The 55388-nt window shown below is 48.0% G+C and carries 54 protein-coding genes; 33 read left to right on the top strand and 21 right to left on the bottom strand.

All coding sequences use genetic code 11. From position 1 onward, the window contains the following. Nucleotides 1–118 precede the first annotated feature (118 nt). Both CHI14_RS22845 and CHI14_RS22850 read left to right on the top strand, forming a co-directional pair. Nucleotides 119–1504, top strand: coding sequence for a transcriptional regulator (locus CHI14_RS22845; protein WP_095291591.1), 1386 nt, complete (start codon nucleotides 119–121; stop codon nucleotides 1502–1504). A gap of 254 nt (nucleotides 1505–1758) precedes the next feature. Beyond that, on the top strand, nucleotides 1759–3123 hold the full coding sequence (locus tag CHI14_RS22850; RefSeq protein ID WP_095291592.1) for a helix-turn-helix domain-containing protein: 1365 nt from the start codon (nucleotides 1759–1761) through the stop codon (nucleotides 3121–3123). Between the two features lie 519 nt (nucleotides 3124–3642). Here CHI14_RS22850 and CHI14_RS22855 read toward each other — a convergent pair. The 3 genes from CHI14_RS22855 to CHI14_RS22865 form a co-directional block, all read right to left on the bottom strand. Further along, nucleotides 3643–4524, bottom strand: coding sequence for a permease prefix domain 1-containing protein (locus CHI14_RS22855; RefSeq protein ID WP_095291593.1), 882 nt, complete (start codon nucleotides 4522–4524; stop codon nucleotides 3643–3645). Continuing rightward, complete coding sequence (locus CHI14_RS22860) at nucleotides 4490–4849, bottom strand: PadR family transcriptional regulator (protein WP_095291599.1); 360 nt, start codon at nucleotides 4847–4849, stop codon at nucleotides 4490–4492. Before CHI14_RS22860 ends, CHI14_RS22855 begins: the two co-directional genes overlap by 35 nt. A 222-nt stretch (nucleotides 4850–5071) precedes the next feature. Then, nucleotides 5072–5857, bottom strand: coding sequence for a nuclear transport factor 2 family protein (locus CHI14_RS22865; protein ID WP_095291600.1), 786 nt, complete (start codon nucleotides 5855–5857; stop codon nucleotides 5072–5074). 363 nt (nucleotides 5858–6220) lie between these two features. Here CHI14_RS22865 and CHI14_RS22870 point away from each other — a divergent pair, with 363 nt between their 5' ends. The 8 genes from CHI14_RS22870 (at nucleotide 6221) to CHI14_RS22905 (ending at nucleotide 14628) form a co-directional block, all read left to right on the top strand. Beyond that, entirely contained in the window at nucleotides 6221–6412 is a 192-nt protein-coding gene (locus CHI14_RS22870; protein ID WP_095291601.1) for an aspartyl-phosphate phosphatase Spo0E family protein, read from the top strand. A gap of 297 nt (nucleotides 6413–6709) precedes the next feature. Beyond that, a complete protein-coding gene (locus CHI14_RS22875; protein WP_095291602.1) occupies nucleotides 6710–8542 on the top strand; it encodes a sensor histidine kinase in 1833 nt (610 codons plus the stop codon). After that, nucleotides 8535–9311, top strand: coding sequence for a response regulator transcription factor (locus tag CHI14_RS22880; protein WP_095291604.1), 777 nt, complete (start codon nucleotides 8535–8537; stop codon nucleotides 9309–9311). The genes CHI14_RS22875 and CHI14_RS22880 overlap by 8 nt, the downstream gene beginning before the upstream one ends. Nucleotides 9312–9440: 129 nt before the next feature. After that, nucleotides 9441–10733 (top strand): ABC transporter substrate-binding protein, encoded by a 1293-nt coding sequence (locus tag CHI14_RS22885; RefSeq protein ID WP_095291606.1) that lies wholly within the window; start codon nucleotides 9441–9443, stop codon nucleotides 10731–10733. A gap of 33 nt (nucleotides 10734–10766) precedes the next feature. After that, the gene (locus tag CHI14_RS22890) at nucleotides 10767–11459 is read left to right on the top strand and encodes a hypothetical protein (protein WP_095291608.1); all 693 of its coding nucleotides are present in this window, start codon (nucleotides 10767–10769) and stop codon (nucleotides 11457–11459) included. A 113-nt stretch (nucleotides 11460–11572) separates the two neighbouring features. Then, nucleotides 11573–12406: a carbohydrate ABC transporter permease gene (locus tag CHI14_RS22895; RefSeq protein ID WP_481856449.1), complete on the top strand. Its 834-nt coding sequence runs from the start codon at nucleotides 11573–11575 to the stop codon at nucleotides 12404–12406. After that, nucleotides 12399–13244, top strand: coding sequence for a carbohydrate ABC transporter permease (locus tag CHI14_RS22900; protein WP_481856450.1), 846 nt, complete (start codon nucleotides 12399–12401; stop codon nucleotides 13242–13244). The genes CHI14_RS22895 and CHI14_RS22900 overlap by 8 nt, the downstream gene beginning before the upstream one ends. Before the next feature lie 46 nt (nucleotides 13245–13290). Continuing rightward, a complete protein-coding gene (locus CHI14_RS22905; protein ID WP_170948242.1) occupies nucleotides 13291–14628 on the top strand; it encodes an FAD-dependent oxidoreductase in 1338 nt (445 codons plus the stop codon). 104 nt (nucleotides 14629–14732) lie between these two features. Here CHI14_RS22905 and CHI14_RS22910 read toward each other — a convergent pair whose 3' ends face one another. The 4 genes from CHI14_RS22910 to CHI14_RS22925 all read right to left on the bottom strand — a co-directional run bounded on the left by CHI14_RS22910 (nucleotide 14733) and on the right by CHI14_RS22925 (nucleotide 17871). Then, nucleotides 14733–15383 (bottom strand): amino acid ABC transporter permease, encoded by a 651-nt coding sequence (locus CHI14_RS22910; protein ID WP_095291616.1) that lies wholly within the window; start codon nucleotides 15381–15383, stop codon nucleotides 14733–14735. A 56-nt stretch (nucleotides 15384–15439) separates the two neighbouring features. Continuing rightward, nucleotides 15440–16162: an amino acid ABC transporter permease gene (locus CHI14_RS22915; protein ID WP_095291618.1), complete on the bottom strand. Its 723-nt coding sequence runs from the start codon at nucleotides 16160–16162 to the stop codon at nucleotides 15440–15442. 104 nt (nucleotides 16163–16266) lie between these two features. After that, nucleotides 16267–17103 carry a transporter substrate-binding domain-containing protein gene (locus CHI14_RS22920; RefSeq protein ID WP_095291619.1) on the bottom strand — a complete coding sequence of 279 codons (837 nt, stop codon included), beginning with the start codon at nucleotides 17101–17103 and terminating at the stop codon, nucleotides 16267–16269. 39 nt (nucleotides 17104–17142) lie between these two features. Further along, complete coding sequence (locus tag CHI14_RS22925) at nucleotides 17143–17871, bottom strand: amino acid ABC transporter ATP-binding protein (RefSeq protein WP_095291620.1); 729 nt, start codon at nucleotides 17869–17871, stop codon at nucleotides 17143–17145. A gap of 460 nt (nucleotides 17872–18331) precedes the next feature. Here CHI14_RS22925 and CHI14_RS22930 point away from each other — a divergent pair, with 460 nt between their 5' ends. Then, nucleotides 18332–19948, top strand: coding sequence for a glycoside hydrolase family 28 protein (locus CHI14_RS22930; protein WP_095291621.1), 1617 nt, complete (start codon nucleotides 18332–18334; stop codon nucleotides 19946–19948). A gap of 168 nt (nucleotides 19949–20116) precedes the next feature. On the opposite strand, the gene CHI14_RS22935 is transcribed toward CHI14_RS22930, so the two are convergent. Then, nucleotides 20117–20968: a helix-turn-helix transcriptional regulator gene (locus CHI14_RS22935; RefSeq protein WP_095291623.1), complete on the bottom strand. Its 852-nt coding sequence runs from the start codon at nucleotides 20966–20968 to the stop codon at nucleotides 20117–20119. Between the two features lie 212 nt (nucleotides 20969–21180). Between CHI14_RS22935 and CHI14_RS22940 the strand changes: the two genes are divergently transcribed. Beyond that, nucleotides 21181–21639, top strand: coding sequence for a cupin domain-containing protein (locus CHI14_RS22940; protein ID WP_095291624.1), 459 nt, complete (start codon nucleotides 21181–21183; stop codon nucleotides 21637–21639). 106 nt (nucleotides 21640–21745) lie between these two features. On the opposite strand, the gene CHI14_RS22945 is transcribed toward CHI14_RS22940, so the two are convergent. Then, nucleotides 21746–22573 carry an aldo/keto reductase gene (locus CHI14_RS22945; RefSeq protein WP_095291625.1) on the bottom strand — a complete coding sequence of 276 codons (828 nt, stop codon included), beginning with the start codon at nucleotides 22571–22573 and terminating at the stop codon, nucleotides 21746–21748. Nucleotides 22574–22938: 365 nt separating this feature from the next. Here CHI14_RS22945 and CHI14_RS22950 point away from each other — a divergent pair, with 365 nt between their 5' ends. The 4 genes from CHI14_RS22950 (at nucleotide 22939) to CHI14_RS22965 (ending at nucleotide 26504) form a co-directional block, all read left to right on the top strand. Further along, the gene (locus tag CHI14_RS22950) at nucleotides 22939–24195 is read left to right on the top strand and encodes a DUF445 domain-containing protein (protein WP_095291680.1); all 1257 of its coding nucleotides are present in this window, start codon (nucleotides 22939–22941) and stop codon (nucleotides 24193–24195) included. Between the two features lie 347 nt (nucleotides 24196–24542). Beyond that, nucleotides 24543–24824: a hypothetical protein gene (locus tag CHI14_RS22955; RefSeq protein ID WP_095291627.1), complete on the top strand. Its 282-nt coding sequence runs from the start codon at nucleotides 24543–24545 to the stop codon at nucleotides 24822–24824. Between the two features lie 16 nt (nucleotides 24825–24840). Further along, nucleotides 24841–26175: a Tle-like phospholipase domain-containing protein gene (locus tag CHI14_RS22960; RefSeq protein ID WP_095291628.1), complete on the top strand. Its 1335-nt coding sequence runs from the start codon at nucleotides 24841–24843 to the stop codon at nucleotides 26173–26175. A gap of 56 nt (nucleotides 26176–26231) precedes the next feature. Next, entirely contained in the window at nucleotides 26232–26504 is a 273-nt protein-coding gene (locus CHI14_RS22965) for a hypothetical protein (RefSeq protein ID WP_095291629.1), read from the top strand. Between the two features lie 105 nt (nucleotides 26505–26609). Here the strand turns inward: CHI14_RS22965 and CHI14_RS22970 are convergent, their stop codons facing one another. The 4 genes from CHI14_RS22970 to CHI14_RS22985 all read right to left on the bottom strand — a co-directional run bounded on the left by CHI14_RS22970 (nucleotide 26610) and on the right by CHI14_RS22985 (nucleotide 30786). Next, nucleotides 26610–27392 carry a YcnI family copper-binding membrane protein gene (locus tag CHI14_RS22970; RefSeq protein ID WP_249281213.1) on the bottom strand — a complete coding sequence of 261 codons (783 nt, stop codon included), beginning with the start codon at nucleotides 27390–27392 and terminating at the stop codon, nucleotides 26610–26612. Between the two features lie 31 nt (nucleotides 27393–27423). Next, a complete protein-coding gene (locus CHI14_RS22975; protein WP_095291632.1) occupies nucleotides 27424–29118 on the bottom strand; it encodes a copper resistance CopC/CopD family protein in 1695 nt (564 codons plus the stop codon). 179 nt (nucleotides 29119–29297) lie between these two features. Next, entirely contained in the window at nucleotides 29298–29954 is a 657-nt protein-coding gene (locus CHI14_RS22980) for a response regulator (protein ID WP_095291633.1), read from the bottom strand. Between the two features lies 1 nt (nucleotide 29955). Next, nucleotides 29956–30786, bottom strand: coding sequence for a sensor histidine kinase (locus CHI14_RS22985; protein ID WP_095291634.1), 831 nt, complete (start codon nucleotides 30784–30786; stop codon nucleotides 29956–29958). A gap of 288 nt (nucleotides 30787–31074) precedes the next feature. Between CHI14_RS22985 and CHI14_RS30205 the strand changes: the two genes are divergently transcribed. Next, nucleotides 31075–31242: a hypothetical protein gene (locus tag CHI14_RS30205; RefSeq protein WP_167301679.1), complete on the top strand. Its 168-nt coding sequence runs from the start codon at nucleotides 31075–31077 to the stop codon at nucleotides 31240–31242. 132 nt (nucleotides 31243–31374) lie between these two features. Here the strand turns inward: CHI14_RS30205 and CHI14_RS22990 are convergent, their stop codons facing one another. The 3 genes from CHI14_RS22990 to CHI14_RS23000 all read right to left on the bottom strand — a co-directional run bounded on the left by CHI14_RS22990 (nucleotide 31375) and on the right by CHI14_RS23000 (nucleotide 35784). After that, nucleotides 31375–33207: a bifunctional diguanylate cyclase/phosphohydrolase gene (locus tag CHI14_RS22990; RefSeq protein ID WP_095291635.1), complete on the bottom strand. Its 1833-nt coding sequence runs from the start codon at nucleotides 33205–33207 to the stop codon at nucleotides 31375–31377. Nucleotides 33208–33458: 251 nt separating this feature from the next. Next, on the bottom strand, nucleotides 33459–34091 hold the full coding sequence (locus CHI14_RS22995) for a DUF5317 domain-containing protein (protein WP_170948243.1): 633 nt from the start codon (nucleotides 34089–34091) through the stop codon (nucleotides 33459–33461). Between the two features lie 250 nt (nucleotides 34092–34341). Then, nucleotides 34342–35784, bottom strand: a complete 1443-nt coding sequence (locus CHI14_RS23000) for a hypothetical protein (protein ID WP_095291637.1) — start codon at nucleotides 35782–35784, stop codon at nucleotides 34342–34344. 278 nt (nucleotides 35785–36062) lie between these two features. Between CHI14_RS23000 and CHI14_RS23005 the strand changes: the two genes are divergently transcribed. The 6 genes from CHI14_RS23005 to CHI14_RS23030 all read left to right on the top strand — a co-directional run bounded on the left by CHI14_RS23005 (nucleotide 36063) and on the right by CHI14_RS23030 (nucleotide 42127). Continuing rightward, entirely contained in the window at nucleotides 36063–37094 is a 1032-nt protein-coding gene (locus tag CHI14_RS23005; RefSeq protein WP_095291638.1) for a BMP family lipoprotein, read from the top strand. 103 nt (nucleotides 37095–37197) lie between these two features. Then, nucleotides 37198–38697, top strand: a complete 1500-nt coding sequence (locus CHI14_RS23010) for an ABC transporter ATP-binding protein (protein ID WP_095291639.1) — start codon at nucleotides 37198–37200, stop codon at nucleotides 38695–38697. Next, nucleotides 38694–39761, top strand: a complete 1068-nt coding sequence (locus tag CHI14_RS23015; protein WP_095291640.1) for an ABC transporter permease — start codon at nucleotides 38694–38696, stop codon at nucleotides 39759–39761. The genes CHI14_RS23010 and CHI14_RS23015 overlap by 4 nt, the downstream gene beginning before the upstream one ends. Further along, nucleotides 39745–40668 (top strand): ABC transporter permease, encoded by a 924-nt coding sequence (locus CHI14_RS23020; protein WP_095291641.1) that lies wholly within the window; start codon nucleotides 39745–39747, stop codon nucleotides 40666–40668. Before CHI14_RS23015 ends, CHI14_RS23020 begins: the two co-directional genes overlap by 17 nt. A 23-nt stretch (nucleotides 40669–40691) precedes the next feature. Beyond that, the gene (locus tag CHI14_RS23025) at nucleotides 40692–41363 is read left to right on the top strand and encodes a sulfite oxidase-like oxidoreductase (protein ID WP_095291643.1); all 672 of its coding nucleotides are present in this window, start codon (nucleotides 40692–40694) and stop codon (nucleotides 41361–41363) included. Between the two features lie 2 nt (nucleotides 41364–41365). Continuing rightward, nucleotides 41366–42127, top strand: coding sequence for a nucleoside phosphorylase (locus tag CHI14_RS23030; protein WP_095291645.1), 762 nt, complete (start codon nucleotides 41366–41368; stop codon nucleotides 42125–42127). A gap of 106 nt (nucleotides 42128–42233) precedes the next feature. Here the strand turns inward: CHI14_RS23030 and CHI14_RS23035 are convergent, their stop codons facing one another. Further along, nucleotides 42234–43124, bottom strand: coding sequence for a LysR family transcriptional regulator (locus CHI14_RS23035; protein WP_095291646.1), 891 nt, complete (start codon nucleotides 43122–43124; stop codon nucleotides 42234–42236). Between the two features lie 199 nt (nucleotides 43125–43323). Between CHI14_RS23035 and CHI14_RS23040 the strand changes: the two genes are divergently transcribed. The 10 genes from CHI14_RS23040 to nfsA all read left to right on the top strand — a co-directional run bounded on the left by CHI14_RS23040 (nucleotide 43324) and on the right by nfsA (nucleotide 52324). Continuing rightward, nucleotides 43324–44214, top strand: a complete 891-nt coding sequence (locus CHI14_RS23040) for a DMT family transporter (protein WP_095291647.1) — start codon at nucleotides 43324–43326, stop codon at nucleotides 44212–44214. 196 nt (nucleotides 44215–44410) lie between these two features. After that, nucleotides 44411–45028, top strand: a complete 618-nt coding sequence (locus tag CHI14_RS23045) for a hypothetical protein (RefSeq protein WP_095291649.1) — start codon at nucleotides 44411–44413, stop codon at nucleotides 45026–45028. A gap of 86 nt (nucleotides 45029–45114) precedes the next feature. Next, nucleotides 45115–45297, top strand: coding sequence for a hypothetical protein (locus CHI14_RS23050; RefSeq protein WP_095291650.1), 183 nt, complete (start codon nucleotides 45115–45117; stop codon nucleotides 45295–45297). A 111-nt stretch (nucleotides 45298–45408) separates the two neighbouring features. Then, nucleotides 45409–45891 (top strand): GNAT family N-acetyltransferase, encoded by a 483-nt coding sequence (locus tag CHI14_RS23055; RefSeq protein WP_095291651.1) that lies wholly within the window; start codon nucleotides 45409–45411, stop codon nucleotides 45889–45891. A gap of 136 nt (nucleotides 45892–46027) precedes the next feature. After that, nucleotides 46028–46423, top strand: coding sequence for a metal-sensitive transcriptional regulator (locus CHI14_RS30720; RefSeq protein ID WP_095291653.1), 396 nt, complete (start codon nucleotides 46028–46030; stop codon nucleotides 46421–46423). Between the two features lie 54 nt (nucleotides 46424–46477). Continuing rightward, nucleotides 46478–46678, top strand: a complete 201-nt coding sequence (locus CHI14_RS23065; protein ID WP_095291654.1) for a copper ion binding protein — start codon at nucleotides 46478–46480, stop codon at nucleotides 46676–46678. Nucleotides 46679–46864: 186 nt separating this feature from the next. Further along, nucleotides 46865–49363 (top strand): heavy metal translocating P-type ATPase, encoded by a 2499-nt coding sequence (locus tag CHI14_RS23070; protein ID WP_095291682.1) that lies wholly within the window; start codon nucleotides 46865–46867, stop codon nucleotides 49361–49363. A 251-nt stretch (nucleotides 49364–49614) separates the two neighbouring features. Then, nucleotides 49615–50775: a YhgE/Pip domain-containing protein gene (locus CHI14_RS23075; protein WP_095291655.1), complete on the top strand. Its 1161-nt coding sequence runs from the start codon at nucleotides 49615–49617 to the stop codon at nucleotides 50773–50775. Nucleotides 50776–50991: 216 nt separating this feature from the next. After that, nucleotides 50992–51588 carry a TetR family transcriptional regulator gene (locus CHI14_RS23080; RefSeq protein WP_095291657.1) on the top strand — a complete coding sequence of 199 codons (597 nt, stop codon included), beginning with the start codon at nucleotides 50992–50994 and terminating at the stop codon, nucleotides 51586–51588. Further along, nucleotides 51581–52324 carry an oxygen-insensitive NADPH nitroreductase gene (nfsA, locus tag CHI14_RS23085; protein WP_095291659.1) on the top strand — a complete coding sequence of 248 codons (744 nt, stop codon included), beginning with the start codon at nucleotides 51581–51583 and terminating at the stop codon, nucleotides 52322–52324. The genes CHI14_RS23080 and nfsA overlap by 8 nt, the downstream gene beginning before the upstream one ends. A 68-nt stretch (nucleotides 52325–52392) precedes the next feature. On the opposite strand, the gene CHI14_RS23090 is transcribed toward nfsA, so the two are convergent. The 4 genes from CHI14_RS23090 to CHI14_RS23105 form a co-directional block, all read right to left on the bottom strand. Next, nucleotides 52393–53199, bottom strand: coding sequence for a TatD family hydrolase (locus CHI14_RS23090; RefSeq protein WP_095291661.1), 807 nt, complete (start codon nucleotides 53197–53199; stop codon nucleotides 52393–52395). Between the two features lie 100 nt (nucleotides 53200–53299). Continuing rightward, entirely contained in the window at nucleotides 53300–54205 is a 906-nt protein-coding gene (locus CHI14_RS23095) for an ABC transporter ATP-binding protein (RefSeq protein ID WP_095291663.1), read from the bottom strand. Between the two features lie 43 nt (nucleotides 54206–54248). Next, the gene (locus CHI14_RS23100) at nucleotides 54249–55007 is read right to left on the bottom strand and encodes an ABC transporter permease (protein WP_095291665.1); all 759 of its coding nucleotides are present in this window, start codon (nucleotides 55005–55007) and stop codon (nucleotides 54249–54251) included. Continuing rightward, nucleotides 55007–55297 carry an MTH1187 family thiamine-binding protein gene (locus CHI14_RS23105; protein WP_095291668.1) on the bottom strand — a complete coding sequence of 97 codons (291 nt, stop codon included), beginning with the start codon at nucleotides 55295–55297 and terminating at the stop codon, nucleotides 55007–55009. Before CHI14_RS23105 ends, CHI14_RS23100 begins: the two co-directional genes overlap by 1 nt. Between the last annotated feature and the right edge of the window lie 91 nt (nucleotides 55298–55388).

Here is a 55388-nt window from a genome sequence, read left to right on the forward strand (position 1 = left end):
ATGTCTAAATGTGCAGGAAATTGCCACGATTTTTATTGACCGCTGTAAAATTTAGGATTAAAATTGTACTTATCATAGAAATTCAAATTTCTGGATTTTCATTGTGGAGGTGGGAGACATGGAACCTACAACTACGATACGCTCAAATATTGAGGATTACATCAGGAAACAGGGGTATACCCTTCAATACTTTGCTGATATATCGGGTGTTAACGCCGGGACGTTAAGTGCAATTATCAAAGGTACACGGCCGATCGCCATGGCTCAATTGGACCTCATCACCCAGGGCATGAAGCTGGAAGAGGGCCACTTCTACGAAATATATGGTGCTGAATGTTTTGTGGAGTCCGCACCGCACTGGAGAAGGCTGGAGCCGTTCCTGCAACGCTGCGCTGAGTTGGACAAGCTGGACTGCATACAGAGGGTAATTCAGCAAGTGACGGATGACCGCTCCTATGTGTCCGAATTGTTCGAGCTGGCCGAGTATATGCTTGAACGTGATCAGAAGAAGGCTGCGCGAATGCTGTACGAATGTGTCGCCGAGTGCGAGAAGTACCAGCACTCCGAACGCCTGGCACTATGCCATTATCGCATTTTCACCTTGTCTCTTGGCCAGGACCAGCATGAGAATCTCAGGGCCGCAGTTCACTTCGAGCCGTATATTAACCGGCTGGATGAAGAGCGACAGCTGGACGCGATTAAGGATCTGGCGAATACATATCTGGCCCTGAGGTATTGGGATAAGGTGTTCGAGCTGGCCGAGGAATTGGATCAAAAAACAAAAATTTTGCAATCGTACACAAAGAGAAAAAACGATAAAAGCAATCGACTTACAATATACCCCTTGTTCGTTTACAGAGCGTATTCAAACTTGCTAAAGTCATCAACATGTGAGAGGCAGGGGCGATATAAAGACGCTCTCAAATACACTGAGCTATATTCTAAGCTTGCCAAAGTTTCTGAACCCGATGAGGAAGATCAGATATATATTGAAAAATTCGCAATTTGGACGGAAGCAAATACTTATCTGTATAAATTAATGATGGGCGACCCAAGCATTTTGCCCTCTTACGTGAAATTTATTGAGAAAAATGAGAGAGAAGTGCTGCCTGCCATGATTAATATTTTGGAGATGGCTAATAAATTTGGCCAAAATATTGATGAGATTCTTGATAAATTTAGTGATCAAATTAATTCGGAAATAGCTCGACTTAGAGGCTACACTGAACAGGTCAAACTTGATATGTATATTACGTTCTTGTTAGAACGGTCAGTGTATCTCTTAAATCGATGTGAATATCTAGAGGGCTTGAGGCAGCTGATGCATTGTCTAGGGGAATCCGTTAAAATTAATAATCAAACAGATATAATTCATTGTGTAGCAATATATGAGAGATATAGAAACACGGCAATTGCTGAAATAGAGCATCAATATAAATTAATAATGATGGAGGTTCATAAACGCTATGATAAAAAAGAAAACTCTTTATTTAATCTTGCTTAGCTTCATTTTAATTAACATTGGTCAAATGGAAATTTTGAATAACATACCGTCAATAACTACATTACTTACAGTTCATGGGGGCGGAGGATTATAACAACTAAAATAATGTTAATTTATGAAGAAGCTTACCTTCCGAAATTGAAAGGTAAGCTTCTTCATTTTTCTCAGATTGACCAATGTGAAATATAGGATTAAAATAACATTTATTATATAAATTGAATTATATTTCTTTTTATATTGAAAGAGGTGGGAGAATGGAAACTACACCTACGATATGTTCATACATTGAGGACTACATGAAAAAACGAGGTCATAAACTTCAACATTTTTCTGATATTACGGGAATTAATGTTGGGTCATTAAGTGGCATTCTTAAAGGTAGTAGATCTATGTCTATGAACCAACTGGATCAGATTACTTCTGCAATGGGGTTAGAAAAGGGATATTTCTATGAAAGGTATGGGGTTGAGAATTTTATTGAATCTGCACCCCATTGGAGAAGATTAGAACCCTTTCTATATGGCTGTGCTGAACTTAACAAGCAGGAATGTATTAGAAAGATTGTTGTGCAGGTGACGGATAATCGATCTTATATTTCGGAATTGTTTAGAATGGCTGAAAACTTATTTAGCAGAGGATTGAATGAAGCTGCTCTCGTCTTATATGAATGTGTAGCGGATAGTGAGAAGTACCAACATTCTGAACGATTGGCATTATGCCAGTACCGGATTTTCTTGCTTCTTAAAACAATGAGTAAATTAGAAAATACCAATGCTGCGGTAAAATTTGAGGCTTATATAGATAAGTTGAATGAAGAGGTACAGCTTGATGCTATTAAAGATTTGGCTAATGTCTATAGTACAATGCATCAATGGGATAAGGTTTATGAATTGGCCGAAGAACTGGAACGCAGAGTTGACTTTCTACTTAAGTTTCAATCCAAAAGGCCAAGGAATAAAAAAAGGATTTCTTTCTATCCTCTATTTACATATAAAGCTTATGCAAATCTGCTAAAGGCAAATGTTTCTGAAGTGCATAAGCAATATATGCAAGCATTGAGATACACAGATATCTATGTGGACTTAATGGAGGAGGTCAACGATCCAACGAAAGAAGAAAAAGAATTAATAGAACGATTCAAAGGATGGGCTGAAGGGAATAGATGTTTGTATAAGTTACTTTCAGGGGATTTTAAAGTTTTGGGTACTTATTTGGATTACCTCGACGATAATCCCAAAGAGATCTTAACAGCATTTGTTTATATTGTACAGGCAGCTAATAAGTACCTATTCAATATTGATTGTGCATTAGATAGATTTTCGACTTATATCAATCAAATCAGAACGGACAATCATGTAAAAGGAACATATAATAAACAGGCCTTGAATTACAGATATATGCGTCTATTTTTTGAACTTGCAAAGTACAGACTAAATCAAAAAAAATTCAGGCATGGAATTGAACTATTAATTGTCAGTTTACAGCGCTCTTCTTTAAGCAAAGATGACATTATGTGTATTCAATGCATAGACTTATATGGGAAATACAGAGCTCATGCCAGTAAGGATCAGGAGGAACAGTATAAAAATTTAGTAGAGAGTTTAAGTAGTAAAATTTAGAATATAACCCTGCTAGTATGAGAGGATTGAAACTTCTTATTTTAAATTGATTGAGGATACTGACATACAAATTCCAAAACTTCAGATCTTAATTGAAGTCAGTTAATGCACGCACATTAAGATCAAAGAAAAGATCCATTGTCATTAGATAAACTGTATTAGCTTGCCTCTCTATTAACTTCTATAATTTAAGATCATTCTCCAATGTTAAATTGTATATATTCCCCTTAGGTAAGAATAACTTAATCAAAGAAAATGTATATAAATTGTTCATCAAGATGTGAGTTTTAAAGTATGAGTAAAAATCAATAATGGGCGCATGTTATGATAGAACCAGGAAGTTCAAATAAAGACGGGGTGATTTGTTAATTTTTTTCAAAACCTACTAACCAAATGAAAAACCGCGCAATCATGAAGCATGCTTTTGCGGTTTTCCATTTGGTTAGATTCTGCATTGAAATTTAAGAAAGAAACTCAAGCTGGTAAATCTGAACATTTAAAATGATAATAATGATTGGTTTATACAGCCTCGACTGTTCGTTTCATAGTAATTTTTTTAATTGCACACAAAATAAAAAACAATACAATACACATGCCTAACTTAATGCCAATATCAGTGAAACGTTGAACATTGCCTGCAAAAAAGATGCTGTATCCACTGGTTACCTGTGAGTTGAATTTGTCAGAAAAAAATATATAGTACATTCCGAAGATTAACATATGGGACATGGTATACATCACAGAGAAAAAGAAGGGCATAATAGAAATATAAATATTCTTACTGATAACAAACAAAATTAAGGTTTGGACTGATAGTATACAACCACCAATAAGCATGAAACCACTACGGTCCGAGAAATCGTATGCGCCACTAAAAAAAAGATGCTCAAAAAGATTAAATGAATCTAATTTGCTTAGTAAATTTTTGAAAACACCAAAGTATGCCTGTAAATAGCCTAAAGCAAACAAAGTGGGGATTGATAGCAAAGACCATCTATCAACATTTCTTCGAGTAATTAATAAAGCACCACTTAACGCACAAATTGTAATAAGTATTATTGGGAAAATTTCTATTAATTTATTGTGAAATCCATAATGGTTTGCAACTAGTCCTAAAACTAAAGATCCTATAAATAAGAAGCCACTTGTACATAATAATGAAAGAATGACTTTGCTTGATAAGCCAAAGGTTTCTTTTGTCAACTTACTTCTTATACTGATTGGGTCACCAAAGGATTCCAAAGCTTTTTTTGTTGCTTGATCAGAAGAATATCCTTCATTAATATAATGTTCTTTTGATGAATGTATATGTGCAGCCATTTCTTCTGCCCAATCCGCTCGTTCTTTATTAGATAAAAAGGAGTTTTTAAACACTCGGTTTAAATAAAGTTGAATATCCACTAGTTCTACCTCCCAAAAAAATATTAATAATATTTGTGTTTTTTATCCATGAAATTTTAATTGATTCAAGCCGAGTTCGTCCTTCCTTTTTGATTCGATAGTACTTTCGTCTAGGGCCACCGTTTTGTTCTACCCAATATCCTTCGATACAATTATTGGCTTCTAATCTTTTTAAAGCAGGATACAAAGTTCCTTCTTTGAGAAGGAATTCCCCATGAGTTATTTCATTTATATACTGGGATATCTCATAGCCATATGCATCTCGTTGAATCAAGATGGATAGTATAATCCCATCAATGTACCCTTTAATCATTTCATTCTTCAATGTACACACCACCTACTATGTAATTCTATGTAGTTAAATTAACATATATTTGAAAATAAATCAATCCGAAAAGATTATTGTATGGAATTTAGATGGAGATCTGTTGCAGCAATGTTTTGAGTTTTTAATAATAAAATTTTTAAAATCTCTGTGAATGCAAGGGACCCACAAACCTTACACGAGCTTAAGGGCTGTGGGTCTGAAAGTATAATCTAATTTGTGCTAATTAGTATAAACATTCCCGGCTCCATCAACAGGCACTGTAGCCCAATTCACTATACGAATGTGATAATCGCTTCCGGCGGGTACACCTGTTAAGGAAATAGAGAATCTGTCGCCCGCGGCAGATGTAGAGTTGCCATAAACGGGTTCGGATTCTCCGATAGTCTTCCATCCAAGGAATGAATCTTGGGCAACTTGATAAGTTACATCTGCATGGTATTGTGTCCCAGCATATTGCCAACCTATAATATTAACTGCATTACCTACTGTAGAAAAAGAATTAATAGTGTAGTGAGCTCTACCATAATTAAATCCCGTGAAGGAGTAATAATCAACCATAGCTTGGGTAGTAAATTCTGGAGCATTTAATGCCGCAATAGTAGCAGGATCATCATCACCAAGAATCAATTTCCACTCATTATTCACTTTTTTAACATTAATTTCATTTTTGGATTCAATTCCTGAAACATTACCTTCAAAGGTAACTACAACATTTGACTCATCTTTTAAACTTGCCTCGATAATTTTCATTGATTCAAAGTCACTTACTGAATTATAATGCTCATATTTCGAGATTTGTTTTTCTGTACTCGGATATCTTAAATCAACTACTAACTCTGTGGCTTCTGCGAAATTCTCTTCAGACATAGCATCGAAAAACTCTTGTACAGCCAGTTTTGCAGCCCCATGTGGATCCTCAGATGCATGAATGGTAGATGTATTAGAGAAAAAAGCGCCTCCAATAATTGATAAAGACAACAATGGAACCAAAAATTTTGCTTTCATAAATTAACTTCTCCCTTCAATTTTAAAGAATCAACATCTTCGTTTAATTATTTCTTTTTGAAAGAATTAAGATTTAGCATAAACAAATTATAGGTTTTAAAATACGTGCTCACCTCTCTTTAAGGATTCATGGTTGAATAACACCTCCTTTTGTTTGATTTTAGTTTTTTTTGCATAACTTTATTTTTTTTATTCTAAGGAAAAAAGTGTATCTTATGGGATCATCTCTAGAAGACTCGCAGTATTAAATTAAGTGAATTGATTGATATATTTGTAAAAAAACACTCTGATTTGCAAAGGAATAAAATATGATTTTTTTGGCAATATATTCTAAAATGGTCCATAAAGAAGGGGGTGCATGCTATGAAAGGACCAAGTCAAGTTGTGGATCAGATTGAACGGAATAGGCAAGAATTAAGTCGTTTGGCGGAGCATCATGGCATGCAAGACTACAAAGTCCTTCAACAATCGATGGTACTGGACGAATTGATTAATGAATATAACCGTTTTAAATATAGAAAACAACAATATAGGAACAGACAACCGATTGCATAATGCAGTCGGTTTTTTAGTTTCAAGAAAGCGACGCAGCATTATTTCATCCACTGGTATAGACATCTCGTCTTATTGAATTAATTAGTTCATAGAAATAGTCGACTGTAGAGCGATACAGTCGGCTTTTTTTGGTTTTCATTGAAGGGAGGGTTGGTTTATCTTGAAATTCCATACCAATCCCAGTGTTGGCAGGATAGCCAACCATCAATGAAACTCGTTATGATATACGCCAACTATATATCCAGCGTAATTTTTGAAGGTGATTCTTGAATGACAGAAGTGGGAGGGATCCATTAAATGGACAAGGTGCTAGGTTGTTCAACAAGAAACATGAACCTGCGTACGAAGCTGCTGGTGTTGTTCGTTGTTCTCACTTTGCTTCCGCTAAGTTTGCAGGGAGTGGTCAACTATTACCATTTTTCACAGACGATTGATCGAAAAACCGAGCAGTTCACCATTGATATGATCCGGCAGATCAACACCAATCTGAATTGGCTGTTGAAGGATTTCGAGCGTATATCGCTCTTGCCGCTCTATGATCAGACGGTGCTAAGTATTCTGGGAAAGTACAATGCCCCAATGGGGACTGCTACTTGGGCAAGGTCCGACGATTACTTGAAGATGAAGCTCTATACTTCGGGTCAGGCCTATGATCGTCCGGAAATTCGCGGCATTCACTTGATCTCGAACAGTGGCATTCTGTTCTCCAATCTGGATTCATTGGCGGTGAAGCCGGTATGGGACAGTAGGCAGGATAATTGGTTTGCAGAGTTGGACGGATCGGAGGGAGAGTGGCGATTGCTCCCTCCGCATCATCCGAGCTATTACATAGACAAGGTTGAAGAAGCCTATATCTCTGTTGCTCGAGAGCTCCGTGATCCAGGCACGCTCAAACGGCTGGGATATATTCTGATTGATATCCGTATGGACGCCTTCCGTCAGCTGCTATCCAATCTGAATTTTGAGGAAAATGCGAGTCTCATGATTGTGGACAGCAAGCAGCGGCTTGTGTTTGAGCGAACTTCACTCGGTGGAAAATCCACATACAATCAGCTGCTGCAGCTGGAGCAGCTTCAAGACTATGCAGGAAATCAAAAGGTGGAATTGGATGGGAGCTCCTATCTGTATGTACGGCACCACTCAAACTATTCTGGATTATCAGTCATTAGTCTTACACCCATTTCTGTCATTCAAAAGGAATCAGGTAAAATGCTTTCGTTCACTTTTGGGTTCGCTATTCTGTGCATGGTGGGCGTAGCCATTCTGGCGGCTCTTATATCCTATCGTGTAACAAGGCCGTTAATCAGCCTGAAGCAAAATATGATTCGGGTGGAGCAGGGTGACTTTACCCAGCGTGTGGCAAGTTTCGGCAGTGATGAATTCGGACAGATTGGCCGGGGGTTTAATCGAATGATGGAAGAGATTCACCGCTTGTTTAACGAGGTGTTTCTACTCGGTATTCGAGAACGGGAAGCAGAGCTGTCGGCACTACAAAGTCAGATCCATCCTCACTTTATATACAATACGCTGGAGTCCATTAATATGATGGCCATCCGCAGGAAGCATGCAGAAGTGTCCAGCATGGTGACAGCGCTGGGCAAGCTGCTGCGTTACACCATTGATAAGGTGGATCGGATCGTACTCCTTCAGGAGGAATTAGCTTTTGTGCAATCATATGTACGCATTCAACAGGTGCGTTATAACGGAAGGCTGCAGGTGATTTTTGAAGTTGAAGAAGAGGTCATGGATGGTTTGATTCCCAAGCTGATTTTGCAGCCGCTCGTGGAGAACGCAGTATACCATGGAATTGAAGGGCAGGAGGATGGGGGAATGATTTGGATATCGGCTTTGAAGTTTGATCAGGAGCTGCTGCTTACCGTTCGAGATAATGGTAAAGGTCTAAGCCAAGAAGAGATTGACCAATGGAACGAGTCATTCTCCCTGCTCCCCTCGAGTGAATTCCTGCGTTGTAATGCTGGAGGTCATTTAGGGCTCACCAATATAGCACAGCGGCTCCATCTTATTTATGGACAAGGCGCCAGTCTGAGCGTTGACGGAAGTCTCGGGCAGGGTTTGGCTGCCACAATTACTATACCGCTGCAGGAGAAAGGGGATAACGTGCATGTATAGCGTTTTGCTTGTAGAAGATGAGAGGGTTATCCTCGACGGGTTACGAGAGTTGATTATTCAGACAGCTCCTGAGTTTCGCGTTATTGGTGAAGCTTCTGGAGGAACGGAGGCTCTGGATTTTATGAGAAGTAATGTGCCTGATGTACTGATTACGGATATTCGCATGCGAGAAATGGATGGACTGACCCTGGTATCCAAAGCGCGGGAAATGTACCCCGAACTGCTGATCATCGTCATCAGCGGCTATGGCGAGTTTGAGTATGCGCGCAGAGCGATGGAATATGGCGTACTGAATTACCTGCTGAAACCAGTGGAACTCCAAGAGTGGGTTACCGCCATTCATAAAATTCAATTGCTGCTGAACCGCAGGTACGGCATTTCATCCAGCCAGACGTTAGATACAACGAAGGAAGCACAGTGTAACAGTGGAGATACCCGAAAGACGATTCGTGATGTAAAGGAATATATCAGGCTTCACCCAGATGGAGATCTGCGCCTGCAGACCGTAGCAGCACTTGTTCATCTGAACCCAACCTACCTAAGCCAGCTCTTCAAAAATGAAACGGGGATAACCTTTTCTGAATATATCGCTGAGGTGCGCATGGAGCGGGCAAAGTGGCTGTTGGTCAACACCCAATTGAAAATCTATGACGTAGCAAGGTTGTCCGGTCATCAGAGTCCCAAACACTTCATGCTGGTGTTCAAACAGCAGGTGGGTTGGACGGCAGGGGAATATCGGAACCGATTCAGTACGGATGAGCAGCTATAGCAGGTGTCCTACAGCATAAGTCCTTGAAAAATCGTACCATTTCTATAGCTGGCGTGATTTATGAACAATTGATTCCTTCGCTATAATTTGGTTGCACGTGTACACCACTAAGCCACAAGGGGGATTTCCATGAAAAAAGCAGGATGGATGTTCATGCTCGTATTCATCATTGTTACATTAATTGGCTGTGCAGGCTCCAATTCCGGTAGTGACCCTGAGAATGCATCCGCAGGAGATGAAGAGGTTGAACTGAAGTTCATGATGTGGGGAAATCAGGCGCACATGGACGTCTATAACAAGTTGATTGATAGCTTCACACAGGAAAATCCGGGCATCAAGGTGACGATGGAATCCGTGCCCTTTGCGGAATACCAGCAAAAAATATCTGTGCTTGCAGCTGGCGGCTCGCTACCGGATATCGCCTGGGTCTCCGAACGGATGATTCCACAATTCAAATCCAATCACATTCTGGCAGACGTATCCGAATTCAAGGATGATGCAGAGTTCAAGCTGGATGACTATATTCCAAGTACGCTGGATCTGTTTCGGGATGGTGAACAACTGCTTGGCTTGCCGTTCTCTACGCCTCCGGTCGTCATGTTCTACAACAAATCGCTATTCGACCAGGCTGGTCTTACGGATCCCAACACGCTCGCCGCTCAAGGACAATGGACGTGGGAGCGATTTGAAGAGACAGCGAAGACGATTGCCAGCAAGGAAGCAACAAACCGAATCTATGGTGCCAACTTTTTTCGCGATTGGAAGACTTGGGCTGTTCTTTCCTCCTATTCCTGGTCCAATGGCAGCGGGCCTTTTGATGAGAGCATGACGAAGTTTACCTGGAATGATCCTTATGGTGTGCAAACCTTGGAATTGCTTGAACGGATGATGTTTACCGATGAGTCACACCCGAAGGCAGGTGAGCAGGTCAGCTTCGATGCTGGTAATGTGGGTATGTTCTTCGACAACTACAGCTATGTGTCCAAAGCAAGAGAGATTATGGACTTCGAATGGAGTATTGCCCCGATGCCTTCAGGATCTCAGGGCAGTGTGCCCATGCTGGGTCAGGCGGGATATGCCATGTTTAATGACAGCAAACATCCCGAAGAAGCAAAGAAACTGCTGAAGTTTTTTGCTAGCGAACAGGGAATTGAGGCTACGGCGACCTACTTTGTTCCTCCGCGTACCTCTGTGCTGAATTCTGATGTTTTCATTAATCAGCCGAATAATCCTAGCAAGGAACATATTGTTCAGGCAGTCATTGATGAAATGCCGAAAGCTCGCTTGATTCCGGGCCATATTCGCTGGCAAGACATCGACAATGCAGTATTGCAGGGTTTCGATCGATTATTTGCCCGTTTAGCCACACCTCAGGATAATCTGAAGCAGATGCAGGAAGAGATTCAAGGCCTGCTGCAATAATTAAATAATGGGATATCTAAAGGAGGTAACGGTATGGGGCAATTGGAAGAAGCGCTGAACGGACAACGCATGTTGCTTGTAGTCAGCCTGCCCGCTAACGATGCAGCACTGGCCCGGGCAGCCATTGAAGAAGGGGCAGACGCACTAAAAGTACATTGCAATGTCGGACACCGCGCCAGTGGATATCAGTTTGGTCCGCTTGATGAATACATTGAAAACTTCCGTGATATCCGATCCCAATTTAACGGTCCGCTTGGAGTGGTCCCGTCGGGTACCATTGATGGGATTCAACGGGAAGGTGTGATAAGGCTTTCCGGTTTGGGTTTTGATTTCTATTCCATATATGCTCACCATTTACCGTCCTTCATGCTGGGTGAGCTCGGTCTGGATAAAACATTTGCGATCAATGAACACTACGACCCTTCCCTCGTTAAGGAGGCTAAACATTATGGTTTTACCGCGTTGGAAGCATCGATTGTCCCCGGAGAAGAGTATGGGACATCGCTAAGCTTCTCAGATGTCCTCCGGTATCGCCGGTTAGTGATGCAAGCAGAGCTTCCGGTGTTGGTCCCTTCCCAGAGGAGACTGGTACAGGAGGATGTGCAGGTGCTGCACGATACCGGGGTTAAGGCGATTATGCTTGGGGCAGTCGTAACAGGTAAAACGGAGGACCAACTGCGAAAAGCCGTTAACGGGTTTCGCAATGCCATGGACAAACTGAAGTAGAAGGAAGACGGATGAGATGAGGAGGGCCAGCGTTGACCAATTCACGCAAATATTCAGGAAGAGGACCGCTTGCAAGAGAGGCCCAGATTGCAGGATGGCTATTCGTATCTCCGATGGTTCTTGGTTTTACTCTGCTTCTGCTCTTTCCAATGGGCCTCGCGTTATACATGAGCTTGACCGATTGGCCATTGCTCGGAGATCATCACTTTATTGGGCTGAATAACTACCGCGAGATCATGGTAGATAAGATGTTCTGGAGGGTACTGGGAAACACCGTATATTTCACAGGTGGACTTGTTCCGCTCAATATCGTGCTGGCGTTGCTACTGGCTTTGCTGTTATCCAAAAGTCTGCGTGGCATCGGAGTATTCCGTACTGCCATCTTCGTTCCGGTCATGACGTCACTTGTTGTGTGGGCAATTGTATGGAAGCTTATGTATGCAACAGAGTCGGGACTGATCAATCAGCTTCTGTTGATGATAGGCATCAAAGGACCGGCTTGGCTCTACAATCAGGATCTGGCGATGCCCGCGGTGATTGTGACCAGTGTGCTAAAAAATGTTGGCCTAAATATGGTACTGTTCATAGCCGCAATACAGCAGGTACCCAGATCACTGTACGAAGCGGCCAAACTGGATGGTGCAGGCAGGCAGAAGGCTTTTTTTCATGTGACGCTTCCAATGATTACACCTACGGTATTTTTGACCGTGGTAATGACGGTCATTGGATCGCTCAAAGTGTTTGGGCAGATTTATGTGATGACACAGGGAGGTCCAAGCAATAGCACCAAGGTGTTAGTCTATTACATCTGGGAAAAGGCTTTTAAACTGTTTCAATTCGGTTATGCTTCTGCATTGGCGTATGTACTATTTTTTATCGTACTGATTCTTACGCTGCTGCAATGGCAGCTACGAAAGAGGTGGGTTTTCAATGAAGGCGATGCCTAAGCCATCTGTTCATACAGCAGGAGGGGCAGTTGGTACGTATTTATTGCTGACCTTGATCTCGCTGGTCATGATTGTACCCTTTATTTGGATGATATCCACATCGTTCAAGGAGCCTCAGAGTATATTTACGTATCCGCCTCAGTGGATACCGGAACCGTTTCGATTTCAGAATTACATCGATGTCTTTCGATTAATTCCATTCCATCGTTTTTATTTTAATAGTGCGTATATTGCTGTTTTGGTTGTCCTGGGCACGGTATTCTTCGCCTCCCTTGCGGGATATGCTTTCGCCAAAATTCCATTCAAGGGCCGCAATGTGGTATTCCTTGTGTTACTAAGTGCCATGATGATTCCTCATGAGGTGACAGCAATCCCGATGTTTTTGTTTATGCGGCAGCTGGGCTGGATTGATACACATCTCCCGCTGATTTTGCTTCCAATCTTCGGGGCAGGTGGTGTATTCGGAATTTTTGTGATGCGACAGTTTTTTATTACGGTCCCAACTGAACTGGAGGAAGCAGCGATGATTGATGGCTGCAGCAGGTTCCGGATATATGCGCGGATAATGCTGCCGATTGCCAAACCTGGCATGGCGACGCTGACGATCTTTACCTTTGTAACCATTTGGAATGAGTTTTTTGACCCGTTAATTTTCATTAATTCACGCGAGTTAATGACGCTACCACTAGGCTTGTCCCTGTTCACTGATGAAGTGGGTACGGCCTGGCAATATTTGATGAGTGCTACGGTTATGGCGACTATGCCATTGCTAATTGTCTTTTTCATAGCTCAACGGCGATTCATTGAGGGTGTTGCGATGACAGGACTCAAAGAATAGTCAGCTAAACAAGGAGAGGAGGAGTAGAATGAACGACCAAAGGAGCATGAAGACAGAACAAGCCGATGTGGTCATTGTGGGTGGAGGCCCTGCCGGCATTGCGGCGGCAATCGCTGCCGGACGACACGGCGTGCGTACGGTACTGGTAGAACGGTATGGGTTCGTTGGTGGAATGTCGACCGCAGCTATGGTCTATCCTTGGATGACATTTCACACGGAGAGCGGCGAGCAGGTAATTAGAGGTATCGCTCAGGAGATCGTTGACCGACTGAAGGAGCGGGGAGGATCTCCAGGACATCTCCGCGATACAGTAGGATTTGTGCATAGCGTTACACCATACCATCCGGCCATTTATCAGGTGGTTGCTGCGGATATGCTGCAAGAGGCAGGTGTTCGACTGATGTTACACAGCTTCGTGGATGAAGTGGTTGCTCTGGAAAATCGGGTGGAAGCGGTTAGATTAACAAACAAATCGGGCCGAATGGAGCTGAGGGCAAAAGTATTTGTCGATACCAGTGGCGATGCAGATGCAGCTTATCTAGCTGGCGCTGCTATCGCAAAGGGACGGGATGGAGATCAACGGTCCCAGCCTATGACCATGAAATTTCGAATGCGCGGTGTAAACCTTGAGCGAGTAAAGCAATATATCCTGGAGCACCCGGAAGATTTCTACGCCAAAACACCTGTTGCAGAGCTGGATCGTATTCCGTTAACCGGGGTGAGTGGTTTTTATTCGCAATGGCAGAAGTCAGGTATTCCGATTAACCGTGATCAGGTGTTGTTTTTTACCGGGCCTGCTGAGGATGAAGTGTTGATTAACTGTTCCAGGGTCCAGGGACTGGATGCTACCAATGCAGAGGATCTCACCTCTGCTGAGCAGGAAGGCAGAAAGCAGGTACTCATGATTGCTGAATTCTTGCAGCGCGACGTACCCGGATTCGAGCGGGCTTCGATTTCTGCAGTTGCTCCCCAGATTGGCATACGTGAATCGAGACGGATTATTGGACATTATTCTTTGACGAGGGAAGACGTAGTTACGGGGCGAAAGTTTGACGATGTTATCGCCAGAAGTGGTTATCCCATTGATATTCATGATCCTTCAGGTCAAGGCGTAGCAGCTGCATTTATTGAAGGGGATGGAGCATACGACATTCCATATCGCTGCCTGATCTCCAGCAATATCCGAAACCTGCTGGCAGCAGGACGCTGCATCTCTACTACACATGAGGCCCATGCTACAACAAGGCTGACCCCCAGCTGCATGGCTACGGGGGAGGCAGCCGGAACATCAGCTGCATTGGCGGTGCAAATGCAGCTTGATCCACTGTCAATCCCGGTTGCGTTGCTGCAGAAAGAATTACGGCAAAATGGAGTGGCGATTTGAAATCGGAAACAATACGCAAATAATAAAGAGTCCAGTTAGACACAGATATGTGTTAGCTGGACTCTTATGTGCATACCCAATGCCTTTCGATAGATCTAACCGAATCAATTCATTCTTGCCTCAAGTCGCCGGGCCACGATGGAAAGGGCGTAGTTGATGACAAAATACAAGACCGCTGCGAGCAGGAGCGCCGGGATCACGTAATCGAAGCTCTGACCGCCCAGGATCTGCACGTTGTGCATCAGCTCCGGCAAGGAGATGATGATAGCCAGGGACGTATCCTTCAGCAGGGAGATGAACTGACTGACCATCGGCGGCGACATGCGGCGCAGTGCCTGAGGCATAATGATGCTGCCCAGGGTCTGCATATAGCTTAGACCGGAGGAACGGGCGGCTTCCACCTGTCCGCGCTCAACCGATTTGAGACCGCTACGAACGATTTCGGCGATCATGGCGCCTTCGAATAGGCTAAGCCCAACGACGGTGGACCAGAAGACGGACATCTTAATCCCCAGCTGGGGCAGGACAATATGAATGAAGAAGATGATCAGCAGCAGCGGCAGGTTCCGAATCGTATCCACAATAACCGCGATAATCTGTGACAGGACCGGAATACGTGTATACCGAATAGTACCCAGCACGGTGCCGAGAACAAAGCTGAAGACGATTGACAGTCCTGCTACCTGCAGGGTAATCAGGAATCCATGCAGCAGGAAACGAAGGTTGGGCCAGGCATAGGCCCCGCTAAAGTCCATTGTACATCGACCTCCTTCTGTGAGTGGAGCTAAGGCTGAATAGTGGTATGGCTAAATCACATGGTAACCTGCCCGGCTGGCTTGTTTTTCTTCGACTTGCCCTTGCGGCCTCGTGCTTCGGCGTCGCTCTGTCCAAATCTACGCTCCATATAATGAACCAGAAAACTGAGCGGCAGCGTTAGTACGAGGTAGAAGAGTGCAACAATGGTATACACGCTCAGCGGCTGGAACGTATCCGAATTGACCAGATCGGCAAAATACATCAGGTCCATGCCGGCAACAACGGCAAGAATGGAGGAGTTTTTGACCAGGTTGATAAATTGATTGCCGATGGATGGAAGCACAATCTTGATTGCCTGCGGCAAAATGATCAGGTTCATGGCCTGTACGTAGGACAAACCTGAAGATCTAGCAGCCTCCAGCTGTCCCCGGGGGACGGTCTGAATGCCTGCCCGGATGGCTTCGGCAATAAAAGCTGCCGTGTAGATGGTAAGACCTAGCGTACCGGAGACAAACCCGTCCAGTGAAATGCCAAGGGAGGGCAGTCCAAGGTAAAAGAAGAACACGACCAGCAGAAGCGGAATATTCCGAATGAATTCCACAAAAGCGGTACCGATCCAATTGAGCGGCTTGATGGGGGATATCCGAAAGATTGCCATGATTGCTCCAAGGATAAAACTGCCGATCAAAGCCATGATGCTTACTTGAATCGTATTGAGAAATCCCTCCAGGAAACGTTCGGAATGCTTAAACAATACATCAAAATCCAATTTGCCCATGTAGGCGAAGCCTCCGTTCTCCAGATGTGAAGCGGCGACTCATGCTGTATGGGTGGTTTAGTCCCTACAGTTGAAAACCGCCGCTCGTTCATCGTTAATCGAGGTTACTCGGGCTTGGTGCCAAGCCATTTTTCATGTAAAGTATCGTATTCACCACTGTCTTTCATGCTCTTGAGCAGGCTGTTTACTTCTTCTACAAAGGCAGTGTCGCCTTTGCGGATGGCCATTCCATATGGCTCGCTTGTGAAGTTGCCACCAACCAGCTTGTAGTTGTTGTCCGTTTGCTGCATGCCGATCAGGATGATATTGTCCGTCGTCAGTGCCTCACCTTTGCCTGCTTTGAGCGCAGTGAAGGCATCCTGATAGTTGTCGAACTCCAGTACTTCGGCATCCGGAGCTTTTTCACGAATATTCTGCGCAGAGGTTGAACCTTTAACTGCGAGCACCTTCACGCCTCCAAGGCTCTCCAGTCCAGTGATGGCACTATCATTTTTTACAAGAAGGGACTGTCCTGCCTCGAAGTAAACGTCACTGAAATCCACCTGCTCCTTCCGCTCGTCCGTGATCGTCATGGTAGCGATGATGATATCGATGTCACCGTTCTGGAGCATGGGAATCCGGGTTTTGGATGTGACCTCTTTCAGCTCAACCTTGGTCTCGTCTCCAAGGATCTGTTTGGCAAGTGCCTTGGCGATATCGATATCGAATCCTTCGACCTCACCACTTGCCGGGTCTTTCAAGCCAAAGAGCTTCGTATCGTATTTGACTCCGGCAATTAGCTTGCCGCGTTCCTTAATCTGTTCAATGGTTCCTTTGGCTGCAGCATCCTCACCACCGCCACCACTGCTGTTGGTAGCTTCCTCTCCCGTACTACAGCCGGCCAATGCCAGCGAGAGAACCAAAACAAGGACAAACGACGGCCACTTCAGCAAATTCTTCATGAGTAAAGACCCCTTTCAAAATGGAATATTCTATCATTCTCAGTGATGAATTAGACGACTTAGGAACTGCTGTGCCCGCTCTTCCCGCGGGTTATCAAAAAATTCTGTGGCAGAAGCCTCTTCCACAATCCGGCCTTCATCCATGAAGATGACACGGTCTGCCACTTCACGGGCAAAGCCCATTTCGTGAGTAACGACAACCATGGTCATGCCGTTATGCGCGAGAGAGCGCATGACATCCAGGACTTCCCCGATCATTTCGGGATCGAGCGCAGAGGTGGGCTCGTCAAACAGCATGATTTTGGGCTCCATGGCGAGTCCCCGCGCGATAGCAACCCGCTGCTGCTGTCCACCGGACAACTGGGAGGGATAGCTGTCAGCCTTGTCGGCAATGCCAACACGGGTTAAATATTTCATTGCCGTAGCAGCTGCCTCAGCTTTGGGCTGTTTGCGTACCTTTACTGGGGCAAGTGTAATGTTATCGATGACTTTTTTGTGAGGATAGAGATTGAAGTGTTGAAATACCATGCCAATGTCGCGACGGAAGAGGTTGATGTCCACCTTTTTCTGATGTAAAGGGACACCGCTGACGATGAGTTCGCCTTCCGAAATGGTCTCGAGACGGTTGATGCAGCGGAGCAGTGTACTTTTGCCGGAGCCGGAAGGGCCAATAATGACAACGACCTCTCCTTCTTCAATGTGGAGATGAATATCTTTGAGGACATGAAAATGACCAAAGTGCTTCTGCACACCCCTAAATTCAATCAAGAGTAACCCATCCTTTCTGCAACGTTGGTTTGGAAAAGGAATAATAAGGAATAAATTGAAACTAGTTATTTAATCATACATAGTCATCCTTCTTCTGGCAATTGGTTTGTAATAAAACATGACATAAGTATGAGCTTGAATAGGGCTGTAGGCCAAAAATGCGTTATGTATTTGTTAAGTTGGTAAGTTGTTTGTGACGAATCCTGACAGAAAAATGAATCGAATCTCCTAGAGTTTTTACAACCTTTGGAATAGATGTATAGAGTATACTGATATTGATACCTATCCTATGTCCAGGGTAACGGAACAAATAACCTCAAATTCTAATGCTACATGGCAAAAAAGCACAACCTTGGTCCAGATCCCGTTGATATGATGGGTGATAATACTCATTCCTGAAAGCTATGACATGTCGATCACAGTCCAATCCCAATACAGAGAAGAGAGGATGTTCTGAACGATGAATACATACTACTCCCCATTACGAACAGGAGAAGGTATCCAAGCTAATACGAAAGCCTATGAGGTTGCTCTACCAGACATTCCTGCTCGGGATTTCCGCATCACGGACTACGGAGCCAAAGGAGACGGCGTAACGGACAACACGGAGGTGTTCAGGCTTGCTATAGCGGCGTGTGCTGAAGCAGGTGGCGGACGGATCGTCATTCCGGCAGGAGTCTGGCTGACAGGTCCGATTGTGCTTCGCAGTCGCATTGAGCTCCACACAGAGACGGGAGCATTGGTTACGTTCAGTCGCCAGTTTGATCATTATCCTCTAATTGCTTCGAGCTTCGAGGGGTGGCAGGTGGTGAGATGCCAGTCTCCGATTGACGGAGAATCGTTGGAGGATATCGCGATTACAGGTGAGGGAATATGGGATGGCAGCGGAGAAGCATGGCGTCCAGTCAAACGGTCCAAGATGACCGCTTCACAATGGAGTCGATTGGTTGCTTCCGGTGGTGTTGTAGAGCGTTCGGGTGGTGAAAATGAAGAAATCTGGTGGCCTTCGGCCTCGGCCCTTGAAGGTGGCGCCATCGCCAACCGGCTTCATATGGAACAGGAGCGTGAACTGTCCGCTTATGAAGGAGCTAGAGACTTTTTACGTCCGAACATGGTCAGTTTGCGTCGGTGCAAGCGGGTGCTTCTGGATGGTCCCACATTCCAGAACTCACCTGCATGGAACCTGCATCCGTGGGCATCGGAGCATGTTACCATACGTAACGTGAGTGTACGAAATCCGTGGTTTTCTCAGAATGGCGATGGGCTGGATATTGAATCATGCCGTCATGTTGTCGTGGAGCACAGTGTGTTCGATGTGGGGGATGATGCCATCTGCCTGAAATCCGGCAAGGACGCCGAAGGACGAGAGCTCGGTCTGCCATCTGAATATATTACAATTCGGGACTGCACCGTATATCATGGTCATGGCGGATTCGTTATTGGCAGTGAGATGTCGGGTGGCGTACGGCATGTGCGGGTATCGGATTGTACATTTATTGGGACGGATATTGGACTAAGGTTCAAAAGCGCCCGCGGGCGCGGTGGAGTCGTTGAGGATATTGAAATTCAGCGTATCTATATGAAAGATATCATCATGGAAGCCATCTCGTTTTCCTTTTTCTATGCGAATATGGAGGGATCAGCCCGCGGCAGCGATCTGTATCAGGACATTAGTGAAGAGACCCCGGTGTTCCGCGATATTCGCATATCGGATGTTATCTGTGCAGGTGCAGAGATGGCTTTATTCGTAAGCGGGCTGCCCGAAATGCCTCTGGACGGTGTAGTAATTGAAGGATATGACGTCACTGCTCGGAACGGTATACAGTGTGCTCATGCGAAGCACTTGAGAATTGCCAATCTGAGAGCCCGGATTTCCGAAGGATCATTAATCCATTTGCATCAGTGCAAGGGAGCTGAAATAGAGGGTGTACAGGGAAAGGGGCCTGACGGCCGGCTTCTGATTGTAACAGGACACGAGTCTGCCGGCATTGTGTGCCGGGAGGATGATGCAGATGAGGAAGGACGCCAGATTTCCATGGGTCCTGAGGTAAGAAGCGGTGTGCTCATCCGCAGATAAGAGTCCTTGATAAGATTGAATGGCAAGTCGTTCGTTAATTCACATTCAGCCGCAGTGGTGTAGCGTGTGTCTCCAGATATCATCCTGATTTTTGTGATATAGAGACACATTCATCCGGGTAGGGCTACCCACTCGGCTTCTATCTTCAACTTCCCAAGATTCCCCGTACTAGCGATGCTCTTTTCGATAGCGCAAAGGGGTGGTTCCGGTCACCTGTTTGAATGTTTTGTTGAAATGAGCCGTGTGCTCAAACCCGACCTTCTCCGCAATCAACTGCACCCGCTCCTGGGTGGACAATAGGCGCCGCTGCGCTTCCCGAACCCGCACGACCCGTAAATATTCACTGAAGCGAAAACCGGTAAACCGACTGAACATCCGGCTCAGATAGGATGGACTGATATAGAAACGGGCTGCTGCATCCTCCAGGGTAAGCGGTTCGTTGTAATGTCTGTTCACGTAAGCGGCAATCTCGCCGATTTTATCCTGCATCGGGTGAATCGGGCCGGGTGACATCAGGCGACTATTTTCTTCTACCCGGTAGATATGGACCAGAAGCTGAGCGAGCAGGCTTCTGACAACCATCTCATAGTGAGGGCGACGCTCCTTGCATTCGCGCAGCATCTGCCATAGCATGCGTTCCATCTCTTGCTGCTCTGATTCGGGGAAGTGAAGCAGTCTTGATCGTTCGAAAGGGAGCAGACCGCACACACCGAGTTCCATCCCGGTGGCAAACGAAGGAGAGAAACCGATAAGAATTCGTTCGAATCCGGGCCTGTTTCCTCTGGACGTTGTATGTACATCATGCGGATTAATGAGGATTAGATCACCTTTTCTCGCGGTCAGGAGCTGGCCGTTCATGGAATACATCCGTTCTCCTTCAAGCAGGTAATACAGCTCGTAAAATGGATGAGCGTGAGGCTGCGGCATGGCATTGCCTTCATGTCTGCGCATGTATTCAATGGTGAATGAATTTTCCCCAATGCGATATTTGGGTCCGATTCGATCCTCAATCATACTCATGATCAGGCTCCCTTCTACTTCGTCTGATTTACGTTTATATCCATATCATAACGGAAAATCCAGTTTGTTGTAAACGCTATCAAAAGTTTCGTTTAAATGGAATGCACGGGTTCCAAGGGTGACAAACGAACAGCGATGTTTTACAGTAGGGAGAGTGAGGCCAAACTCTGGAAGAGGGTCTCCAATATGATTTGGAAGGAAGGAAACAGGTTATGACGACACATGAATTATCGCCTCTGGTTGCTGCGCTGGATATGCAGCCCCACGTTGAAGGCGGTTGGTATAAGGAAGTATGGAAGGCTTCTTATCAAATCCCGCAATCCGTTCTGCCGGAAGCTTATTCGGGTCCAAGATTCTCCGCAAGCTCGACGTACTTCCTGCTGCACCCGCATGAAATTTCCGAGTGGCACACCGTTTTGTCCGATGAGCTGTGGTTGTGGCACAGCGGAAGTCCAATTGAATTGAAACTGGGCGGCAAAGGGGAAAACCCTGGGAATGAGGAAGTGCTCGTACTTGGCATGGATCTTGCTGCAGGGCAATCGCCTCAGGTGCTTGTTCCAGCCGGGGTATGGCAAACGGCACGTCCACTGGGAGATGAGCCTGTGCTGGTAACGTGTGTGGTTGCGCCAGGTTTCCACTATGATGATTTCAAGCTGGTTTCCAAAGGCTGATCGGTTACAGCGATTGAATGGCAAAATCCCGATTCGGATGCAGATGCATTCAAATCGGGATTTTTTGGTTTTGCTTATTTCATGAAGCTTGTCTAAATGACTGAGCTTAGAAGTTAAAGTTATCCGGATCCGAACCGAAGCGTTTGTTTTCGTTCAGTCCATTAATCTGTTCAACCTCATCCGCAGTCAGTTCAAAATCATATAGATCAGCATTCTCTCGAATACGCTGTGGCGTAACGGATTTTGGTATGGTTACGATGCCGTTTTGAAGATCCCAGCGCAAAATGACCTGTGCGGGGGATTTGCCGTACTTCGCTGCAATATCCTGAAGAAGCGGGTGCTCCAGCAGATTCCCTTGGCCGAGTGGAGACCAGGCCTCAATCTGGATCTGGTGTTTACTGCAGTAGTCCCGGAGCTCCGATTGAATCAGCAGCGGGTGAAGCTCGACCTGATTCACAGCAGGTTTGATGGTGGCATCCGTCATCAGATCATCCAGATGGTGAATCTGGAAGTTGCTGACACCAATAGCGCGGATGCGTCCTTCCCGGTGTAGTTTCTCCAGTGCTCTCCATGTATCCTTGTATTTGCCCTTGACTGGCCAGTGAATCAAATAGAGATCCAGATATTCAAGTTCGAGTCGTTCCATGCTGGCTTCGAAGGCGGCCAATGTTGATTCATAGCCTTGGTCGCTGTTCCATACTTTGGTGGTAATGAACAGATCCTCGCGGGCAACTCCGGATTCACGAATACCTTGGGCTACACCGGTCTCGTTGTTGTAGGCTTTGGCTGTATCGATGCTGCGATAACCTGCCTGAATGGCCGTTTTGACGGCTTCAACCACTTCTTCTCCATCTTTCACTTTGAATACGCCAAAACCCAGCCAAGGCATTTTGACTCCGTTATAGAGTGTCGTTGTGTCCTGCACGTTTTTCATGATCCGAATTTCCTCCCCTGTTCCTTCAATTGTCCCACTATGTAATTACCCTGCTGTAAGGCAGCCAATCGTATAAGATAGGCCATCTTTCCTGATTATACTAAATGCTCTTGGGAAAAGGAAAAAGATAGGCAGTAATATTTTACTGAAAATCAAACTCTTTTACTCTTTTTTGGCAGCTGGAGGTTTGGTTTTGGTGCGTGCGGGTGATAAGATGAAGTATACGCGATATGGAAGCGAAAATAATGAAAAGTAAAGTGCTAATTAACGGCTTTGGAATATTCACCTTCGAAAAAAGAACGGAATATGCACGGATGGATCCAATTGGGATCAGACGTGTGATTAATGATAAAGGAGCAAGAATGATGGCTAAACCTAAACAAACCAAAAAGGCAGCTGCCTGGTCACTCGTCGTAATGGGGGCAGGCTTTGCCGCTTCATTGCCGTTTCAGGGCAGTGTTGTAGGCAAGCTGCTGGTGGGTTCATTTGAAGCGGGATTGGTAGGGGGACTTGCCGACTGGTTCGCTGTAACGGCATTGTTCCGCCACCCGCTCGGCATTCCGATTCCGCATACGGCCTTGCTGCCGAAGAACCGGGATAAAATGACGGAGGGCCTTGTTTCTGCGGTGGAGAACAATCTGCTCAACAAAGACAGCATTACCGAGAAAATTGCCGGTTTCAAGGCAGCGGAAACGGTGCTCGACATCATGACACGTGAACTTCACAATGATGGCGTCAAAACAATGATCGACACACTGTGCAAACGTATTCTGGCTGGGCTGCCGCTGGAGCAGATTGCACCGCTGGTTGCGAGCGAGATCAAATCACAGGCCGGGGCTTTTGACCTTGGACCGATCCTGGAACGGGCATCCATCCAATTGAGTGAACGTGGATATGACACGAAGGCACTGGATTACGGCTTGAAGCAGGCGGAAGAGTGGCTGGTGAAGCCGGAGACTATCACGTTTCTGGGTGAGAGCGGCATGAAGGCAATAAGTGGCATTCAAATGAATGGCCTTATGCAATTTGCCATGAATGCCTTCCTTGGCTATATGAATGAGGAGAAGCTTGGCAGCATCCTGCAGGGATATTTGTTTGACCAGGTAGAGGATATGAAGCGTGAGGGAAGTGCCCTCCGGTATAAGGTGTTAGGTCTGGTTCGAACTCAGGCGGTGCGTCTTGCCTTGAACGAAAGTGTGCGCGGCGGATTGAACGGCTGGAAAGACAGCCTGCTGGACAGCTGGAACGCAGAAGAAACCGTGCTGAACAAGCTTACCGAACTGAGGGAAAGAGCACTCGCCGCTATGGAGGATGGAAAGTATGTGGAGACGTATGCTCTTCCTGCCATTGAGCGGGTATTGTCCGATCTGCGCTCAGACCGTGCATTGCTGGATGGCATGAATGCCAAGATTGTCGAGGGTGTAACAACGCTGCTGGAGAAAAACCACTCCAAGATCGGTAATTTGGTCCGTGAAAATGTTGATAAAATGGATAATGCCTCATTAATCTCATTGATTGAGGACAAGGTAGGCCAGGATCTTCAATGGATTCGGATTAACGGCGCCGTGACCGGGTTCGTTATCGGTATTGCGCTGACTGCCCTGCGGATGGTACTGGAATAAGATCATAGGCTTAGTACATTGGAGGGCTGCCCTAATATGGGCGGCTCTTTTTTGCGTGTCTGCGCAAATGCAGCAAAAATTGTTGCAAAAATCAGGAAAATGGGTAATGTAACCCGAATCCTTTACTGGAACCATTTAGGAAGAAAGTTATATAAAAACGATGCCGTGAGCCGATGTAGGCATGTTGATTTTGTACTATGATGCAGTTAACAAACGAATAGGGCGGATTCCAAAAGGCTGCTTAGAATTATGACCGAGGGGGGATTGGTATTCAACGTACAGGAGGGCTTAAAGGCTTCATTGCACTCATCATCATGGTTACTTTAATTTTGGGAGGCTGCAGCAATATGAAAGAAAGCGAGAAGCAAGCATTGTACCAGGAGGCCGAATCCAGTGTGGTTCAGTACTTCAAGCAGAAATATGAACTGGATGTCGTGATTACCAGCAAAGAACTTTTACCTGAAATGGCGGTTTCCCAGATCGGTCTGAAAGGGCATGTGAAGGACCATGAGGATCAAAGTTTTGGCATATCATACGATTACAAAAAGAAAACAACCAAGAATCTGGTCATTAGCCCGGAGATTGAGGAAGCCATACAAGCGAAAGGGTACGATCCGTACGCCAAATAAACAGGAGGTGTAGTTGTTGAGTAAACCGCCGAATATTGATGACGAGACATATAGAACATTATCCGACCTGGCCTACCAGGATCAGAAAACGGGTGATAAATTAACTGAGCTTCCTGGATGGGAGGTGCTGGAAGGGACGGAAAGCAACAGATTGTCCGGCTTTGATGCCGTCACATTCTACAACCCGGAGACCAAGCAAGCAGTCATTTCATACCGCGGTACGGAGGGGAGTGCCTCTCTCGACAGATCTGTTCCCGATTTTGTTATGGATGGACGCATTGGTGGCGGGGAATTAATCCGCAAAGGCCAGCAAGAGACCAGCCAATTTGTCGATAGTCTTACACCGGAATGGCTCGACAAGGGTGTTGAGAACGTCAAGGATTTCACCGGGGTATCCAAAGTGGAAGATTGGGCCGGGGACAGAGTACGAGATGTGGAGAACTGGGCTGGTGACCGGGTAAAAGATATTGAGAAAACCGTGTCCCCAACAGGTTGGGCTAACCAGATGTATCAGGCCGAGAATTACGCGAATCATATGCAGGATAAGCATAGGGATCTGAATTTCTCGATGACAGGACACTCCCTTGGTGGGGGGAATGCACAGTATGCATCCGCGTACACAGGCATACCAGCAGTGACATTTAGTGCCCCATCCGTTATGGGTAACTTGACCCCGGAGGTACGCCGTCAGGCGGAAGCGGGTAAATTCGATGGCCAGATTACGAACTATGCGCATCCTGGCGATCTGGTAGCGAGCGGTACGCTTGGGGGATACGATCGGCATGTCGGAACAACCTACTATATCAATTCTGATTACGCGACAGCGAACGATGGTGTCAGCATCATAGACAAAGCGAAAAACTCGTTTGGCGGCGAAAACTATCACAGCCTTGATCAATATAACTTCAAGAATGGCTATATTTCCAATGAGCTGTACGATCCGATTACCGGAGAGCGAATTGGTTATTCACCTCGTCTGATGGACTACTTGACTGGCTACAGCAAAAACATGGGGCCACGTCTATCGAAAACAGGTGTAGGCGGAGGAGCTGCAGGAGCTGCTTCCGGTCTGATTCAGGTAACGCCGGAAGAACTGAAGAGCGTCGCTTCCCGCTGGAAGCAAAATGCACAGCAGTGCAACGCTGAGCTCAATCAGGTGCGCAGCCGTATGGCTCAATATCTGCATACCAGCCGCAGTCGCAGACTAGAGCCCATTGTAACCCAGCTTGATGCGTCCATTAACGAATTAAGTACATGGCATATGAAGCATACGAGTCAATTCCTCGACTTCATTGATCAGAAGGCAGATGCCTTCCGCCAGGCGGATGAGAGTCCGGTTCATTTTAATTAAACACCGGAGCTGCCAGGAGATCGATAATGATATGTACATAAGGGGAGGGGATAGGCATGAGTGGACAATTGCTGGTGGAACTGAATGACCTTCGAATTGCGGAGAAGGAGCTTACACGGCTGCTGGCCCGCCTGCAGGCAGATGAGCAGGAAGCCAGAGCCCTGTATGCACGGCTGAATGACTGGAAGGGTCAGTCGGCTGACTACACCAGGCAGCAGATTGAAGGATTCTTCGCAGGGCTGTCCAGTCGAATCCATTCAATTGAACAGCAGAAGCGGAGCTTGCTGCAATATATTGAGATCATGATTCAGACGGATCAGGAGCGCTAATCGTAAACGCTGAAAGGAAGGATGGGAAATCTCATCTCACAAGAAAGAGCCTTGGCAGATGCCAAGGCTCTTTTGGTACGCTCAACTATATTTAAAGACTGCGTGTTATCTCTTTTTGCGGCGTGTTGCGAGTGCAATGCCCAGGAAGGACATAATCAGTGCCAGAATGGATACGATCAGTGTTGCCTGCTGCAGCTTCAATGTACCCGGATCTGAATCCGTATTATTCGGCTCACCTGTAACCGTGTCGTTCAATGCATCACCAAGCGTGGTATCATCGTCAGCCTTGGTATCGTCTGCGGCATTGTTATCTCCAGCGGCTGCTTCGTCATCGCTTGCATTGCCAGCTGTACCTGCGCTGTCATGGCCACCCGCTGCGGCTTGATTGCCTGCAGCTGCAGGATCTTCGCTAATAGCCGTAATGCTGTGAGGTGTGCTGTCACTAGGTTGTCCTGTCCATTCTACGATACTGCCATCGCTATAGTATTGGAACGCGTCCCATGCTACTTCTGTTGCTGTATCCGGATTCTGTGCGACAAAGTTAAATTGCTGGAATTGTCCGGCGAGGATTCCCTCGTTATCTCCATCCACTTCCCAGGTAATCGATGTTACTTCGTTCGAGCTGTTTTTCTCCGTGGTGATTTTCCATCCAGCCAGTGGCTGATATTGCTTGAATGCTACACCTTCGGGAACCTTCATCGTGATCTTGGTTGTTGGCAGCTCCTTCTCGGAAGGGATTTTGATCGTGTACGTCTGCCATGCTCCGGTCTGTGCAGCCGCTGGGCTGACAGTGACGTGAGCACTCGCGAAGCCGGCGAACAGCATCAGCGCTGCAGCACCTGCCGCTATAGTGGATGTAAGTTTGGAAGTCCAGGATGTTCTTTTCAAAATAAATTACCCCTCTCTTTTTCTAGAAAAATTATGGATTCGCTGTGTTGATCTCGAACTCGGTATCCAGTGAATCGAGGGATCGAGTCAACAGGTGAACCTTGATGCTCCAGCGTCCAGGCATGGAGATGTATTCTTCTGCTTGATACACGCCTGTATCGTTTTTTGGGATGGTGATTTCATAAATTCCCATATCCATATCCAGGTGGGTCAGCGTTAAGGTGATCTGCTCCAGATCATTTACTACGCTGCCGTCAGGTGCTTTTACACCAACCTCGAACTGATTCTCACCGGTAACATTGGGGCTGACCTGGAGCGTGATCGCTGAGCCATCCTCTGTCGTTTGTACTTCCTTGAATGGACCAGCTGCTTCAGGCTGTCCGGGGGACAGATGGGTGAGTACAGCAGCCAGAGCCAGCACAACGGCACCTGTAGCGAGCTCTGCTTTAAGACTGCCTGCCAGTCGGTTATCCTTGCCCTGTCTGGCCGTTCGGGCATGACGCCATGCGAATGCGATCATCACCAGGAGCAGAACGATCTTCGCGAGCAGCACGTAACCATAAGTGGTGGTGAACAGGGACGTTAGTACAGGTTCGGGTAAAATGACCAAACTGCTATAGATCCCTGTAGCAACCAGAGCGGCTACAGCACCAATGCCCCAAGCTGCAAAACGGCGGATAGCTCCCCAATACACCTCTCCTCGTACCTTCGGAGGAAGCTTGTCAGCCAGTGGAGGCAGACAAACGGCCATGGCCGTCAGAGCACCAATCCAGAATGCTGCTGCAATCAGGTGCACATAATCCATGGTTATGGCAAGTCCACGCTGCTCGGCTGCTGCAGGATGACCTGTCATAGCATGCGTGAGCAACCATCCCAGCACAAGTACCAGGGAACCGTAAGATGACCAGATGCGGATCTTCAATGAGCGATCCCGGTCATATCCAGACAGGATTGTGACTGCAAGCAGCATCAGAATGAGCATCTGTGCCATCCAAATGAGGCCAAACGATGTCAGCTTCAAGGCACTGCCCATCAGTGCCCAGCTAAATTCATTAATAGCTACCCCTGACTCGTAAATGGTGTTCAGCGGCAAACTGATGATTGCGGCAACAGAAGCTGCGGCATAGCTGATCCATAACAGCTTATAGCTGCCAGGCACCTCCATGGGCTCTCTTGCCATGGATGACGGAGCGATCCGGAAGAGCAGGAAGGCGAGCGTGCCCAAGATGACAGACAAGGCAAGATATTGAATCCAATCGGTCAGGGACAGTATCCATTTGATTGGACCGCCTGTTTGACCAGTACCGGAGGTCAGATCCGCCAGACCCGCAGGGGCACCTGACGGTTCCCCGATATGGAATACATAGGCTCCCTGAATGGGATGCCCATCGGCCGACACGGCTTTCCAGCTGACGGCATATGTACCGTTTCCAAGTCCGCTGCGCAGCCCCGTTTCAAGCACGTGAGGACGCTCGGCGTCTATCTGCACGTTGCCGTCATCCGCTTGTGTGCCGTCAGGTGCGGTAATTTTAATATCATAGAAGGCCGTTTGCAGCGATTCATTGAATTCCAGTGTCAAGCGCTCTGGAGCGGTGGCTACCAGCTCGTCCTCCCCTGGCGAGGCCTGAACAATATAAGCATGGGCTGAAGCCCATTGCGGCATAACCAGACAACACATGAGCAGCAGGGAAACCATTACGGCCCAGTGCCGTTTCTCCCATCTCATCGTAAAACGTCCTAAACTCAAAAAAACATCACCCTCAGGTTATAGAATTGTAGTTATTCTTCGGATGCCGATAACAATCTATACCATTATAACTTTGTCCAAAATAACGGCGTATGACTACATCGGGCTATAAAAAAACGATTATATTCCAAGAATTGTGACAAAAGCATGAATGCTTGCTACTTGCGCAGTTTCCGTCCGGCCAGGCCGCTTTCAAGTGCATAGCGGGTCAGCTGAACACGGTTTTCGAGCTGCAGCTTCTGCAAAATATTTTTGAGATGATTCTTCACCGTTTGATCGGAAATGCCGAGCTGGTCTGCTATTTCGCGGTTCGTATAACCGGCGGATACCCACTGCAGAATCTCAAGCTCCCGTGTGGTAAGCGGGTTATCCGGCACATCTTCACTTCGGGGCGCAGGGAACTCCTGCAAAATCCGGTACGCCAGCTCCTTGCTGAGCGGTGCATCATCCGAGACGATCGCGCGCAGGTATTCCAGCCAGGTGGAGGGAGCCAGGTTTTTGAGCAAATAACCCTGGGCACCCTGTTTCAGTGCTTCGAACAGATATGTTACATCGTCGGAGACCGTCACCATAACGATGATCACGTAAGGGTAGCGGAGCTTGATCAGCCGGGTGGCTTCGAGCCCATCCATATCCGGCATCTGCACGTCCATCAGAATAAGATCGGGCATCCACTGTTCGGTCAGCTCCAGTGCTTCCTGTCCATTTGATGCCGTACCAATGACTTCAAATAGGCTGTCTTCCGATAAAATACTGCATATCGCTTCGCGTGCATGGGCGTGGTCATCCACAATCAGTACACGTACATGTTCCATATTAAGTATCCCCCTTACCTATCGTCATTCGTGTTAGACCCTGTCTGGATTCCAGGGAAAAGGACCAGCCCATCTGAATGGCACGTTCCTTCGTAATCCGCAGTCCATATCGGTCCTTAAGATGCAGTGGATCGCCACTAACGCCTATGCCGTTATCCTGAATGCGAACAGACCAGGAGAGAGAGTTGCCCTCCGCCTCCACTTGAACATGGGAGGCCTGCGCGTGTTTGCGTACGTTAATCAGAGCTTCCCGAATGCAGGCGAGGAGCTCAACTTGTTCTTTCGGCGTAAAGAAATGACTGTCCAGTTCCCAATGAACCTGGGCTCCAGGTATCGTTTCCTGCGTTAGGGATTCGACCTGTCCCTGAAGTGAAACTCCTGTAGGCATGGCGGTATGGCCGGGCACATATCGCAGCTGGGCGATGGCTTGCCGGACATAGGCGTTTACTTCGTGTACGGTCTTGCGGATTTCCTGAATTTCATGTTCGTGCCCGGTGCCGGCCATACCACGCTCGGCTTTGTCAGTTTTGACAGACAGGAGAAAGAGGGATTGCGCAATCCCGTCATGAAGTTCGCGGGCCAGCTGGTCCCTGGCCTCAAGGGCTGCCTTGGAGGCACGTTCCTGTTCCAGCGCCGCTCTTGCGCCTTCCAGCATCTTGAACAGACGGCTCAGCAGCGTTACGCTGACAAGGTATACGATAACGGGAGTGAGCCAATTCCCCACATCCATGGAGAGATAGGGCATTAAAAATTGATGACGTATGTATTCCCAGAGGCCAACGGTTATTGTGGGTATCAGCAGGATCATCCACTTGATTTGTTTGTAGGACATGCATCCAGAACTCCTTTAATATCGACTCTTCGTACGAATCTATGCCCCATTATAACCCAACCTGTCCCTGGCACCTAGTCTGTTGATCTCGGAGGATGTATAGGTGGATACGGGAGTATATAGAAGGATATCTAAGAACGACATGTCGTGACAGAATGTCACGGAGTGTGAGGCTGGATGTATACGGGAGAGGGGAGCTGTGCCTGTTTTCCCTGAGGCGGAAGGTTCTTTATACTTATATAGAACGTGAATTCATGACAAACCATGTTAAGGAGTGAACGCAACAACATGAATCAAGAGGTATTGGAACGTCGTAGTGAGTTGCTCAAGAAGAATATTCATCAGATGCTTCTTCAAGACAATCAGCACGGAATCAGTCGCCAGGATAACATGTTTTTGCAGCAGATGATCAAAGAGCTGCATCAAACTTCACATGAACTGAACACCACCCGCTAATTGGAATTGGTTCGTTAAGAACTGTCCTGAATTCCAAGATTGACTCATTGATGAAAATGAAAATGGCGCTATCCCCAATGGACCGGGGGTAGCGCTTTGGCATTATATAGGGATTTTGTGGACAGCCGTACGTTAGGATAACAGCTGCTGTGCTGTCTTTTTCTGAATGTAGCGGATGAAAAGCTCCGCCAGTTCAGGATCGAATTGGGAGCCCGCACATGCCCGCAGTTCGTTGATCGCTTCATCCACCGTTTTGGTTTTTTGATACGGTCGTTCGGTGGTCATCGCGTCGAATGAATCAATGACAGTCAGCATTCGGCACAAGCGGGGAATTTCACGGTCTCTTAAACCGTAGGGATATCCTTTGCCGTCAAACCGCTCATGATGCAATTCAATATACGGGATCAGATCGTTGAAACGTTCGTTGGTCATCACCATTTTTTTGCCCCAGGTGACATGTCCTTTAATCGTTTCCCATTCCTCTGCGGTAAGCTTTTCCTTTTTGTTCAGAATGGACCACGGAATCTCCAGCTTACCGATATCATGAATCAAAGCACCCAGTACAAACTGCCGTTTCTCCGCATTGTCGAGTTCCAGCAGCTCACTGAGATCCAGGGCGTATTTATATACTCTTTTGGAGTGTTTGAATGTGTCGATATCCTTGTACCTGAACAGGTTCAGTTGTTGCTCGATATCCCGCACATCCTGCACCAAATCAATTTCATGTTCCATGCCGTCATTGCTGCCATGACGATGGACATTGTTTTTGCCTTGTTTTTTGGCATAATAGAGCGCCTTGTCAGCTTGGTCGACAAGCTGTGATTTATTGTACATATCGACCTGGTATCGTGCGACCCCGGCGGAGAAGGAGAGACAGCCGTGCGGAAACACCTCGACCCCTTCAAACGGAGTATCGTTCAGCTGCTTGCGCAGTTTGTTCATAAAGGTATAAGCTTCGTCAAGCTCCATGCCTGGCATGAGCAGCGTGAATTCTTCCCCGCCGTAACGAAAAGCAGTGACTTGGGTACCCTCCGTCTTGCGGTTTAGAAAATCTCCTAGCAGAGCAAGCAGACTGTCCCCCTGCAGGTGACCGAAGCGGTCATTATACTTTTTGAAGTCATCAATATCGATTAGCCCCAAGGAGAGCGGTGTTCCTGCAGCACGGGCAGATGCGAGCTCGTTTTCCAGCATGTTTTCGAAGTGGCTGTGGTTAAAGAGACCTGTTCGTTGATCGGTATTTGCCTTTTCTTCAATGCTCTGGTACATCAGGAACAGCTGTTTGAACGCGTGAGATAACAGAATGCTGAGACTCAAGTAGAGCAGCAAGCCCAGAATGCCGTTATGAATGACCAGTATAGTCAGCACCAGCGCAAGAATCAGTGTACATAGATAGACGAGCAGCGACTCGGTCACGAACGCACGTTTCATCTGCTGCAGAGCATCCTTGGTGGAGAAATGAAAGAATAAGCCCAGCGTGAGCGTATTAATGATGAAGTATGCGGCAAGTGCTGCAAAATAAGGAAACAGGTTATACCCGTCCAGCGCTCCCGGAACACCGCCAGTCCATGTAAATATGGAAGCCGCTCCTGCAATCATAAGGCTGTAAATGCTGAAATTAACAATATGTTTCCACCAGGCAAGCTGGCGATCCTTGATTAACAAAATGAGGGAAACAGGCAGGAGCACAGACAGACTGAATGCACCGCCGAACATGAAGATACAGGCAAGATACACGGAAGAGTCCATGGACTGCTGATTACCCTTGGGTGGGATCTGAAAGGTGAAGTAATCCAGAATCAGCGCGGCACCCAGCATGGTATAGACCATAACCCATTCCCCAGTGGAGAGGTGCAGATAAGACAACTTGTTCATATACAGAAAAATACCGATGCCTGCACAGCTGAGCAAAACAACATACATGCTGCTTCGGTCTGCTTTATGGATAAGACTACGAATAAAGTTCATACAAATTCTCCTGCTTGGTTTAGTCGGCTCTTGATGTATAGATATCGGTTCGTACTATTTAGATGTATAACATAACAAGTTACCTGGTAAAAATCCAGAAAGAAAAAACAGGCCGCTGGCAGCCTGTTTGTCTTGGTTGGCAAGTATGTACTAGCCGCCCAGCTTGTATCCCGAAGTCAACGCGACAACGACAGAAGCTACGATGATTGCATTGATAACGATGCGGGAATATTTAATGCCTTCGAATTTTTTCATGGAAAAGACCTCCCTTCCTTGGAGTCTGTCCTAATCTCATCAGGCCGGATGGGTGTCGCTGGCGTTGCAGCCTTGCCGGAACGATTCACCATCATGTACTGGATAAACAGGAATATACCAATGTTCATGACCACATCGCCGATGCTGATCACCTGGGTCCGCGGATAAGGACTGGAGAGCGGGATGATATCACCCAGGAAGGATAGGTGGGTAGATGCATCCATCATATAATGTTTCGATACCGCTCCACCTTCACGAAGCATATCCACATAGTAAGGTCCGAGTACAGCGGAAGCCTCCACCGAGACAGGCATGCGTCCACCATTCACCACCATAACGATGAAATTAAGGAACACGCCAATCCAGATCAGCGTAAATCCCCGGTGATGCCGGTTCAGCCACAGAAATGCAAGACCTGTAACGTACACCGCCGCAAACAGATACCCGTTGATAGATGCAACCCAATCCAGTCTTCCCTGCAAGAAAAAGATAAGGAATTGGGCAAGCAGCAACAGTGGGAATATCCACCCGCCGCGAAGTTGAAGTGTTGCAAACTGGTGGAGACCATACCGGTACCCTCCCCGGAACAGTCCCACGATCAAACCGAGCAGAATGCCGTCATATACCATGATTAACTCCTGTCATTCAGATATGTGTCATTGCGGTTTCTTTTTGTGTACATATGTTATTCGACCTTTTACTGGTAAATCCTTCAAAGAGAAAATGATTTTGAAGAAGAATTTTGCAAAATAATAAATGAAAAGCCGTCTTTGCGGAACCATGGAGAGAATCCATCGCGCGGTTCGCGAAAAACGGCTGTTTGTGTGACAAATTACGAGATTAATTCTAAGGCTAAGTCTGTAAGATAACGCTTATTGTTTACTCCGATTCCCCGTTCAGATAATTGAAGAAAGGCTGATCTACCCAGAAGTTGTAGCTGGTAATGTCCGCATCTGGAGCAAGCTTCCGGAAGCCTTCCTGAATACCTTTGGCATTCTCCTTCAATGAGAAGGATTGAGCGTAATAGTTGCCGAGTGCAATTTTGTTGTTGCTAATGACCGGGTAGTCCTGAACAGCTGTCGGTGAATAATACAGTGGCTGCCACCAGGATGCATAAATGAGGGCAGAGGCATCATCGCTGTTCTTTTTGGCATATTTCAGAATAATGTCATTGAAGCGGGCCTTGTCCGCCGTGTTGTTGAATTCGAATTGAATGTCATATTCCTTGGCATACGCAATATAATTACCATTTTCAATTTGGGTCACCTTGTAATCCGGCGTTTCCTTGGGCTCACCCCATTCCTTCAAATAGATGAAGGCAGAGGTTTTCGGCTGGAATTGCACATCGGCATCGATGCCCTCGCTGCGAAGCAGGCCAATCAGCTGCACGGCGTGTTTGATATCGTCATGTCCATAAGTCAACGTCAGTTCATCGATAAAATTGGAATCGAAGCGGCTATCCTTCAGGTTGTATCCTGTAACGAGGTCGTTCCGGAGTGCCTGATCCACAATCTCTCTTAATTCAGGTGCTTCAATCAGATCCGCCGTGCGATACGCGGCATACAGTTTGGAGTAGATGTCGGCATCGCCAGAGCGTCCGATCTCGTGCTTGTATTTTCCCTGACTGGTCAATACCCGGCCAAGCAAGATGTTGGCAAAATCAGTACTCGCCGCTCCGCCCTTACGCAGAGCAGGGTAGAGGCTTTCCGGAACCAGACCGGTATCGATGGCAGCGGCGAGCTCCTGAGCCGCCTGACCCTGAACGCGATTGGGGCTGATGCCAAGCTTGATGAGCGCTTGCTTTGTTTTCTCTTCTGGATATGTATACGCAAGTTCCTTGAATCCAGCTGCCTTAACAGCAATGAATACCGCGGCAAAAGTGCTAAGGTTGTCGTCGGCACGAACTTCTGTACCAGACAGGATACCATTATTATGTAGGGTGATAGCTGCATCATAAGATGAATCTCCCGAGCTCAGATCGGTAAAAGCGGGAGCCTGGGTCTGACTATCGCTGGCTTCTTCCGTAGAGTCCGCTGCTGAATTTGCTCCAATAATAGCTGCTATGGCCTGGATGAAGTCACCCTTGGTGAGCTGCTGTGGCAGCTGGATGCCATACTTGGCCTGCAGGAACTGAGCATAATCGGCTGCGCTCTCCGTATACAAGGCTGGAATCTTGGGTGTGGTTGCTTTTGCGGTTTGCGTGGCGGATGGCACAACGGGAGAAGCGGATGAAGCGGAAACCGAAGCAGGCAAGCTGAGGCTGCCGATCGTGACTGGCGCGGCGAGCAGGACCGCCAGAGTGAACTGGGTGATTTTTTTCATATGAATAGCCTCCTTAAGATAGGGTTGGAAAATGAAACAGTTTGCGCTATAATTCTGACAAAACCGATGTGAATTTAATAATTGGATTGACTTTAGCACGGCGAAGCCACCCATGTCAACGGAAAAAAGCCATTATGGAGCGCTTCCCAAAGTATCTTCGTAGGTGATGAAATAATTATATTTAATTTGAATGTTTATGCACAAAGATTTATTGACAAGGATCGACAGTATCCGCTAGGATTATTAAAAAAAGAATGTGGAAAAGGGGAATCTTCAAAATGAAAAGAGGCTTATCGTTCGTCTTATCGATCATCATGTTGGCAGTTTTGCTTGCGGCTTGTGGAACTTCGGCTTCCAAAGACGAACAATCGGCCCAAGGTGGCGACAGTGAGAAATCACTGCGCATGGCACTCGTACTTCCTGAAAAAATCGGGGTAAACCCGTTCTTTGTACAAATGGATGAAGGTTTCAAAAAAGCAGGCGAAGAGTTTAAAGTGGATACCAAAACAATCGAATCTACAGACCCGGCAGCATTCGAGCAAAATCTGCGTGCTGCGGTTGCGGAGAACTATGATCTGATTATTACAGCGACATTCCAGGCAGAAGATGCACTGAAAAAGGTGGCTGCCGAGAATCCGGACAAGTCGTTTGCCATTGTGGATACAACGGTTGATCTGCCTAACGTACGCAGCGTTGGTTTCCGTGAATACGAAGGAGCGTATCTGCTTGGTGCGGCTGCCGGACTGTCCACCAAAACGGATAAAGTCGGCATGATCGCAGCAGTGGACGTTCCATTGATCAAGAAATATACCGAAGGTTTCAAAGCGGGACTGGAATCCGTTAACCCGGATGCAGAATTCCTCGTGAATTACGTTGGTGGCTTCAATGACCCGGCCAAGGCCAAAGAACTGGCACTGGTACAATTCGGCAAAGGCGCTGACTTCATTGCTGGTGCATCTGCAGTTGGTGACCTTGGCGTATTCGAAGCAGCGAAGGAAAAAGGCTTCTATACATCCGGTCAGGATACCGATCGCACGGTTGAAGATCCGGAGCACATCGTATTGTCCCAATTGAAATCGACGGATACGGTTGCTTATGAGACGGTGAAGGATTTCGTAGAAGGAAACTTCAAAGCAGGTGCTGTAAACTATGGCCTGAAAGAGGACGGTGTTGGTCTGACTTTCGTTACACGTGATAGCGAATCCGCACTGAGTGATTTTGTTGGACAGGAAGTTATCGACAAGGTAAAAGCAATTAATGAAGATATCGTATCCGGCAAAATCGTTGTGAAAGATCCATTGCAGCAATAGTTTTGATTGTTTGATGGAATGGTATTGATCAGCCGGCTGCCCGATCAGGCAGCCGGTTTTGCTGCTATTAAATGCCCGAGACCGAAAGGAGCGAACGCGAGATATGCTGTTGGAGATGGATCAGATTACGAAGAAATACGGCGGCTTCACCGCCAATCGGGATATCCGTTTTAATTTGCGTGAGGGAGAGATCCACGCCCTCGTTGGTGAGAATGGAGCGGGCAAAACAACCCTGATGCGCATGCTGTACGGAATGGAGCAGCCCACGTCAGGTACGATCAAAGTCCGGGGGCGCGAGGTAAGCTTCGCCACTCCGTCTCAAGCCATGGCAAGCGGTATTGGCATGGTGCATCAGCATTTTATGCTGTTTCCTTCCTTTACGGTGGCCGAGAACATTGTCATTGGCCGCGAACCGACTGCAGCGGGCGTATTTGACCGTAAGCAGGCAGCCGCTCAAGTGAACGACCTGGGCCAAAAATACGGCATGCCCGTTGACCCATGGAAAAAAGTATCCGAATGTCCTCTCGGCATGCAGCAGCGTGTAGAGATTCTCAAGGTGCTGCATCAGGGTGCGGATATTATTATCCTGGACGAGCCTTCAGCGGTACTGACACCACTGGAAGTCAAGGAATTGCTGGCAAATATGAAATCTCTTGCGGCGCTGGGCAAGACCTTCGTATTGATTACGCACAAACTGCAGGAAGTCATGGACGTGGCTGACCGGATTACGGTTCTTCGCGATGGTCAGGTGACGGGCACATTGGATGCGAAGGACACCAATGTGGAGGAATTATCCCGGTTAATGGTGGGGCGTGAATTGGTACGTCTCGACAAGCTGCCGTCCGTGCCTGCAGAAGCCGTACTCCAGGTGGAGGGCGTAACCTTGTCCGGAGCGAAGGATCGCTCGGCGCTGAAGGATATCCATATGGAAGTTCGAAAAGGAGAAGTCGTTGGCATCGCAGGCATCTCGGGTAACGGTCAGTCCGAACTGATCCAGGTTATTGCCGGACTGCGTAGTGCAGACAGCGGCCGTGTCCTGCTCTCGGGGCAGGACACAACGAATTGGCCTGTTCGCCGCATTCGGGAGCATGGACTTGCTCACATTCCCGAGGATCGGTATATGTGGGGAGCAGCCAAGGATGCCAGTGTGCGTGAGAATGGACTAATGGGACATCATCATCGGCTTCAGACCAGAGGCGTTATTAAGGCCAAAGCTGCACGGGCTATGGTGGAGGGCTGGATCAAACAGTTCAGCATCAAGACCGGTTCGGCAGAGACGAAGGCACAGTTCCTGTCAGGAGGTAATCTGCAGAAGCTGATTGCTGCACGTGAATTTGCGCAGGATGCTCCGTTCCTGATTGCAGCGGAACCGACACGTGGCGTGGATATCGGAGCCATGGAGACGATTCATGCCGAGCTGCTTCGCAAACGCAATGAAGGTGCTGGCGTGCTGCTCGTTTCTTCCGAGCTGTCCGAGATTTTGCAATTATCCGATCGAATTATTGTGATGTATGAAGGCGAGATTGCCGGGGAACTGAAGGCAGATGAAGCCACGGAAGAACAGATTAGCTTATTGATGGCAGGAGGGAAAGAGCGGATATGAATCGGGTAAAAGAAACACTTCGCGGACTCGTACAGCCGCTGCTTGCCATAGTAATCGGTTTGCTTGCAGGAGCTGTGGCAATTCTGGTTGTTGGCGGGAATGTCTTCGAAACATATGCAGAGATGTGGAAGGGAGCCTTCGGGAACTTCTACTTCTTCACGAACACACTGGCTCGTTCGACACCCATTATCCTTGCTGGACTGGGTGTAGCACTCGCGTTCCGTGCGGGATTCTTCAACATGGGAGCCGAAGGACAGATGATTCTCGGGGGGCTCAGTGCTGCGCTCACGGCGCTCTATCTGCCAGGTCCGGGCTGGTTTGTCTGTATTGCCGCCATTGTGGCAGGAATCCTGGCCGGAGGAATCTGGTCTGTATTTGCCGGCTGGCTGGATGCCCGGTTTGGCATGAACCTGTTGATTACAACGCTGCTTCTCAACTATATTGCCATCTATTTTGGCGGGTACATGGTATCTTATCCGTTCAAGGATCGTACCGGATCCGCAGCGATGGCGCAGACGCCGATGATTGATCAGGGAGTTTGGCTGCCGAAGCTGTTCCAGGGCATGGGACTGCATGCCGGTTTCATCATTGCGATCGTGGCTGCAATCCTGATCTACTGGTTTACGCACAAAACGGTAACCGGTTATGAAATTCGCATGCTCGGAAGCAATCCGTCGTTCGCGACATATGGCGGGGTACGCCGGATTCGAATGATGATGCTGTCCATGGTGATCAGCGGTGGATTGGCAGGTCTGGCGGGGGCAGGCGAAGTGCTGGGAACACAGTATCGTTTCCTGGATGGTTCGCTGTCATCTGCGAGCTACGCATGGAGCGGTATCATGGCGACACTACTCGCCCGCTCGCACCCACTTGGTACGGCTGTAGCGGCCATTTTGCTTGCTGCCCTGCAGACAGGTGCAATGGGTATGGAACGAAATACGGATGTGCCGCTTGAAGTCGGCAGTGTAATCCAGGCCGTGCTTACGTTATTTGTATCAGCCCAGATCGGATATTCATTCCTGAAGCGGAGAAAGGAGAAAAAATCCAATGCAGCAACTGTTTGATGCAGCCATGTTCGGCTCGACCTTGCGGATTATGACTCCGATCCTGCTTGCAGCGCTCGGCGGGGCATTGTGCTCCCGTGTTGGCCTTTTCAACGTCGGTCTCGAAGGACTCGTGCTGATCGGTGCTTTCTCCGCGATTGTAGGTAACTATTTGTTTGGCAACGTACTTCTGGCCGTTATCTTCTCTATTATTATCGTGATGTTGTTCTCGGCACTGTTTGCCTTTATTAGTATTAATCTCAAGGCGAATGCCATCGTGGTCGGGATATCCCTGAATTTCCTGGCAACAGGTCTGACGACCTTTGCACTACGGGCGATTTTTGATGTAAAAGGTGCATACTACGACAAGGATATGGTGGGACTTCCCAAATGGGATATTCCACTGATTAAGGACATTCCGTGGGTAGGCAGCGTATTTTCCGGGCACAGCCCACTCGTGTACCTCGGAATCATACTCGTTATTGCATTACAATTTTATTTGTTCAAAAGTGTATCAGGTTTCCGTCTGCGTTCCGTCGGCGAGAATCCCATTGCAGCGCAAAGCATCGGGATTAAGGTGCGCGGCATTCAGTATGGCGCGGTTCTGATGTGCGGTATCCTGTGTGCCCTGGCTGGCGCTCAGTTGTCGCTCGGTCAGGTGACGATGTTTACGGAGGGCATGACCGCAGGTCGCGGCTTCATCGCCTTGGTAGCAACCATGCTGGGTCAAGCGAATCCGCTGGGCGTAATGGGTTCCAGTGTACTGTTCGGCTTTATGGAAGCACTCAGCATTCGTCTGCAGGGCTTCTCCCTGCCAACGCACTTCACTCTGATGCTTCCATATATTGTGACGCTGGTGGCCATGTTCTTTTTCAAAGACCGTACGTATGCACAAGATGCACTGAAAGCGGGCGGAAGCTCGCGCTAATGTAAAAAGAAGGAGGGTTATCATTGCATAACAAGGCTGAACGTCTGAAGAAAACCAAAACTCCTGCGCCCAAAGCGGGTGCTGAGCATGGAGATCGGCTGCCGCCGGGACAGATGCTAACCGAGAAATTCCCGATTTTGCATGAAGGAGAAGTGCCTGAATACGACCTGTCCACATGGGATCTGAAAGTGTTTGGGGAAGTAGAGGAAGAGAAAGTGTTCTCATTTGCCGAGCTTCAGGCCATGCCGCAGGTCAATACGGTGAGCGATATTCACTGTGTGACTCGCTGGTCCAAGTTCGATACCCCATGGGAAGGCATTCGCTTCTCGGATTTCATTAAGCTTTTGGGCGTTAAACCTGAAGCCAAATATGTCATGATTCATGCTGATCACGATTATGAGACTAATGTTCCGCTCGAGGAATTGATGCACGACGACGTCTTGCTTGCTTTCAAATATAACGGCGAGCCGCTTACACCGAAGCACGGCTATCCGCTGCGCCTGGTGGTGCCGCAGCTGTACTTCTGGAAAAGTGCGAAGTGGATACGCGGTCTGGAGTTCATGACCGAAGATCGCAACGGATTCTGGGAGAGCAACGGGTTTCATCACTTTGCCGATCCGTTCAAGGAACAGCGCTTCTCGGGCGAAGATCTGCCGATCCCCGAAGATGAATGGACGAAGAAGGAGTTTGATTAACGATGTTAATGCCCATTTTGCAGATTCATTCGGAAGATATGCCTGCTTATGCCATTGTCTGTGGTGATCCCGCTCGTGCGGAGAAGATCTCCCGGAAGCTGGAGCAGGCGAGAGAACTGGCGTTCAGCCGGGAATATCGTACATTCGTTGGGCTATATGAAGGGGTGCAGATGGCTGTTGTCAGCCATGGTGTAGGTTCTCCGGGAGCGGCCGTCTGCTTCGAGGAACTGATTCGGGCAGGTGTGACAACCCTGATTCGAGTCGGAACAGCCGGCTCCTATACGGCAGATTATCCTGCGGGCAGTGTCATTGTCAGCACGGCAGCGGTCCGTTCGGACGGATTGACCCGTCAGCTGGTGCCGGATGGTTTCCCTGCAGTAGCGGACATTGGAGTCACCCAGGCACTCATTGAAGCTGCACAAGAAAAGGGTAACCATGCAGATCCGGCAATGAATGCAGGTAAAGTCGGTGTAGGCATTACCGTTACACTGGACGCATTCTTCACAGGGGTGGAGGAGATCCCTCACCGCAAGTATACACAGGCCGGCGCACTAGCGGCCGAGATGGAAATTGCCGCACTGTACATCGTCAGCACACTGCGAGGTGCGCGTGCCGGTGCGATTGTTGCCATCGACGGCTTCGCGGACAGCGATCTGGCTGCCGAATATGATCCGCATACAGATGCGGTAGCACATGCGGTTGAGCGCGAGATTAACGCTTCTCTGCGTGCACTCGCTGCGCTCGCTCGGCAGGATCAGGCGTAAGCACCGTTTAAGGAAATGCCAAGGATAAAGCTTACAACCAATTCAGTAAAAAAAGGACGTCCACTTGGTCATGTAATGTGACTTCGTGGATGTCCTTTTTTTTGGTTTAGCTGCGCTGTCCAAACAATTGCTGTGCCGTCTCGATGAACAAACGGGAAGCTGGAGAGGCTTCCATCAGAGAAGGGACGGCGATCTCGATGTGGCGATAAGCCTTCGGTTCGGTAGGGAGTGCCTTTACACCAGGAGGAAGCCAGGATAGAGAAATGGCAGGCAGCATGGCCGTTCCAAGCCCCTGTTCAATCATGTTCAGGCATGTGTTGACGTTATGGACGACAAATCCAAAATTCAGCTCCGTTTCCGCCCGTTTGAACAGATCCACTATGGGCACTTCATATCCACCGTTGCAAACAATCATGGGATGTTGATTCAACATCTTCACAGGCAGGATCTCCTGATCGGCAAACGGCTCATCGTCCCGGAACACTGCCAGCATTTCTTCGTTATAGAGCGGCAGTGTTTCATAAGCCTTCTCTACCGGCTCCTGTTCCGTCACAATAATGAGAGCGACATCAATCGCGCGTGAGTTAAGCCATTCCTGAATTTCATGAATGTTTCCCTCATGTAGTTCAAATTCGATGTTAGGGTAGCGATCACGAATGGATCGGATAATCTTGGGCAGCAGATGAGCCGATGACATCGGAAAAGAACCGATGCGAATCGTACCGATTTCCAGTCCCTTTTCTGCTGAAACGACCTGCTGCACCTTATCATATTGCTGTAAAATCCGGCGAAAAATGACGAGTATTCGTTGTCCTACATCGGTCAGCACAATGCCGTTCCGGCGGTCCCGTATAATCAGGGTGACGTCCAGTTCATTCTCCAGCGATGAGATAGCCCGGCTAACCGCGGGCTGTGTCATATTCAGTTCCTGCCCGGCGCGAGTGAAACTTCCGGTCTCGGCAATTTTTACGAATAATTGTAATTGTGAATTGTTCATAACAAATATGCTATGCTCCTTATGATTAACATGCATTTCAATTATTACGCTCGTTATTGTATCATGGAGAAACAGAACGATCAACGGGAGGGCATGGGCCCGTTCGACGCTGAATATAGATGGGCTGAGACAATGGCATGAATGTGGTGCCTGAATGTGGATCGGTTCTGAAGCTGTACCAGATAGGAGAGGTTCATTTATGGCTTTATCACGTGCAAAAGCAGGCTGGGTTCTGGCTTTTCTAGTGCTCATGTGGGGAGTAAATTGGCCCCTGACCAAATATGCTTTAAACTATGCACCGCCGCTTTTATTTGCAGGCATGCGTCTGCTGATTGGCGGACTGGTGCTCGGTATCTATGCTTTTCCAAGGTACAAAACGCTGCGGCTTCGGGAAACCTGGCATATCTATGCGATCTCGGCGGTGCTGAATATCATTTTCTTCTATGGCTTTCAGACTGTAGGTCTGACGGAAGTACCCGCAGGGTTATTTTCCTCCATTGTATTCCTGCAGCCTGTGCTGCTCGGTATTGGGGCTTGGCTGTGGCTGGGCGAGTCGATGTATGGGCTGAAAATTGCCGGACTGGTCCTCGGTTTTGCAGGAGTGGCAACGATCAGTATTGGTGGCATGACAGGCAAAGTATCACCTGAAGGGGTTATGCTCGGACTGTTTAGTGCCATCAGTTGGGCAATCGGAACCGTATATATGAAGAAAACATCGACGAAGGTGGATGGAATCTGGATGACGGCCATACCAATTCTGATTGGCGGGGTTGTCCTGACATTGACGGGTACAGCGACAGAGAACTGGGCTGAAGTGCAATGGGTACCTCCGTTTATAGTCGATATGCTGTTCATTTCGGTCTTCGTCATTGCGCTGGGATGGCTCGCATTCTTCAAACTGGTCAGCTCAGGAGAAGCGAGTAAGGTAGGATCATTTACATTTCTGATTCCGCTGATTGCACTGTTCTGCAGTGTATTGTTCCTTGGGGAGTCCGTGACAGTTAATCTGATTGCCGGCTTGGTCATGATTATCGCTAGCATTCTGCTCGTAAATATGAAGATGAAGGGCAGCAAAGTGGCAAAAATATAAAACCATGTGGCGAACCTCTTCGCACCCGGCTATCTTAGCCGGACGAGAGGCTCGTCATTTTTTGTTTTGCAACAGAGTTAATTGCAATCTATGAAGAGGGAGCGAACGTAGAGTAGCGAATAGTTTCTATTAGATACTGATATTCAATGGGTACCTAAGTCAGTGGTGAACTTCAATATTGGGAGGAGATTAGCATATGAGTTCAGGTTGGAGTGAATTTCGTGTCATCCCTTATGAGTACAATGAACAGGTACGGCAGATTGATGAACAGCTGATTAGACTGGTCGCTGAGCGGAAGCATATAACAGGAGCGGTCCAATACCATCCACCTCAGGAGATCATCAATGAATGGGCAGCATCTCTGGATATGAAGGAGGAAGATATCCGTTATGTCCTGCGTAGTGTACAACCTATGCCCCAGAGGCATTTTTTCCCGCCTGAAGAGCTTCAGTTGAGGGGTGTTGTTCCGATTATGAAGAGAACGATCCAGGATTCCTGCGAATATCTCATCACCCATTCGATGCAATATGAGACGGAGAGTATCGTTCATGTCGAGATACATTATAAAGGGAATGAAACTGACCGTGTACATGTGGTGCCCCATTTGGCTCTGGAAGTGCTTGGTGAACAGAACCATATGTCGACGAGACATAGCAGTCGTGGAGGAGGTGGCGAAACACATCTGAGTTATCGGGTCGTGCCCGCGCTGCCTTCCTCTCTCGAACAGGTTCAATTTTCACTGGTTCCTTCTATTCCAGAACTGGAACATAAGATGGAAGAGGTTATTTTGGATAAACAGGTGGATTTCGTATAGCCACATCGCGAATGGGAATGAAATAATTGGGTAAGTTATATAAAGGAACATCATTATGATGATGAAATATAAAGGAGGACTCTAAGATGACACAGAATAATCAACCTCAAGACGAGGCGGAAATTCGCAACAAGCTGGACGAAGACGGGGATTCCTTGATGGAGAAAAAGAAAATCATGAACGGTGTAGACATCGAACCGGAAGCGGACGATTGGGCAGCCAAGCCATCACCGGTTGCTTTTAATGAAGGTAAATCATCCAAAGAATAAGACGAAACGCATGAGTCGTTTCTGACGAAGCAGATACCGCCCGAGGTATCTGCTTTTATTATATTTTGTTGTATAATAATGTAAATTTAAGTAAGGGAAGGTGTGATTCAAGTGGATCCAATCCAGATTAGAAAGGCAGTGGCCCCCGACTATCCCGGTGTTTCCCTGCTGATGGATGAGCTGCATCAAATGCATGTTGAGGCTCGGCCTGATGTGTATCGAGCACTGCAACCCAGAATGGAGAAGCAGGAGTTCATATCGTTGCTGGAAACGGATAAGCGTTATCTATATGTTGCTGAATCGGTAGGCACGGGGAATATTCTGGGGTATGGTAGTGCGCAGCTGACATTGATTCAGGGGGTTGAACTGTTGTTGGATCGCAAGATGCTGTATATTAATGAATTGGTCGTCGGCAGTGATGGGCGGGGTCAAGGAACAGGTAAGAAATTGATGCATGCTCTAATTGAACTGGGCAGGGAGCTTCAGGCGGATAGCGTAGAATTAACAGTATCCACATTTAACACGGGTGCGCAGGCCTTTTATGAACAAATGGGTCTGTCTGTCCGCAGCAGCAGGATGGAATACATACTGTAACGATGATTTGCACAAGGTATAACGTAAAGGTTTCAAAGAGCTCTTATGGGTAGAAAAACAATTTTATTTTTAATGCTTGAATACCCCCATGGGGTATGTTACACTGTGAAAAGAACGAAGAAAAGAGGTGTTCATGATGGATCATCAGAGCCATCCCAAGGAACCCTTGGAACCATCTGTAACGCCGTCCGATGATCATGCAACCAATCAACATGCAGCGGCATGCCATGCCGAAGGCGGTGACGGGAAACATGTGCGCAAGAGCCATCACTCGCAGGAGATGAAGAGCAACCTGATCTCCCGTTTGAACCGGGTAGAAGGCCAGATTCGCGGGATCAAGGGATTGATCGAGAAGGACACGTATTGTGATGATGTGCTTACCCAGATTGCAGCTGCGCAGTCTGCACTAAATTCAGTAGGCAAGCTGCTGCTTGAAGGTCACATGAAGAGCTGTATTGTCGAACGGATTCAGGCAGGGGAACACGAAGTAGTGGATGAACTGCTCGTAACAGTAAGGAAATTGATGAAGTAATTCGATTTTCAAGGAATAAAGCAATCATTTATATATCCCAAGGAGGAATGGATCATGTCTAACGTTACGTTGAATGTTACTGGAATGTCGTGCAATCACTGTGTCAAATCGGTTGAAGAAGCGGTGAAGAACGTGGGTGCCAAAGGACAGGTTGACCTGGCAGCCGGAACCGTTGCCGTGGAATATGCTGAGCAGCAGGTGAATGTAGAGCAAATCAAGGCTGCTATTGAAGATCAAGGGTACGATGTAGTCTAACCCATGTTGGCTTAAACGGATTTCTCATTGTCTATGGTCTGAACCAAGAAGTCGATAGACATCAGATGCGAGAGATCAACGTTTAAGCCTGATTTTTGGTCTTTTTTATACCCTGTAGGGGTATGTGGGTGAATAGTTCATATGAAAGGAGAATCCATCATGGATAAATCATCATCAACGGAACATATGCCTGCAGCCGGAACACAGCCGGATGGAGCGCAGACAACGCTGCTAATTACGGGCATGACCTGTGCCGCCTGTTCCACAAGGATCGAGAAGGGATTATCCCGTATGGAAGGTGTTCAGCAGGCGAGTGTCAATCTCGCCATAGAACAAGCAAGCGTTACGTATGACCCAAAGACTATAAGTGTCAACGCATTGCGGGATAAGGTGGAGGCGCTCGGCTACGGTACAGTGACGGAATCGATTGATCTGGACATCACCGGAATGACGTGTGCGGCTTGCTCTGCGCGGATTGAGAAGGGGCTTTCCCGTCTGCCAGGTGTATCGCGAGCGAATGTAAACCTGGCACTGGAGACGGGACACGTTGAATTTGCAGCAGGAGCACTAAAAGCTTCCGATATTACAGCCAAAATCAAACAGCTGGGATATGGTGCCGAATTGCAGCAGACGCAGGAAGAAACCTCATCCGTTCGCGAACGTGAGCTGCAGCGCAAAAAATGGAAATGGATGATCTCCGCCTTATTATCCATACCGCTGCTGTGGGCCATGGTAGGCCACTTCTCATTTACATCATGGATTTGGGTGCCGGATCTGTTCATGAATCCATGGTTCCAGCTGGTACTGGCTGCACCGGTGCAATTCGTTATTGGGTGGCAATTTTATGTCGGGGCGTACAAAGCACTGCGTAATGGCAGTGCCAATATGGACGTTCTGGTCGCTCTGGGTACAAGCGCGGCATTCTTCTACAGTCTGTATCTGACACTCACGAGTGGAATGATACCTTCAACGACAACGATGGATCATGGCGAGATGGGCACGATTGCGGGTGCCACGATGCCCTCGGTTGAACTGTATTACGAGACTAGTGCGATTTTGATTACGTTGATTTTGCTTGGAAAATGGTTTGAAGCCGTAGCGAAAGGGCGCTCGTCCCAGGCCATCAAAAGCCTGATCGAACTCGCCCCTCGTGAAGCCCGGGTCATCCGGGATGGCCAGGAAGTGCTTGTGCCTGCAGCGTATGTAGCAGTAGGTGACATCGTGTTGGTGAGACCGGGGGACAGCATCCCAGTGGATGGTGTCGTGGAAGAAGGGCAATCCTCGGTCGATGAATCCATGCTCAGCGGCGAAAGTTTGCCTGTCGATAAAAAGCCGGGGGACGCTGTTACGGGTGCTACACTGAATAAAAACGGTGCACTGAAGCTGCGCGCGACACGAGTCGGCTCGGACACCGCATTATCTCAGATCATTAAAGTGGTTGAACAGGCACAGGGTTCCAAAGCACCCATTCAGCGGATTGCGGATGTCATCTCAGGCATCTTTGTCCCGATTGTAGTTGGCATTGCTGCGCTGACATTCTTGATCTGGTATCTGTTTGCCAGTCCCGGTGACTTCGCAGGGTCTCTGGAAAAAGCGATTGCCGTACTGGTCATTGCCTGTCCATGCGCCTTGGGTTTGGCAACACCAACCTCTGTCATGGCTGGATCAGGACGGGCGGCTGAATATGGCATCCTGTTCAAAGGCGGAGAACATCTGGAATCGGCACAGCAGATTCAGACAGTGGTATTGGATAAAACAGGAACAGTTACCCAAGGTAAACCGGTGTTGACAGATGTGATCACAGCGCAAGATTGGACAGAAGCAGAACTGTTGAAATGGGTTGGAGCAGCAGAACAAAGCTCTGAACATCCGCTGGCGGAAGCTATCGTAGCAGGAATCCGGGACAAAGGGATCGTATTGTCCCAATCAGAGCAGTTTGAGAACATACCAGGATATGGCGTTCGAGCCAGAGTACAAGGACAGGAAATTCTGGTTGGAACACGGCGGCTGCTTGCGGATGCTCATGTGGAGGTATCGGAGGCAACCGCTCGCCAGATGAATGAACTGGAGGAGCTCGGCCGCACAGCGATGCTGATAGCAGTCGATGGCCGCTGGGCAGGTATTGTTGCTGTGGCAGATACAATCAAGGATACATCACGCGAAGCCATTCAGCGTCTGCAGGCGATGAACATCGATGTCATCATGATTACGGGAGACAATGAGCGTACGGCACGTGCCGTGGCGGAGCAAGCAGGTATCCATCATGTCCTGGCAGAAGTCTTGCCTGAGGGTAAAGCAGCCGCAGTGAAGAAGCTGCAGGATAGCGGGCTGAAAGTGGCGATGGTTGGTGACGGCATTAATGACGCGCCTGCCCTGGCTACAGCAGATATCGGCATGGCCATTGGGACTGGAACAGACGTAGCAATGGAAGCGGCAGATATCACGCTGATGCGCGGTGATCTGAACAGTATAGCGGATGCGATCGAGATGAGCCGGCGCACCATGGGCAATATTAAGCAAAACCTGTTCTGGGCACTTGGCTATAACGTCATTGGTATTCCAATCGCCGCAGTAGGTTTCCTGGCACCTTGGCTGGCTGGTGCGGCCATGGCATTCAGTTCCGTATCGGTGGTATTGAATTCGCTGCGTCTGCAACGGTTGAAGCTGGAACGCAATCCAAAGTAGTATGCAGGCGATAGGTGTACTATTACCTTCAGCTAGCCTGAAATGTGGCGCGGTTCGCTGCGGTGAACCGTGCTTTTTCTTGTCTTTTTATGAAAAAGGAAATGGACTTTATGAAACAAGAATGATGTTTCTGAACATTTCAGAAATCAGTTGACAATAATGACATATGCCATTAAAATTTAAACAATTGTTTGATTCAAACGATCGTTTAAATCAAATGTGAACTAATCTATATTGGAGGACCTTATTCTATGCTACAGGCATTACGTATTTTATTGAAAAAGCCACCAGTGATTGTGGGGATCGTAACAGCACTAATGTTCCAAGTGATCTTCAGTGTCATCTGGATGACCGCATACTCCGGCGTGAACGACCGCACGACTGAATTGACAGTAGCCATTGTGAACGAAGATGGCGAGATGTCCCAAGGTATTGCGGCTAGTTTGACTAAGACGCTGCCTTTCCATACGGTATCGGATCTCAGTTCCGCTGAGGCATTGGATCAGCTGAATCATCACCAGGTTCACATGGTGCTGAATATTCCGGCTGGCTTTAACGAGCTTCTTCAGACTGCAGGTTCCACAGCTGAGATCAAGTACACCATTAACGAAGCTAACCCGGTGACGATCAAAAGCATGATGCAGGGTGTCTCCCAAAGTGTGACAAACACAATCAATAAGCAAGCGACTGCGCAAGGCGTACAGACCGTATTGACTGCTGCAGGAGCACCTGCGGATCAGGCGGCCGATGCTGCTGCCAATCTGGCTACCCGGGTTGAAGGCACAACAACTTCGATTAATCCGGTGAACGGCATGAATAATCAGATGGTACCGATGATGATGGTACTGGCTTCTTATGTCGGCGCCATGATCATGGGTATGAATCTGCAAACGGCTATGGGAATGCTCTCAGCAACCCACTCCCGCTTGACGTTGTTTGGTGCGAGAATCGTGATTAACATCGCATCCGCTCTAGTCGTATCGCTGCTTGGCTCATCGCTGATTGTTGCGCTCGGAGGACAGATTGCTCAAGGATTCATCGCCTTCTGGTTGTTCCAGGCTCTGTTCCTCTGCACGTTCATGTTCTTCTCGCAGTTCTTCCTGATCTGCTTCGGGCCTGCAGGAAGCCTGTTCAACATCATCTCACTGTCCCTGCAACTGGTATCTTCCGGTGCAATGGTACCCCGTGAGCTGCTTAACGGTTTCTACAGCGGTATCGGACAGTACTTGCCTGCAACGTACGCAGTTCAAGGTATTCTGAGCGTTCAACTTGGTGGACCTGGCGTTCAGTCGGCAGCCGGATCTGTTGCGATTGTTCTGGTCATCGCGGTTGCCCTCTCCCTGGTAGTGACCTTGCTCAAAAAACATCGCATGCCAGCAGGTGCACCAAGCCCGGCTCAAGTGAACAGCTAATATTACAGATGTAAATGACTCTATAGTATTGGAGCAGGCACCCCGGTGGATCTTAACCGGGGTGCCTGCTGTGTATCAAGGACCAGTTAGAGCTCTGACATGATATGGTCATGCCTTGCGCTTTGAAAGTTAAACTTTCATAATAAATAGATGAAACAGCTGGCTGCAGCTCCGGAAGCTGGAGCAAGATAAGAACGGACAAGAGGAGCGAACGGAATGACGGAACCGGAATTGGATATCAAAACGAGGATTTTGCTCGCAGCCAAAAAACTTTTTGCGCAGCAGGGGTATGACGGGACAAGCGTTCGTCAAATCTGTGATGAGGCGGGTGCCAATGTGTCACTGGTCTCGTACCATTTTGGCGGAAAAGAAAAGGTGTTTGAAGCGATATTTGAGCACTTCTTTCCTGGTCACATGCTGACTGATTTGGCTGCGGAGTCCATGTCCCCTGTGGAGGGTATCAGCAAAATTGTAGGTGAAGTCGTGAAGTTCACGATGACGGACTGGGAGATGAGCGACATTGTACAGCTTGAAATTACACTGAACACTCATCGCACGGCCACGGTATTTCGGTTCCTGGACCCTGTCTGGACCAAAGTAAATGATCTGCTGCAGGAAGGCAAAGACCAGGGTGTATTCCAGATCGATTCCGTATCTTATGCAATGCTTCAGGTCATGGGTGTGGCTCTGGCACACAAACGTGCCAAAAACTCACGGTTTACGTTTAACTATGAAGACATGGATACAGATAAGCTGGCTGAACAGACGATTGAGTTCGTACTACGAGGATTGGGAGTGAACAGACATGAATGAAACCATTGAATTGATGATGAAACACCGCTCGGTGCGGAAATTCAAGCCGGATCCGGTAAGTGAGGAGCAGCTTGCGACAATCGTGGCTGCCGGGCAGATGGCTTCCTCTTCCAGCAGTGTACAGGCATATAGCGTCGTTGCCGTGACGGAACCAGAACTAAAATCGAAGCTCGCTGCATTGGCAGGCAACCAGGCTTATGTAGAAGAATGCCCTGTTTTCCTCGTGTGGTGTGCAGACCTGTATCGCCTGAGTGATGCGGCGAAGCGCCACCAGCCGGAGAAGGAGTCTTATGCTGATTCCACAGAGAATTTTATGGTAGCAACGATCGATGTGGCTCTTGCCTCCCAGAATGCCGCTCTGGCCGCTGAGTCGCTCGGTTTCGGGATTGTATATATCGGCGGTCTGCGTAACAAGATTGAAGAAGTGACTGAACTGCTGGGACTGCCGGAAGGCGTATACCCTGTCTTCGGCATGTGTGTCGGTATAGCCGACCAGGAAACCGGCATTCGTCCGCGTCTGCCGCTGAATGCTGTTCTTCATCGTAATCGCTATGATGCCGAAGAGACGCTCCGGGGTGTGGAAAGCTATGACGAAACCACGACAGCCTATATGAAAGCACGCACCAATGGTGAACGTACGACGCCGTGGTCTGAGTTGATGGCCAAACGCCTTACCGAGCCAGCACGTCTGCAGATGAAATCGTATCTCGAAGGCAGAGGCTTTATGAAACGTTAATGAAGGTCAACCAAAAGGGTCAGCCGGGAAGTCCGGCTGACCCTTTTGTCGTCTAACTGTGCTATGCATTAGGGTAAACGGTAGAACCGCTTCGTGTTCTGGTAAAAGAGACGCGCTGCCCGCTCGGTTCCCATGCCCGTAATCTCGCTCCAGGCCTGAATCACCTGCTTCGTCATGGCGGGATGTGTCATCTGTCCGTGAAACGGCCCTTCGAAGGGCCAGGGCCCATCCGTCTCTGCCATGACCTGTTCAGATGGATATTGTCTTGCCAGCTCACGAATCTCCTCTTCATACTGAATGTCTGGCGTGAAGGAGATGAAGTACCCGTTATCCGCCATTCGCCGCACGGTTTGACGGGAACCCTTGAACCAGTGGAAATGGGCGCGTCTAACCTGATATTGTTCCAGCAAGTCGCATGCGATGTCGGCATCCTCATAAACGGCATGAAGCACGATGGGTTTGTTATGCCGCTTGGCGAGTTGAATAAACCGTTCGAGCAGCTCGATATATCCACTTTGATCAAAAGCAAGTCCTGCCTGTTCTGCTTCCTGGCGATTGTAGTAGGGCAGTCCAACTTCCCCGATGGCTACCGCTTGTCCGATATGCCTTTCAATCCAGTCGAAGAACAGGTTCTGATCCTGCGCTGAAGGCAGGGGCTGTTCGGGATGAAAGCCAAAAGCCGGATAGATGAATCGGGGATTCTGTCTCGCCAGCTCCAGATTATCCTGTGCCGAGGTGATATTCATGGAAACGGCGATGACAGCCTCAACCTGATGATCCGGGAAAGATTGCAGCATATGCTGCTGTTCCTCCACGGTATATTTGTCAAAATGGATATGAGCATCAATCAGTGGTGCAAAAGCTTGGGAATGCATGAAGTGGCCCCTCCTAGTCATCTTTTATCTTTTGAAGGTTGATACGTGAATATCATGAATGCGGATCACTGTTTTGGAAAAATATAACGAAAAACCCGTGCTATGGAGTTAGCCGGGCTTTTTTCTGTTCTTCTTTCATCCACTCCGAAATCTGCCGTTTGCGTTCGAGGAAAGCCTTCTCTTCCGTAATTTCTTCACGTCTTGGACGATCAAAAGGGACATGTACCTCATGCAGCACGGTCGCAGGTCGGTTGGATAATACATAGATTCGATCGGCAAGCAGCAGTGCCTCTTCGATATTGTGGGTGATAAACAGCACGGATCGGCGGTTTTGTTCCCATATATCGAGCAGCCATCGCTGCATGTCACTGCGTGTCAACGCATCGAGGGCGCTGAAGGGCTCATCCAGCAGCATCAGTTCCTGCGGACTGAGCAGGGCACGCAAAAAGGCTGCCCGCTGCTGCATACCGCCCGATAACATGTGCGGATATGCCTGTTCAAATCCGCCCAAACCGACGCTGGAAAGCCACTTCCTTGCTTCCGCAAGCGCTTCTGCCTTGGGTGGCGTATGTGCTGACACTTCCCCGGCAAGCAGCACGTTGTCTTCAATGGTACGCCAAGGAAAGAGAGCGGGCTGCTGCGGCATATAGCTGATTTTGCCCCGCTGCCCGGTAACGTTCTGTCCGTTCATGAGAACCTGGCCTGTTTGGGGTTTCAACAACCCGCCAATGATATGAAACAACGTGCTCTTGCCGCATCCGGATGGTCCAACGATCGCCACGAATTCACCCTGCTCTACGGTCAGGGATAATCCGTTCAGGACAGACAGCTTGTTCCGCCGTTCCCGGAAGGAAGCATGGACGTCCTGTACTTCCAGTGCAGGCAGACTCTGCTTACCCGAATCGGAGGTAGCGGTGGAAGCAGTGCGGTGTGATCCTTCTTTGCTTGGCATTGTGGAGCTTCCGCCAGGTACAGGTGTTGCCTGTTCGTTATATTTGAGTGTCATCTCGCATTCACTTCCTAACCTTGTATAGTGCTTGTGCTGCAATTCAGCGCTTCTGTGGTCGCCAGCGAACGAGCAGCTTCTCCAGCAGGGCAATAAACAGGAAGAGCAGCAGGCTGAGCGCGACAATAATCATGATCGCAACGAATAGACGATCTGTCCGGTAAGCGGACTTCTGAAGCATCATGTAATATCCGATCCCTTTGTCGGCTCCGATCCATTCGGCAATAATGGCACCCATGACGCTGTAAGTAGCAGCAATCTTGACACCGGAGAAGATGGAAGGCAGTGCGTGCGGGAGTTCCAGCTTCCAGAAAATCGGACCGCGTTTTGCTCCCGCCATGCGCATGTAATTCATCATGGCGGCATCCGTTCGCGTCAGTCCATCCATGGCAGCGACGGCAACGGGGAAGAAGCAGACCAGGATGATGGTAATCAGTTTGGGCAGCAGTCCGAATCCGAACCAGATCAGGAGGAGCGGAGCGAGCGCAATCGTCGGTATATTTTGACTAAGAATAAGTAAAGGATACAGAGCAGACTTCAGGAATGGAATCAGATGCAGCACCATGGCGATCAGCAGCCCAACCAGCGTGCCCGCTGCAAAGCCAACTAACGTGAGTTGAATGGTCGCCCATGCATGCATGCCCAGGCGTTCTGCTTGGGAAGCGGCTTCGTGCGCGATGTCGGAAGGTGCGGGCAGCATCCATTTCTCAATATGAAACAGGGACACGGCGCCCTGCCATATGGCTATAAAGAGAATAACCGCCACAATGGGCGGCCATACACTTTTGAAGTACGTATGCATTAGCGATATTTCTCCGTCAGGGTATCCATACTGAAGCCGTTCGGGCTGTGGGCAATTTTGATCTGAGAGATGATGCTTGGACTGCCAGCCTCCACGAGCACCTCATGCATTTTACGGACAACTTCCAGCAGTTCCTCCAGCTCACCCTCCATTGTGGTGTCGAGCGGATTGACCTGATATTTCAAGCCGGATTGCTGAATCACTTCGATGGCCCGATCTACATAAGGATATGAATTTTCGCCATTCGGCGTTTTGGGAATCACTTGAATGCTAAGCAGTGTACTTGCCATGAGAGATCACGGCTCCTTTCGAGATGAGTAAGTAGAACATCGTGAATGTACACTTTACCACTTCGATTGCAGCACCCTCTTCCGATCGCTG

Origin of the sequence: Paenibacillus sp. 7516, assembly GCF_002272715.1 — a bacterium.
In the GTDB taxonomy this organism is placed as follows: Bacteria; Bacillota; Bacilli; order Paenibacillales; family Paenibacillaceae; genus Paenibacillus; species Paenibacillus illinoisensis_A.

Bases quoted from the DNA above. Each gene is read 5' to 3' on its own strand.
- CHI14_RS23070 (WP_095291682.1), top strand. From the start codon at position 46,865: ATGCCTGCAGCCGGAACACAGCCGGATGGAGCGCAGACAACGCTGCTA.
- CHI14_RS23015 (WP_095291640.1), top strand. From the start codon at position 38,694: ATGAATCGGGTAAAAGAAACACTTCGCGGACTCGTACAGCCGCTGCTT.
- CHI14_RS22905 (WP_170948242.1), top strand. From the start codon at position 13,291: ATGAAGACAGAACAAGCCGATGTGGTCATTGTGGGTGGAGGCCCTGCC.
- CHI14_RS23045 (WP_095291649.1), top strand. From the start codon at position 44,411: ATGAGTTCAGGTTGGAGTGAATTTCGTGTCATCCCTTATGAGTACAAT.
- nfsA (WP_095291659.1), top strand. From the start codon at position 51,581: ATGAATGAAACCATTGAATTGATGATGAAACACCGCTCGGTGCGGAAA.
- CHI14_RS23080 (WP_095291657.1), top strand. From the start codon at position 50,992: ATGACGGAACCGGAATTGGATATCAAAACGAGGATTTTGCTCGCAGCC.
- CHI14_RS22910 (WP_095291616.1), bottom strand. From the start codon at position 15,383: ATGGACTTTAGCGGGGCCTATGCCTGGCCCAACCTTCGTTTCCTGCTG.
- CHI14_RS30205 (WP_167301679.1), top strand. From the start codon at position 31,075: ATGAATCAAGAGGTATTGGAACGTCGTAGTGAGTTGCTCAAGAAGAAT.
- CHI14_RS23035 (WP_095291646.1), bottom strand. From the start codon at position 43,124: ATGAACAATTCACAATTACAATTATTCGTAAAAATTGCCGAGACCGGA.
- CHI14_RS22995 (WP_170948243.1), bottom strand. From the start codon at position 34,091: ATGGTATATGACGGCATTCTGCTCGGTTTGATCGTGGGACTGTTCCGG.
- CHI14_RS22885 (WP_095291606.1), top strand. From the start codon at position 9,441: ATGAAAAAAGCAGGATGGATGTTCATGCTCGTATTCATCATTGTTACA.
- CHI14_RS22895 (WP_481856449.1), top strand. From the start codon at position 11,573: ATGGTTCTTGGTTTTACTCTGCTTCTGCTCTTTCCAATGGGCCTCGCG.
- CHI14_RS22880 (WP_095291604.1), top strand. From the start codon at position 8,535: ATGTATAGCGTTTTGCTTGTAGAAGATGAGAGGGTTATCCTCGACGGG.
- CHI14_RS22975 (WP_095291632.1), bottom strand. From the start codon at position 29,118: ATGAGATGGGAGAAACGGCACTGGGCCGTAATGGTTTCCCTGCTGCTC.
- CHI14_RS23100 (WP_095291665.1), bottom strand. From the start codon at position 55,007: ATGCATACGTACTTCAAAAGTGTATGGCCGCCCATTGTGGCGGTTATT.
- CHI14_RS22915 (WP_095291618.1), bottom strand. From the start codon at position 16,162: ATGGGCAAATTGGATTTTGATGTATTGTTTAAGCATTCCGAACGTTTC.
- CHI14_RS22950 (WP_095291680.1), top strand. From the start codon at position 22,939: ATGGCTAAACCTAAACAAACCAAAAAGGCAGCTGCCTGGTCACTCGTC.
- CHI14_RS22875 (WP_095291602.1), top strand. From the start codon at position 6,710: ATGGACAAGGTGCTAGGTTGTTCAACAAGAAACATGAACCTGCGTACG.
- CHI14_RS22940 (WP_095291624.1), top strand. From the start codon at position 21,181: ATGACGACACATGAATTATCGCCTCTGGTTGCTGCGCTGGATATGCAG.
- CHI14_RS22900 (WP_481856450.1), top strand. From the start codon at position 12,399: ATGCCTAAGCCATCTGTTCATACAGCAGGAGGGGCAGTTGGTACGTAT.
- CHI14_RS23065 (WP_095291654.1), top strand. From the start codon at position 46,478: ATGTCTAACGTTACGTTGAATGTTACTGGAATGTCGTGCAATCACTGT.
- CHI14_RS23030 (WP_095291645.1), top strand. From the start codon at position 41,366: ATGTTAATGCCCATTTTGCAGATTCATTCGGAAGATATGCCTGCTTAT.
- CHI14_RS23005 (WP_095291638.1), top strand. From the start codon at position 36,063: ATGAAAAGAGGCTTATCGTTCGTCTTATCGATCATCATGTTGGCAGTT.
- CHI14_RS23050 (WP_095291650.1), top strand. From the start codon at position 45,115: ATGACACAGAATAATCAACCTCAAGACGAGGCGGAAATTCGCAACAAG.
- CHI14_RS22955 (WP_095291627.1), top strand. From the start codon at position 24,543: ATGAAAGAAAGCGAGAAGCAAGCATTGTACCAGGAGGCCGAATCCAGT.
- CHI14_RS23095 (WP_095291663.1), bottom strand. From the start codon at position 54,205: ATGACACTCAAATATAACGAACAGGCAACACCTGTACCTGGCGGAAGC.
- CHI14_RS22930 (WP_095291621.1), top strand. From the start codon at position 18,332: ATGAATACATACTACTCCCCATTACGAACAGGAGAAGGTATCCAAGCT.
- CHI14_RS23020 (WP_095291641.1), top strand. From the start codon at position 39,745: ATGCAGCAACTGTTTGATGCAGCCATGTTCGGCTCGACCTTGCGGATT.
- CHI14_RS22985 (WP_095291634.1), bottom strand. From the start codon at position 30,786: ATGTCCTACAAACAAATCAAGTGGATGATCCTGCTGATACCCACAATA.
- CHI14_RS22890 (WP_095291608.1), top strand. From the start codon at position 10,767: ATGGGGCAATTGGAAGAAGCGCTGAACGGACAACGCATGTTGCTTGTA.
- CHI14_RS22845 (WP_095291591.1), top strand. From the start codon at position 119: ATGGAACCTACAACTACGATACGCTCAAATATTGAGGATTACATCAGG.
- CHI14_RS23090 (WP_095291661.1), bottom strand. From the start codon at position 53,199: ATGCATTCCCAAGCTTTTGCACCACTGATTGATGCTCATATCCATTTT.
- CHI14_RS22850 (WP_095291592.1), top strand. From the start codon at position 1,759: ATGGAAACTACACCTACGATATGTTCATACATTGAGGACTACATGAAA.
- CHI14_RS22965 (WP_095291629.1), top strand. From the start codon at position 26,232: ATGAGTGGACAATTGCTGGTGGAACTGAATGACCTTCGAATTGCGGAG.
- CHI14_RS22945 (WP_095291625.1), bottom strand. From the start codon at position 22,573: ATGAAAAACGTGCAGGACACAACGACACTCTATAACGGAGTCAAAATG.
- CHI14_RS22865 (WP_095291600.1), bottom strand. From the start codon at position 5,857: ATGAAAGCAAAATTTTTGGTTCCATTGTTGTCTTTATCAATTATTGGA.
- CHI14_RS23075 (WP_095291655.1), top strand. From the start codon at position 49,615: ATGCTACAGGCATTACGTATTTTATTGAAAAAGCCACCAGTGATTGTG.
- CHI14_RS22990 (WP_095291635.1), bottom strand. From the start codon at position 33,207: ATGAACTTTATTCGTAGTCTTATCCATAAAGCAGACCGAAGCAGCATG.
- CHI14_RS22920 (WP_095291619.1), bottom strand. From the start codon at position 17,103: ATGAAGAATTTGCTGAAGTGGCCGTCGTTTGTCCTTGTTTTGGTTCTC.
- CHI14_RS23105 (WP_095291668.1), bottom strand. From the start codon at position 55,297: ATGGCAAGTACACTGCTTAGCATTCAAGTGATTCCCAAAACGCCGAAT.
- CHI14_RS23010 (WP_095291639.1), top strand. From the start codon at position 37,198: ATGCTGTTGGAGATGGATCAGATTACGAAGAAATACGGCGGCTTCACC.
- CHI14_RS23040 (WP_095291647.1), top strand. From the start codon at position 43,324: ATGGCTTTATCACGTGCAAAAGCAGGCTGGGTTCTGGCTTTTCTAGTG.
- CHI14_RS23000 (WP_095291637.1), bottom strand. From the start codon at position 35,784: ATGAAAAAAATCACCCAGTTCACTCTGGCGGTCCTGCTCGCCGCGCCA.
- CHI14_RS22935 (WP_095291623.1), bottom strand. From the start codon at position 20,968: ATGAGTATGATTGAGGATCGAATCGGACCCAAATATCGCATTGGGGAA.
- CHI14_RS22980 (WP_095291633.1), bottom strand. From the start codon at position 29,954: ATGGAACATGTACGTGTACTGATTGTGGATGACCACGCCCATGCACGC.
- CHI14_RS22870 (WP_095291601.1), top strand. From the start codon at position 6,221: ATGAAAGGACCAAGTCAAGTTGTGGATCAGATTGAACGGAATAGGCAA.
- CHI14_RS30720 (WP_095291653.1), top strand. From the start codon at position 46,028: ATGGATCATCAGAGCCATCCCAAGGAACCCTTGGAACCATCTGTAACG.